We start from the raw sequence: 57,671 nt of genomic DNA on the forward strand, positions 1-57,671 counted from the left end.
TAAAAAGCGTTGATATTAAGCAACCCGCCGTACTCTTGCTCGACATCAAAATGCCAGGTATGGATGGCGTGGCACTACTAAGCCATTTAAATCAAGCGCAAAGTGTAATCAGCGTTATCATGCTCACCGGCCATGGCACCATCGCCATGGCCGTAGACTGCATCCAACAAGGCGCACTCAACTTTCTTGAAAAACCGGTTGATGGTGAGAAGCTATTTCAGCTTTTAACCCAAGCTCAACAACATACTGAGCAAAAATGGCATCAACAAAATTTGCAATTAGACATAGCCAATCGACTCGCCACCCTCAGTCAGCGTGAAACACAGGTGATGGAAGGCATACTGGCGGGGAAAATGAATAAAGTCATTGCAGCAGAACTGGATATCGCGCAGCGAACCATTGAGTTACACAGGCAAAAAGTCATGCAAAAAATGCAGGTGAGTAACGCCGCCGAACTCGCTTGGTTACTCGCGAATTACAAACCATGATAAATCATCGTCAAGTAGAGACGTTATCGCGAGCAAAAAACCTTTGCAGAAATCCCACATTTATAACCAATGAACAGCCATTCTAGAAAGACAAGATTAGCGTGTGCTAACTACTCGCTCAAACGGCTGAAATCTTATCAGCTCTGCTTTTCGACCTTATTGATGCTGCCTTTGTAGCCTGTAGCATCGATGGCGGTAATCAACCTATCGAGGTTAAAATCATCGGCGACTGTGACCACAGCCTGCTCGGTTTTGAGGTTCGCCTTGGCTTTGAGCACCCCATCGGTTTTGCGCAGCGCCTGATTAACGACAGTAACGCACAGCGGGCAGGTCATGCCTTTAACATCGAGTGTCACCTGCACGTTATCCGCCCAAGTGAATGGCGTAAACCCCAGTGATGTGATGAGTAGAAGTCGTGCAATACGTGATAGTGGCTTCATTCGAACACCTCAAGTAGCCAAGGTAAAACAAAGGGATACAGTTGGAACACCAGCACAATAGGCACAGTCAGCCAATAGGTGAATAGCATTTGTCCTCGGCTAAATGTACCGGTACAGAGCGGCTTTTTCGCAAAGTACAAGCGCCAAAAACCCAGCAAGATCAACCCTGTTGATAGGAGCAACATGGGTACTTGTAACCAAGCTAAGCTCGATAACCCCGACAGCCCCGCCGCAGACACGCCAAACACTAAATAGATTAAGGGCGCGATGCAGCAAAGGCTAGAGGCAACCGCCGCAACAACGGCGGCGGCCATGGTGGCAAGCAGCGGTTTAGCGCTGCTCGCTTGACTTGTAGTCATAGGCAAAGACTTTTGGCTCATAGTAATTAACAGGATCGCCGTCCACTTCGGCATAGGGATAACCAAAATTGTTCAGTGGAGTCTGCTCCGCCACGGGGAATAAGTCAAAGTCACGGCCATAGTTAAAGCCAACCCAATTCATTTCCCAGTTACCAAACAGGTAATCATTCACCGCTTGTACCGCAGGATCGCTATGCTCCTTCTTCTCAGTGAGGCGCATCTTAGTCACATCTGCAGGGTCGGCGGGCAACCAACCATAACCCGCTAAGTAGAACATGGCACGGCAATGTTGCCCCCCCGTCACATCGGCAAAGCCCTTATCATCGGCGCTACCAAAGGCCTTTTTGGAATAATGACCCATCTTGATGGCTTGCCCTAGACGAATACCAAACATTTCTCGGGCAGGCACACCGACAGCGCGCATCAGCGCCACAAATACAGAGTTGATATCGGTACACTTACCGCCGAGTTTGCCACTTTCAAGAATCGCGGCCACATCGCCACTGCCACAACCTATGACATCATTATCACGATACATGTTGGCGCTCACCCAGTTGTAAATTAACTGTGCTTGCTTGAGCGGCTCGGTTTCTTTACCCACAATCTTATCTGCCGTTTGCTTCACAATGCCGTCTACTGGCATATGCTTGGTTGGCTTAAGATAAATGGCGACGTCGGCAGGATACTCAGGCTTAGCGGGCGCACGGTAATGGGTTAACTCGCCACTTTTAACGGGTTCCCAATCCTGGGTTTCTATCACTAATTCTAGCGTTAGGGTCATCTTGCCCTTGGCATCGGGCCAAGTGGCAAACAGAGTTTTAGCGCCATAGTGGTTATTGGCAGTGATATAGGCATCTTGATAAGTGCCGCTAAAGTTAAGTTTTTCAACCTGTTGAAAGGAAGTGTTTTCGGGGAGCGGTACCCATAACTTCACCACGCCCGCAGAGCCTTCTGGCGCGACGAGCTGATAAGTATTGGTTAAGGTAAAACGGCGACGACCACAGGTTTTATCGGCCATCGCATGGGCTTGCGTCGACGCCGCCAACACTGGCATCACGGTTCCTGCCGCCGACAGAATGGCTGCACCCTTTAAAAAATCACGTCTTTGCATTAGGCATTCCTTAGGTTGATAAGCATTAGAAAAAAGATACCACTAAAGTAGTTGCCAAGGATTATAGGAAGTTATCGATCAGGCACAATCACCAAACTTCATCTAAGGCGAATAGTATGACAAAAACCACTACCAGCGCACAGAGTACCCCATTGCCTAGGGGGCGACTAAGACAATTTGTCCCAATCTCAGACAAAAAAACAGGTATAGCACGACTGCCATACCTGTTTGTAAAGGAGGTAAATAATTAACTAAAGGCAAGCAGAGGAGAGATGCATAACAGTAAGCCGGTGATGATAATGATATACAGCGACACCCCTTTGTATTTATGCAGCGCGGGCACTCGATAAACCAAATAGGCCGGGATCAAACATCCCACTAAACCGAAGATTGGACTGCAGATAGAGGTAAAACTCAGCACAGGGGCATTTAATACAATCGCGCCCCACGACAGCAAAATGGTAAAGATCATGATGCCGTAACCCACTAACGACTTATTGATCCGCTCCTCTGGCATCACCCGGCGCAGCATATTCATGGTCAATCCCTGACACGCCTCTCTAAACCCTAAATACACACCAAAATACGCCGTCATTACCGCAAAGATATTTAAGGTCAAGCTAAGCAGTTTTAAGGTTTGTCCTGGCATACCCTGGGCCACCATGGCTAAAGCGGAGATATTTTCATGGGAGGCGCGTACCGCCTGCTCATGCCCCATGGCGAGGGTAAAAGACACTGCGTAGAAAAACACCACCACAAACAACACCCCAAAGGCAATGTTCATCGCACGCATCGCCTTAAAGCGGGCAACGGCAAGGGATTTTTCCCGCGAGCGGTAAGAGATCACCATAGGGCTTAAACTTTGGATAAATAGAATAGATGTGAGCGTAAAAGGCAACATCACAATCGCATCCTTTAGCCAATCGCCGGTGCTGGGTACGCTACCGATATTATTGATATCCCACTTATCGACCATCATCAGTCCCAGCACCGCCACCACCCCAAGCTTTGTGAGCACCATAAAGGTGGAGATCTTAAATAACAGGTTTTCACCACGGGAGGCCAATGCGACTAAACCGCAAATTAGCACTAGGCCATAGTAGGGATTTTCAGACAACAATGATGTGGTCGCGCCAAAGCTTTGTAAAAAGGAGGCGCTATCATTGGTGATGGCCGTGGAATACACAAACACCCAAATCACCAACATAATGAAGTACAAGCCGCCGAGTAAGATGCCCCAGTTTTTGCCCAGATACCCCGAAATCACACTCGGGTAATCCTTACATTCGGGCGACTCGGCCAAGGTATTGATAAACAATCGCTGAAACAAATACATGGCAGGATAACCAATCACGCTGGAGAGCAAAAATACCCACAAGCCCATCAACCCCACCTGCACTGGCAAAAATACGATCCCGGCGCCAATCGCCATGCCAATACTCATAATGATCCAGCCCCAATCCGTACTGTCGAAGCGGGTATCCTCTTTCCATTGTGCCGCCGTTAGCCTTGCATCCATATCTCATCCTAACCGAGTTGATGTTATTTTTTGCAAATATATTTGAACAAAACAAACTCAGCAAACAAAATACTCAACTTTTGTTGAACAAAGTGCCATCGCTCACAATTCAGTCCAAAACCCGCCGAAAGACGCATAAACTCGTATTTACGGCATGAAACATTAAAAAATAATTGCAACCAAACCAGAATATGCAAATAATATTGCACATAGAAATTCGATAGCATTCAATTTTATTTGCAGATTGGAGAGATAATGAAAAGCATCATTCATGCAGAACGTGCCCCAGCCGCGATTGGCCCTTATTCCCACGGCACCAGTTATGGCAACCTGATTTTTACCTCTGGACAACTGCCTGTATGTAAAGAGAAAGGCGGCGTTGTCGATGGCGGGATCAGCAAACAATCTGTGCAATGCCTTGAGAATCTGAAATACGTGATTGAAGCCGGCGGTGGCAGCCTAGAAACCGTGCTTAAAACCACCTGTTACTTGAGTGAGATCAGTGACTTTGCCGCCTTTAATGAAGTCTATAAAACCTATTTCAAAACCGACTGCCCTGCCCGCAGCTGTTTTGCGGTAAAAGATCTTCCACTGGGTGTCAAAGTGGAAGTAGAAGCCATCGCCCACGTTCACGCATAAATTGGTAAGGTTGTAGCCCGATGAAACCTCTATGGCAGCAATACATTCAGATCATTAACCAAGTGGTTAAACCCGCTTTAGGCTGTACCGAGCCGATTGCCGCAGCCTATGCGGCGGCCGTCGCCCGAACATTATTACCGGTGGTCCCTGAGTCAATTGCAGTACAAGTTTCTGATAACTTGTATAAAAACTCGATGGGTGTTTATGTCCCCGGCACAGGTAAAATCGGTCTCGCCATCGCCGCTGCCGCAGGCGCGCTTGCAGGTAATGCCGATGCGGGATTAGAAGTCTTGGCCAGTGTGACACCAGAGCAAGTAGCACAGGCGCAAACCCTTATTGATGCCGGTAAAGTGAAGGTTGAGCGTACCGAGACCGACGAATTTATCTATTGTTGTGTGACATTAACCGCTGGCAAACAGGAAGCCATGGTGAAAATCTGCGGCGGCCATACTTTAATTGCCGAGAAGCGCTTAAATGGTGAGTTAGTCTTTACCGCCGATAACGCCCAAGCCAAGGCTACAGGCTCAATCTGCGACGGCGTCGATATCAATATTGAATCGATTTACCGCTTTGCCCAAGAAGTCCCCTTCGAAGAAATCCAATTTATTCTTAAAGCCTCGGAATTAAACAGTAAATTATCCGATGAAGGCATGTCCAAACCCTATGGCTTGGAAGTCGGCCGCACCATGAAAAACGGCATTGCCGCGGGGATCATCGGTGAGGACTTACTCAATAAGATTGTGATGCTCACTGCGGCGGCTTCGGATGCGCGAATGGGCGGTGCCAATCTGCCCGCCATGAGCAATTTAGGCAGTGGTAACCAAGGAATTGCAGCGACGATTCCTGTAGTGATCACCGCCCAGTGTTATAAAGTCAGCGAAGAGAAATTAGCTCGCGCACTGATCATGAGCCACCTAGGGGCGATTTATATCAAGTCCCACTATCCGCCATTGTCAGCATTCTGTGGCAACACGGTCACCAGCGCCGCCGCCTCTATGGCCATGGTGTATTTAGCGGGCGGCAGTTTCGAACAATCCTGCTTTGCGATTCAAAACGTCATCAGTGACAGCTCGGGCATGGTTTGTGATGGAGCCAAAGCCTCCTGTGCTATGAAGGTCAGTACCTCATCAAGTGCGGCGGTACGCTCCTTCTTAATGGCGCTCAACAGCCAAAACGTTTCAGGCCAAGGTATCATCGCCAAAGATGTTGAGAAAACCATTAAGAACATAGGCAAGATGGTACTCAATGGCATGTCATCTACGGATGTCACTATCATTAACATCATGTCTGAATAAGACGGTTATTCCTGATAAGCTGCTGAAAAAGGCCGAATATTGTGAAATTGCAAGACTTAACCCAAAGCGATCTGGATATACTCAAGTCCATCGAAAATATCGTCGATGGGATTGCCGCCATGTATGGCCAACATACAGAGGTCGTGCTGCACAGCTTAGATGCTAAGCACCCTTCGGTGATCAAAATTGCCAATGGTCATGTCACTGGCCGTGAGGTCGGTGCGCCCATCACTAACCTGGCCTTGCTTAAGCTCAAAACGGGTCAGGATATTTCCAACTCTTACCTTACCAAGTGTGCCAACGGTAAGACGTTACGTTCGATAACCACAGTGATCCGTAATCCTAAAAACCTGCCGATTGGGCTGCTGTGCATCAATACCGATATGGATGCGCCGCTGCAATCTGTACTGCGCACTATGATGCCGGAGCAGCTCCTCGGCAGCGAATTGACCAGTTCGCCCGAGGTGTTTGCACGCAATATTGATGAGGCGCTGCACAGCACTATCGATAGTGTTAACCACGAGGTGCGTGCGAATCCTGCGATTTCTCCTTCACAAAAGAGTCGTGAAATTGTCAATCAACTCCATGAGTTAGGGATTTTCGAACTCAAGGATAGCACCCAAGTGGCCGCCACGCGATTAGGGATTTCTGTGCATTCCATTTACCGCTATTTGCGTGAAATTAAAGCCAATCAGGCGGAAAGCGAGAAAAGCCTCGCTTAAAAACAAAGGGCTAAGATGTTCATCTTAGCCCTTTGTTTTTATCCGCTTGCTAGCTTCAAATGGGATTGCTCATTGGCTTAGAGCACATTGCTCGTTCTACCTGTTACATCCCAAGCCTGTACCGTGCCATCGTCCATTAGGGCAATCACATCCAGTAAATTACTGCGAATATCCCGCATGTGACTCAAATCAACGGCTTGCTTATCTAGCGTCACCGCGGGATCTTCCCGCATCCATACTGCAATCGAGCCATCTTGGCGTTTAACCGTAAAGCCTAACCCCGTAGGGAAAATATCCGTTGCTTGAGTAATGTCAGTTTTGGGGCCAGAGTGGCCATCAACCACAGTGCCATCTTGCTTTAAAAAGGCAAACTCACGTTCATAGGTCACCACTTTACTTACCTGAGTGACCTCTTGATAACGCGGCTGGTTTTCTGCCAATTCCCATCCTTCCCAAGCGATAGCCATATTATCCCTACGTAGCGCGACAAATCCTTCATCAAAGGGATAAACCTTAAGCACGCTTTGTAACTTATCCTTAAGGACTGACGTATCAGCACCATGGTATTTACTGCCCCAAACGATAAGTTGACGACCTATGGTTAAGGCGGCAAACGCGTCATTATTGGCAAAAATATCAATCACTTTATTGGCGCGATTTGGGCGAGATAAACGAGCAGGGAATGGCACATCATACTCAGTTAACTCCCCTTCCCCCCACGCATAAATGCTGCCATCAGCCAGTAACGCCGCAAAGCCATTTTTGGAAGCAACAACTTTCACGGCAGGCGCAAGCTGGCTAAGCTTTGCCACTTGCTCACGGCCTTTTTGATCCTCTCTTACCTTACCCCATGACACCAATCTGCCCGTCGCTGTCATCGCGGTAAAAGCATCATCGTTAGCATAGAGTAGTTTCACATTGTTAAGCGCTGAGGCGACTTCGCGACTATCGCCACCATAATTAGCCTGCCCCCATGTCACTACTGTTCCATCCCGTTTTAAGGCGGCAAAAGCCCGATAGTTAACAGATACAGACACGACGTTAGTCATCGCAGGCGCGGCGTGCTTACCAGAGCTTAGCTCGGCAGTTGATGCATCTTCAAAAGACCAACTGACGACACTTCCATCTTGCTTAATGGCGGCATAGAGCCCCTTAGCCACAACAAAATCGCGCACATCATGCAGTACAGGTCTCACTCCTCGAGTCCAAGGCATAGTTTCATCGCCCATTCCCCAAGGGATCAGTTTGTGGTCATGGGTTAACGCGGCAAAGCCGCAGGTATCCTCTGCCGCATACAGCTGTTTTACATTAAGTAGAGGCTCGGCGGCGTTATTGCTATCGCCACCACACTCGCCATCACCCCATGTGACTACAGTACCGTCTCGTTTGAGCGCCGCAAATGCATTGAGATTGCTGTAGATTTGACTCACATCGGCTAATTCTGCAGGCATAGGGATTTTGGACGAAGTCTCAACAATCTCAGGGGTGTTTGGCTCATGAATCAAGACATTATTCGCGAAAGCGGGCGTTCTGTGAGCCTGAATAGTGTCAGAAATTTGCTGCTTTAACTCTGGGGATATTTCAGAATCTTGCTTATCTATGATTAAGTTAACCACATGACCTAAGGCAAAAATGGCTAGCGCCACGCCAACCCAGGGGACCTGTTTTTTTTCCACAACTATATCCTTATCGTAACTGCAAACTCTCACTGAGTTTAAACGGATGCACAACATCGACTGCTTGCACTCTGAGGCGCGATTGTAACTTAACGGACCAGCAAAATAACATTGCCCAAAAGTCGAGTACATTCCATCGGCCTTAAAACATAAAAGCAGCGAATATCGCTGCTTTTATTTATATCATCCACAGGATTGGCTTAATCCCGTTTGCCGACCTTCTCTAAACCCCAAACTAAGGCGATGGCCGCCAACATACACACAACAGCTAGCATCAGCTGTGAAGGTTGGCCCGTCACTTGTTCAAAATTCAGCGGCGAAATATTTTGCTCTAATAACGGCACTTGTTCACCGTGGGAGTTAGTACGCCAAGTTAAGGTTTGTTTCCAAGGCCAAATTTTACCTAAGGTGCCGAGCATCAAGCCCGTGAGAAACACTACGGTCGCATCATGGTATTTACGCAGCAAGGCCGAAAGTAAATGGCTAAAGCTTAAAATTCCCAGCAAAGCGCCAACGGCAAAACAGGCCAAGATATCGATTTGGATATTTTTTGCCGCCGCGAGTACCACAGGATATAAGCCGAGCAGCAACAAGATAAAACTGCCCGAAATCCCCGGTAATACCATGGCACAAATGGCAATTGCACCGCCGAAGAAAATATTTACATAGCTGGCCTCGACCGATACAGGGTTCAGTACAGTGATCACCCAAGCAGCCAGAACCCCTAAGGCAAATAATCCCAAACGCGCCAGCGTAAAACCACTCACCTGTTTAAGCATGTGCACCACAGAGATGATGATGAGGCCAAAGAAGAATGACCAAATCGGAATGGGATGTGCCACCAGCAACCAAGAAATCAGTTTAGCGAAGGTAAAAATACTGGTCAGGATGCCCGCTAATAGGCTCAGTAAAAATCCACCATTGATATGTTCAAACGCGCCTTTAATCCCCTGCGACTTAATCACGCCCCAAAGGGAAGGATTAATACGCTTAACGCTTTCGAGCAGGGTATCGAGAATACCGGTGATAAAGGCGATAGTGCCACCCGAAACCCCAGGCACCACATCGGCGGCCCCCATGGCCATTCCCTTAAAATAGGTCAGCAAATATTTCACTGTGAGTCCTTGTAGTTAAATCATTATGACGTGTCATTGATGACAAATTTGTCGTGATTATACGGTGTTAGCGTAAAAACCGCGAAATGAAGTTTACTTAATTCGGCCGACTGGCATTTAATGTTATCCCAATGTTACACTCATCCGACCAGAAAGAAACAGGCACGCCGCTAAGCATTAAAAATATCAGCGGCCCAAGACTAACACCTTAAGTTTGCACTCCGATGAAGGATAACCATGAGCCCTAACGCACAAACCCCAAACGCTAAGCCCAATAAGGTTCTCGCGCTCTACCATAAAACCCAAGGCTTACCCTTTGGCCAAAAAATCTTCTCCATCATGGTATCACGCATGGCGCCTTATTTTGGCACCATCAAACCACTGATCACTGAATTACGCCTTAACCGCTGCGCTTGCCTGATTAAAAAACGTCATGCCGTTCATAACCATATAAAAACCGTGCATGTTATCGCCATCTGTAACGGCTTAGAAATGGCGATGGGCGTGATGGCCGAAGCATCGATTCCGGCCCACCTGCGTTGGATCCCTAAGGGCATGAGCCTAGATTACACCGCCAAGGCGGGCAGTGATATTTTATGTGTTGCCGAAGTCACACCAGAACAATGGACGCCCGGCGATATGTTGGTGCCCGTTACCGCCTACGACACCCAAGGTGTTGTGGTCGTGAAAGGGCATATCAAGTTATGGATTTCAGAAAAGCCGCAGAAGTAAACCAAGGCACATCAATCCAAGCTTATACAGCTAAGCCTGTAAGCCAAGCTTAATCATCAATCGAAATCACCACTTAGGTTGTCTTGCTCAACGCTTGCAGGCTGCTATGCTAAGCCAAACAACCTAAGACAGGGGATCGAAATGGATGAATTTTTACAGGCCGCCATTGATGAAGCCAAACAAGGATTAGCCGAAGGCGGGATCCCCATTGGCTCAGTATTAGTGATCGACGGGAAAATTGTCGCCCGCGGCCATAACAAACGCGTGCAGCAAGGCAGCGCCGTGCTGCATGCCGAAATGGATTGCCTCGAAAATGCCGGCAGATTAACCGCTGCCGATTATCAAAAGGCCACACTCTATTCGACCCTTTCCCCCTGCGATATGTGCAGCGGCGCGATACTACTCTACGGCATCCCTAAGGTGGTGGTCGGTGAAAATGTCACCTTTCAAGGGCCTGAAGCCTATGTGCAGTCCCGCGGAGTTGAGGTGACTGTGGTAGACAATCACGAGTGCAAACAGTTAATGCGCGATTTTATCGCCGCCAAGCCACAGCTGTGGAACGAAGATATTGGCGAATAGCCAATATCTTTCAAAGCGGTTCATGCGCCTAACGCTTTATGTCGTTGAGTGTTTTTTGGTTTGAGCGCCTGTTAAGCTAGCGCCTTGTATTATCAACTCAATCTTGCCGAGCTGACTCGGTTAATTTTTCCCAATAGCAAAAGGATGCCTGCTATCAAACCTATCACTCAAACTGCCCAGGATCCTTGGGGAAATCCCGTCGATGCGACTCACACGCCCCATCAGCCTATCCCAACTGAACGTAATGCCAACCTCGATGCCATACGTGGGCTAGCGGTATTGGGGATATTTTTTATGAATATCTATTTTATGGGGATAAGCTTTTATGGCTATGCGCCCCATCAAATCCCATTGCTCTCAGACCAAGTGCTCGAAGCCTTTAGCAATTTCTTTATTGAAGGGCGCTTTATCAGCTTGTTTTCCATCTTATTTGGCGTTGGGCTTTATATTCAGTACCAACGATTTAGCGATAAAGGCTTAGCGGCCTATTCGCTACTGCGCTCACGCTTGAAATGGTTGATTGTCTTTGGTCTGATCCACGGCATCATTATCTGGCCCGGTGATATTTTACTGACCTATGGGATCAGCGGCTTTTTAGCACTCTGCTATCGAGCTGCCAGCATCGCCGAGTTAAAACGTAAGGCCAATATTTTTATTTTCAGCTCGTTAGTGGTTATCTGCTTAATCAGCATCATGGGCAGTGACGAACTCTTTACCCGCGAATCGCCCTTATTCGCCGAGCAATACAGCGCTTGGACAGCGAGTTACCCTAATCAACTGCTGCTGCATGTAATGCAGGTCGGTTACATGGCGCTGGTCATTCCCTTCACCTTAATGTGGTTCACGGGTGGGTTGATGCTGCTCGGTATGGCGCTCTATCGCCAAGGTAGCTTCGAGCAGGGATTTGAGCGAAACACCTTAATCAAGCTGGTTTTAGCCAGCTTACTGCTCTCAGCGCTGGATACCCTGCTGGGATTAACTCAAAACCCGACATTGGTGATGTTTTCGGACATCATAGTCATGCTAAGTGCTATCCCTACGGCACTGATTTACATCCATATACTGGTTAAAATCTGCCAAAATCGCTCGGCAGTGCTAAGGCCTTTGCAAAATGTCGGCAAACTCGCCTTTAGCCTGTATATATTGCAATCCATTGTCGGTGTGTTTATCTTTCGCCACTTTGCCCCCGAGTTATTATTAACGCTCGACAGGGGCGGTTATATGGCGATAGCGCTGGGTTACTCGCTGCTACAATTGCTACTGGCAAGCTTGTATTTACGCTACTTTCACCAAGGGCCACTCGAAAAACTCTGGCGCCAGCTCGCCTTTAAGTCCATCAACGCTAGTAGCCATTTGAACTCGAACAATGAACAACAAAAGAGCCAATAAAACGCCGTCCGTTCAAGTACATGAACGAAGAGCGACTCAACAAAGAGTCAATCAGCGAAAAGCGACCCAACGAAGAGTGACTCAATCTAGAACCACAGAATCAAGAGCCGCTAAGCCTAAAGCCGCGCGCTCGCGTAAGAGTTCGATGCCTTTCTTATTAGCGCTCGTTTTTCTGGCCATGTTAATCGGCGCCGCTTGGTGGCATATGCTGCCAATCGCGATTGTGGGTTTATATCTGCTGCTGAGTTTGTGCACCTTTATCGCCTACGCCTTCGACAAATCGGCGGCGCGTAAAGGCCGCTGGCGCACCAAGGAAAGCACCCTGCATCTAATGTCTCTCCTCGGTGGTTGGCCCGGCGCACTGTTTGCCCAGCAGCTACTACGGCATAAATCGGTCAAAGCCGCCTTTCGCCAACTGTTTTGGCTCACGGTCGTGACCAACTTAGCCCTGCTGGGTTATGGGATCCAAACGGGCTTCATGGATAGATTGATTTAACCGTCACGCTAATTCGTTTCTATTTCAATCAATTGCTCGACAACTTTTAATGCCTGCATTGCGGCACCTGTGTCACCGCGCAGCTGCGCCGACACTATGGCGCCTTCCTTCAATAGGCATAGGGTATCGACAAGATAAGCCGCTTTTGCCTCGGACAAGCCCAAGACCGCTACCTGCTGAGCGATTAAATCTGCCACCCGCTGTTTATGCTCGGCGCACAAACGATGCACGGGATGGCTGGCATCGGTAAATTCGGCACTCACATTGATAAAAAAACAGCCCCGAAACTCACACAGCTGCGGCACTCTTTGATTAAACCAGTCATCGAGCGCCATAAATAACGCGCGGATCCCCGCCTTACCCGTCTCGGCCGCCTGCACTCGCTCGCTTAACCATTGATAAAACACGTGGTCGCGGTACAGCACCACGGCTTCGACCAACTCATCCTTACTGGCAAAATGATGGTACAAGGTTTTTTTGGCAATCGCCGACTCCTGCAAAATCTGGTTAATGCCTACCCCATGTACGCTCTGAAAATAAAACAGTTTAAATGCCGTGCTGATGAGCTGTTGACGTTTATCTAAGGGCATATCTGACAACACTTCGGGTTGCGGCATATCGCCTTCCTCTGCAATTAGGATTTAAACGTATCTTCTCACAGGTAGACAACTCAGTCTACTCATGCAATGATACTAGGTAGACAGACTGGTCTACCCATTAAAGATTCAACACAATTAAGTGCAACGCGGCCACTGGGATAGAGTCAACGGGCAACTCAACACTGCCCTCCCAAAGCCGCAGCCATTGATATTCACCATATAAACCATAGCCCTTGCGCGATAGCCAAGTTGGGCTCAAAGGACAGATAATGAAAGTGATAAGCCAACAGCAATTAAAATCGGCACTGCTCGCAGGCATAGGTGCCATGTTATGTATCAGTGCCTTAGCAAGCTTGGAGCAAATGAGTTCGCATTTGTTGTGGCTGATGGCCCCCTTTGGCGCCACTATGGTGATTTTATTTGCCCTTCCCGATAGCCCATTGGCGCAGCCAAGAAACATTGTCTGCGGCCACCTACTGACCAGTCTGATGGGACTTATCATCCTCAACAGTGTGGGCGTCTCGCCGCTGAGTTTAGGGTTGGCCGTAGGAGCGGGAATCGCATTGATGATGCTGACCCACACAGTGCATCCTCCTGCAGGAGCAAACCCGCTAGTTATTATGCTGACCGTGCAAGGGTGGGACTTTTTATATTCGCCGGTCGCCAGTGGTCTGGTGCTAATCCTATCCTTTGGCTGGCTGTATCATAATCTGCTGTGTCGACGCCCCTATCCGCAGAAATGGTTTTAAGCTGCGTCAAAACACTAAAACCTTAACGTGTTAACACATTCAGGCGTGAAGTGGCTAAAAAAAGAGAATAAAGAAGAGGATAAAAATAAAGGGCAAGTGAGATTGCCCTTTATCAAAACCGTAAGCTTTCGCTTAAAACCAGCTTAGGGCGATACTGATAATCACCCCGGTTATCAGCAACTGCATTAAACAGAATCCCATGATATCCCGCGCCTTTAATCCGGCGATTGCCAGCACTGGCAGCGCCCAGAAAGGTTGGATAAGATTGGTCCACGCATCTCCCCACGCCACAGCCATAGCAACCCGTGCCACATCGGCGCCCAAGGCTTCGGCTGCAGGTAACATAATCGGCGCCTGCACGGCCCATTGTCCGCCCCCCGAAGGCACGAAAATATTCACAATCCCTGCACTGATAAAGCTCCAAAATGGCAGACTTTCGGCGCTGGCGATAGCCACAAAACCTTCGGAAATACTCTGGGCTAACCCCGATTGCACCATCACCGCCATAATGCCAGCGTAAAAAGGAAACTGAATAACGATACCCGCGCCGCCTTTAATGGCTTCGTTGAGACTCAGCAATAGACTGCGTGGCGTTTGATGTAGCACTATGGCGAGGAATAAAAATAAGAAGTTGACTAAGTTAAGGTTTAAACTGCCGCCCTGCACCGCAAAGTAATAGCCTAAGTAAACGAGTCCCGCGCCGCCGACACTCCAACCGAGCAAGCGACTGTTTTCTAATTTATCCGCTGGGCGAGTCGTATTGGCCGTTAACTGCGCCGCTTTATCGTCTGCGCCCCCATCCTCAAGCGCCTTAGGATCGACATAAATGCTGTCTTTCTCTTCGGGCAACATAAAGCGGTTCACCAGTGGCATCATCACAAACAAAATCAGCACTAACAGCAGGTTAAAGCTAGCGAAGATGGTCTCGCTGGTGGGGATAATACCGATTTGTGATTCTGAGAAATGCCCAGCAGTGGCAATGGTTAGCGGAATCGAGCCCGCTAAGCCGCCGTGCCAAACCACAAATCCCGAGTAAGCACTGGCGACCAATAAACGGTAATCCACACGCACTTTACGCGCTAAGGCCTTAGCGAATAAGGCGCCGACCACTAAACCAAATCCCCAGTTAATCCAACTGGCGGCGAGGGAAACCAAGGTCACTAAGATAATGGCCTGAGGCGCCGACTTGGCAAATCCTGCGATGCCATCGAGTAATTTCTTAATCGGTGGCGAGCTGGCGAGCATAAATCCCGCCACCAGCACTAATAGCATCTGCATCGAAAAACTCAGCAGCGCCCAAAAGCCATCGCCCCAGTAATTGATGACTTCGAGTGGGGTTTTCTGCTCGGCTACCACGGCCGAAATCAGCACCACTAAGGTTAAGAGCAAGACAAAGATATAAGGGTCGGGTAAATATCGGTCGACGAGCTTGACCAGAGGTTTTGCCGCTTTGGTTAACATAAGACTGTCCTTGTTTATTCTTCTTATCTGTTTTTATTGAGTTTTTGTAGAGTCTAATGTAACAGGTTAAGCGATCTCTAAAACGGGATAAAGCCTTTAGCCATTTTAAAAAAGTGAGAAAATGTAACGCGAATCATCCAGTACCGCGCCAAACCGAGGCGCTAGCCACTTCCGCTAAAAAACTGATAACATGACCAAAATTGACTGAGGTGCTCCTTAAAATGAAAATGTTACTTGCCGTTGTTGTGATTGCTGGGGTGATTTTTTACTTCTTTACCTCGATGAATAACCAAAAAGCGGCCCAAGAAAATATCCGTTTAGGTAATGAGTTTTTAGCGCAAAACAAAACTCAAGAAGGGGTGAAAACCACCGCCTCTGGGTTGCAATATCAAGTGTTACAGCAAGGCACTGGCACTGTTCATCCTAAGGCGAGTGATACTGTGACTGTGCATTATCACGGTACCTTAATTGATGGCACAGTGTTCGATAGCTCGGTCGAACGCGGCGACCCCATAGCCTTCCCACTCAATCGTGTTATTCCAGGTTGGACTGAAGGCGTGCAACTGATGGTCGAGGGCGACAAGTATCGCTTCTTTATTCCTAGCGAACTGGCCTACGGCAATCGCAGCACAGGCAAAATTGGCGGCGGTTCGGTACTGATTTTTGATGTTGAGCTGCTGAAGATAAATTAATCTTACGCTGTGATCCTTAATAAAAAAGCCCTGTATTCGCAGGGCTTTTTTGTCTTTAATCCCTATCGACTAAGGGCAAGACGCCGCGCCGATATCCATCCACACTGCAGCGACACCGGGGACATCTCCCTTAGTCCAGTATTTGGCTTGCCACTGACGACCGTTATAGCTAGTCGTTGCTCCGCCGTTGTAGGCAACGCCCGCATCCCAGCCTAACTCAACCTGACTCAACAATTGCCATTGGTCGGCGGTTCTTGAAGGTGTGTTACCTTGAGTCCAGTATTTCGCCTTCCAAACCAGTTGGTTATAACTCACGGTATCACCCGTGTTGTAAATGCTTGTCGCATTCCAAGCGGGATAGTTGGCCGCATTAGGGTCAGTTGCGTCACATTGACCGCCCGTCGCCTTAGGCGTCACGGTTAAGCTCAAAGCAGCACTGGCATCTAAGGCACCATCGGAGACCAATACACTCAAACTGTATTGGGTCGATTGAGTAACAGCTGGCGCCGTCACCACCAATGTGGCACTGTTTTGTCCACTCGCCGCCACGCCGCTTGGCACTGTCCATGCGTAGGTGAGGCTGTCGCCATCGGCATCGGTCGCCGTCGCATTGATGCTCACCGATTGGCCCGCTTCAACCGTTACACTCGCTGGCACAGTCACCACAGGCGCTTGGTTTGCCGTCTCGGCCTTATGAGTGAGAGTCACTGTGTCGGTTGAAGATAATCCTTCAGGATCTGTGACTCGCAGGCTAAACACATACACCACATCCGACGCCGCCCCGCTCAGTTGCACCACAGCATTGGCCATATCCGCATTAGTGATACTTAAGCTTGGACCAGAGACTTGGCGCCATTGATAACTTAAGGCGCCATTTTCAGGATCCCGCGACGCGCTGCCGTTTAGCGTGACATCCGCAGTACCGGTTACCGTGATATCCGCTCCCGCGTTGGCAATCGGCGCTTTATTCGCTGGTGGCGTTGTGCCCTCGCCATGACCTAGACCTTCGTGCATGGCATTGAGAATATCGCCATTATCGGCATCAATTTCCCAGGCGAATAAACCACCGAGCTGATTGGCCAGCACGTATTGGCCCTTGGCTTTAACAGAGCGAGCATCGTCGAAGGTAATTAAATCACCCGTTGATGCATTAAAGACAGATGGTGCTTCGGCGGTTTCATCATAGGCATAGCTCCAACCTGCGCCCATATAATCCTTAGCGATCTGCCGATAATCCACCACGCCCGCTTCCCAAGTGCCCTTCACTTTGCCCGTTGCAGTGCCCGTGAAAGGATTGTTACCGCTATAGCCATTCACCCCAGTCCAGCCACGGCCGTACATCGCTGCGCCGACCACAATCTTACCCGGAGTCACCCCTTGAGAGAGCAGTGCTTTTACGCCTTTGTCCGTGGTGTAACGGGTATTTGGATCCCAGCTCGCCTCATAGAGATTGGTTTGATGTCCAAGCTCCGTATTGGTCCAGCCGCCATTAAAGTCGTAACTCATCAGGAAGATGTAATCCATATATTGCTGCGCCGCCTGATAATCGACCTTAGCAATTTTATCGCCGCCCGCACTGATGGCCGACGTCAGCTCATAGGTGCGTCCGGTTTCGGCGCTGAGCTCATCGAGCATCGCCCGCAGTTCACGCATCAGGGTGATATAGGTTTGTCCGTCATTGGCATTACCTAAGCTTGGGTTAGCACCACTGCCGCCGGGAAATTCCCAGTCGATATCGACACCATCGAAGAACTTCCAAGTTTGTAAAAACTCCTTCACTGAGGCGACAAAGGTGTCGCGCTTGGTTTTATCCCCCAAAAAGTAGAAGGGATCGGAGAGCGTCCAGCCACCAACTGAGGGGAGGATCTTCAGATCGGGATAGGCTTGTTTTAACGCCATCAATTGGCCGAAGTTGCCTTTGTAGGGATCGGAATATTCACTCACCCCCGCCTGCGGCATTTGCACCGCCGCCCAAGGGTCGTGAATCGCCACTTTAAAATCGGCACGGCCAGCACAGGCGCGCTGCAATGCCTCAAAGCTACCTTCGATTTCCTTTAAGCTGTCGTTGATGCCATTGCCACCACAAATCGGGGTAAAGCCATATAAAATATGGGTTAAGTTTTGTGCAGGGATCTTATCGACGGGGAATTTACGTCCATAAACACCCCACTCCACAAAGTAACTTCCCACCACTTTGCCGGATTTATTCACATAGGGACGATTGTTTTCCTTCAAAGGCGCATTGAGTGGCAGTAAATGACTGCCATCAGTATCGGCGACTAAGATTTCCCTCGCATCACTGGCGCTGCAACCTTCGTTATTACAGAGCTGCACACGCATTTGATAGCGCCCACCCTTATTAACCTTGAAATTGGCCGTACCCGCCGCACTCGAAGGACCTTCCCATGCCACATTTCCGTTGAGTAACACCTGCGCCTTATGGCCGATATCGCCGTTATACAAGTTCCAGGTCACGGACACATCGGCGGCATCTTTTACCGTCACTAATTGGTTATAGGCTGAGGCGGCTTGATTCACCTCGATAATGGCAAACTTGGTTTCCCCCCAACCTAAAGTCGGTTTTCCGGGGAGCGCCGCAAAGGCTTGAAAACTGGCAGCGGATGCCAGCACCGAGGCCACCAGCATCGCCGAGGTGGAGATTTGAGTCTTAAACATGAGATTTCCCTATTGAGTAAGTTATGCATCAATAAGGCAAACAAAGCGTAGACAGGAAACAACACTCTTAAAACCATGTGCGTACAACGGCAGCATGAAGAAACAACCTGTGGTATCCCCGCTATCATAGGTACAAACGAACCCTTAGACCGGAGGCTTTGCGTCCCAATCTTTCAATTGGTTTGCCTTTTTCACTAATGACAACGTTGTCATTACGTTAATTAGCATATGCCGCTATAGCGTTAAATTGCAACTAAATATTAACAAACGGGCCGTTGTACCGATTATCAACGCAGTATTGGCTTTAAAGAAAAGTAAAACCATTGAGTGCAAAAAATAAGCAATGAATTGTATTTAAAAGGATTGCTTATGCCATGGAGCCCTATCATCGACTCGTATCGCCAATAAGAAAGACAATAAAAAATAAATCGAAAGTCTTAAGAAAGCGGTTTGCAAGACGCAGTTCAATAACTAGTGCAAACAAAAATGCGGTCATCGAACGAGGTGATATGCAGAGTGCACTGCAAACACACAAATCCGATGGCCGCATGCTGTTGTTCTCGACCCAAACGAAATCAATATCTGGATCAGCGTCAGTAAGCCAAGATTAATAGCCTAAACAAACTTATCACGCCTCAATCTTGGCCTATCCGCACCTCAATCGAAAGCCGTTAGGCGGCCTCCTTCGAGTAATCCCTTGCCAAGATCACCGATAAGCCACGGCAGACTAAGGTCTCCATATCATCGACACGATTAATCTTCATTTCGGCTAATGGAGCCCTGAGAGCCATGCGCCTTAAACTATCCAGACAACCCTTGTAGTACGGCGCGCTGTTCATCATGCCACCCGCTAACCAGATCCGATTAGGATTAAACAGATTGACCGCCCACGCTAGCCCCATCCCCAGATAAGTGCCGGCGAGATATAAATCATCGGCGGTGGAAATCTTACGGCCGCGGATAGAATCGCCACTGGCGAGCTGCTCGAGACTAAACTCCCCCGCCTCCGTCATCACCCGGCAATGCCCAAGCTCCCCCGCGACTCCCGTAGCCCCCGTAAAAGCCTTGCCGCTCAACGCGATCGACATGCCAATTCCAGTGCCACACATGACTAACAACTCACAGGCATATTTTTCGTCACAGGTTGCCTGCATACCGGCGTCGATATCATTGCAGATAAACTTAAGTTCGCCTTGGGTTTTCAAGGTTTCAAAGCTTAGCCCATTGAGACCGGGCAGAGATTTACAGGACACCAAACGATTCTGTTGTACGAGTCCAGGTACAGCGATCGCTAAATGGTAGTGCTGTAAATCATAATCCCGTTCCAGCGCCGCGATTTGATCATTTAAATCTTCAATTTTAAAGCCTTCACCCGTGGGGATTTTATATTGTTCTGTATGCCCCTTGAGTTGAAGTTCGAACAGGGCTTTGCTACCGCCCACGTCTATTGTTAATGTTTGCATCGCCAACTCCACTGATACATGTGCTCCCCTCTGACCCCGAGCGGAGATGGCGAATGTTAGCATAATGGGTAAATATTAGCGATTGAATAAAACTTAAGTAGCTAATTTGTAAGAATTAGTCAGAAGAACTGAGTGATAAAGATAACATTTCAATTTGGAAATTAGTCTAAGATCACAACCCTTGTTATCGCAAAGTGATGCCGAAAAAACAAAATTGTATACAAAATCCTTTATTCCATCCCCTTGCATCTTAGCCGTTGAGCTTGCGATAATCGCCGCCAATTCGCATCCTTTTCGCCAGCATTACGCATTATAATTTTGGCCGCCTACGTCAGCCGCCAATGCCAATATTTGGAGCCCCTATGTCGTTACCATCGTCATCACAATCCGTACAACCGAATAAAATTGCTAACCGTCTTGCCGCCATTCGTAGTGAACTCACCAGTGCCAATTTAGATGCCTTTATCATCCCGCGCGCGGACGAGTACTTAGGCGAATATGTGCCTGAGCATAACGAGCGTTTGTACTGGGCAACGGATTTTACTGGCTCAGCGGGCATGGCCATTGTCTTAAAAGACAAAGCCGCCATCTTTACCGATGGTCGTTATACGGTACAAGTGCGTCTGCAGGTGGATGCAAATCTCTTTAGTTATGAAAGCTTGACCGACACACCGCAAATCGAATGGCTATGCGATACGCTTGCAGCAGGTTCACGTGTAGGCTTCGATGCCCGTTTACACACCTTAGCTTGGTTTGAAAACGCCAAAGCCACGTTAGCAAAAGCCCAAATTGAACTGGTTGCCGTCGAACAGAATCCGATTGATAAGCACTGGCAAAATCGACCTGCACCGTCGAGCGCAGCTATCACGTTATTTAGTAATGAAAGTGCGGGTAAGACCAGCCTGCAAAAACGCACCGAGATTGGCGCACTAGTCAAAAAAGCCGGCGCCGATGTCGCGCTGATCGCCGCTTTAGACTCCTTCTGCTGGCTGCTCAATATGCGTGGTAATGACGTGCCGCGTCTGCCTGTCGTGCTAGGCTGCGCGCTACTTCACGCCAATGGCGATATGCAACTGTTTACCGATTTAAGCAAACTCCCTGAAGGCATTGAGGAACACGTTGGAGCGGGTGTGAGCTTTAAGAGCGAAGCTTCACTTGCCGATACCTTGGCAAGCTTACAGGGCGTGAAACTGCTCGCCGATCCCAATTCTGCCAACGCTTGGGCACAAAATATTGCCCGCGATGCAGGCGCTAAGTTAATCGCAGGTATCGACCCGGTCTCCCTGCCTAAGGCACAGAAAAATGCCGCCGAATTAGCGGGCATGCGCGCCAGCCATATCCGTGATGGTGTGGCCGTGAGTCGTTTCCTCGCTTGGCTCGATGCCGAGGTCGCTGCCCATCGTCTGCACGATGAAGCAACCCTCGCTGACAAGTTGGAAAGTTTCCGCCTCGAAGATCCACAATATCGCGAACCCAGTTTCGATACCATTTCCGCTGCTGGCGCCAATGCGGCCATGTGCCACTACAACCATAACAATGGCACGCCAGCCATGATGACGATGGACAGCATTTACCTTGTGGATTCTGGTGCTCAGTATCTTGACGGCACCACGGATGTCACCCGTACCATCGCCATTGGTAACGTAACCGATGAACAGAAGAAAATGGTCACCTTGGTATTAAAAGGCCATATCGCCTTAGATCAGGCCCGCTATCCGAAAGGCACCACAGGGCAACAACTCGATGCCTTCGCCCGTCAATATCTGTGGCAATATGGCTTTGATTACGACCACGGCACAGGCCATGGCGTTGGTCATTTCCTCAGCGTGCACGAAGGTCCGCAGCGCATCGGTAAAAACCTCAATGCCATCGCCTTAATGCCAGGCATGGTGTTATCCAACGAGCCAGGGTATTACCGCGCCGACAGTTTTGGGATCCGTTTAGAAAACCTAGTGGTAGTGCAACACTGCGAAGCCTTAAAGGGCGCAGAGCGTGAAATGTATGAATTCGATGCCTTAACGCTGATCCCAATGGATGCTCGCCTTATCGATAAGAGCCTGTTAACTCAAGGCGAAATCGACTGGTTTAATGCTTACCATCAGAAAGTGTTTAACACCTTATCGCCATTAATGTCGGGCAGTGAGCTTGAGTGGCTGACAAAGGCAACGAAAGCCATTTAATCAAAGCCCTAAAATAAAGGCGTGCATTCAAATGTACGCCTTATCCCTCGCCTTTACAGTCCATCTTTAGATATATGCCGTTTTCCCAAAGCGCTAACGACACTTTGCTTAATGATTGCTTAGTGATTTTGAATAAACCACTAACCATCAAATCTTCCAATTCAAATCAAAGTCATAGCGAACACCTAAGGCAAAAATAGTGTCATCTTCACGTTCATCGTTGTTCTGTTGCAGGCATTCTAGATGCAAGCGCACATTGCTCGCCGCTTGCCATTCTAAGGTGAGGTTATAGCCGTCATAATCCAGACTCGTACTATCCTCTATTCCATCTTTAAACCAAAAGTAGCCTAGCTTCAGTTTATAGGCATTGCCAAATGGGATAGCTAACGCACTATCAAAGGTACTGCCAGTACGGTTATTACCCATATCAAACTTGTATTCCTTATTTTGATAACCCACAGCGGCATAAATACCATTATTAAACTCATAGGAGATAACCCCGCCTGTGAGCTGCTCCTCTCCCGTTTTCACCTCGCCGGTATAAGTATCCTGCTGCAAGTATGCGATACCAAGGTGAACGCCATACTTATCAAAGCCTGCACCGACATTCACCGCATCTGCACCGCTACCACCAGCATTACCATCAAAAATACCAGATGCCATGATAGTGACAGGTTGGAATTTGACTTCGTATATCAGTGCATTATTAACAAAGAAAGGGCTTTCTTGATTGTAACCGAATGGACTATTAGCGTTATTAAACACATCAATATATTCAGCCACTAACGTATATTGCACTGGGCGCTGACGGCCAAAAGTCAACTGACCATAGGGAGAGGCTATTCCCGCAAAGGCGAGGCGAGCCTCACCGAATCGCCCATTATCGTCGAGACGAATTTTCCATTCGCCGCGGGCAATGGCACGCCAATTAGGCGCGAATTCGGTTTCTGCTTTTACGCCCAAACGCGAAAGCGCATCACCAATGTCCCATTGGTCGTCTGCCTTGTCTTGGTATTCTAAGGTGGGGCGAAGTGAACCATAGAGGGAAAACAGGCTATTACTCAAGGAGGACTGCATTGTAGGACTAGGTTGTTGGGTCGATTTTGCCTGTTGCTCCAATTCCTTAACTCTTTGCTCAAGCTGTTGCAATCGTTCAGCTTCTTCCGTGGTTTGAGCATAAACCTGCATAGTGACAGGAAGCAGACTAACTAATAGTAACTGTACGATTCTACTCATGATGAGTGCCTTCCTATATTCATATTTTCCGTCCCGAAGACGGGATAAAATCATGATTGATAGACTCAAGTAACCCGAAGCTGCGAACCTCAGGGGTTCATGAATGCTTCACTTCAAGGAACATCAATGACCAGCTGAATTTAGGCAAAACGCCAAGTCAAACACTCAGGTGCAGCCCGTCAGGCCGACGGGAAAATCCATAACATGCCAAAGCATTCAATGGCACTGTATTAATGTCCTTATGCTAAATGTCCTTAATATGAAATGATTCCATGTAAAACGGCCATATGTAGAACGGCACTATTCAAAAACAGTGCTTACCAACAGATCACAGCGAGTCGTAGCCGCTCTTAGTTGCAAGCTAAAAGATTGGCAATCACGCTACACTATGAATTTGTTCAGAATCGTATCTTGCTCTTTGATGTACTTAGTTTGCGTATGCATCGCTGTGTTAGCATTGACCGCGACATTCGACACCTGAACGGATAAATCTTTAATTCTAATAGTGTTGTTATTAATCTCCTCAGCAACCAAGCTTTGTTCTTCGGCTGCGGAGGCAATCTGCAGATTCATATCGCTGATCTGCATGATGGCTTCACGAATTTTATCCAACGCCGTATTGGCGCCCTGTGCACGCGTCACGGCATCTTTGGCATTATCTTTACTTTGACTCATCACATCGGTCACCGCACGGGCACCCGCCTGAAGCTGCTCTATCATAGAGCGGATTTGCGTTGTCGACTGCTGAGTCCTTTGAGCGAGTGTTCGAACTTCGTCGGCGACCACCGCAAAACCACGGCCAGAATCCCCCGCCCTTGCCGCTTCAATCGCCGCGTTTAACGCCAATAAGTTCGTTTGGTCAGCAATGTCATTAATCACTTTTAAGATGGTAGCAATATTATCCGTTGCTGCGCCCAATGCGTTGACTTCAGTTACCGCCATGTCGATCCTCGATGATAGGGCATTAATCGCATCGGTGGTTTCACTGACCACTTTTGATCCCACCCCCGTTGCCTCATCCGCCTCTTTAGCCGCAGAGGAAGCACCTTGAGCATTACGGGCAACATCGGATGAGGTCGTTGCCATTTCGTGCATTGCGGTTGCAAGCTGTTCGAGTTCATGTAGTTGTGAGTTCATCGCATCCGTAGATTGCTGTAACTCTAATGAGGTTATTTCGGAGCTTTTATGGATTTCTTGTCCAATAGACTTAGATTCAATAATTAATTGCTGTAAATTATTCGTAAAGGTATTAAACCCAATCGCCAAAGATGAAAACTCAGCGTCAGTTTTAGTATTTAAGCGTTTAGTTAAATCCCCCTCTCCCGAGGCAACATCTTGAATGGCATTATTTAATGTCTGTAATGGCCGCATTAAACTCGTAATTAAGAACAGCAATACTGTGATACTGATAATTAAGGCGACCACAGAATAAAAAATTGAGCTATTGCGTAAGTTCGTCACCGCAGCATAGGCAATAGCCTCATCTAAAATAACACCAACATACCAATCCTCCCCTGATACACGAGAGAATCCAAGGGTATAGTTTTTACCATCGAGAGTGACTTTTTGTGGACGCTCCATCACCTTGATATTGGGCAAAAAATCACTCATTGGTAAACCATTTCGTTTTGCATCGGGATGCGCGATAGTGGTTCCATCACCAGAAATAATAAATACATAGCCCGCATTAAATAGCTCAACTTCATTCACAAGCTTTGCTAAACCAGCAAGGCTAACATCATAAAAAATAGCGCCAATAAACGCGCCCTTATCCTTGACCGGGGTAGCTATGGAGACAAGTATCTCCCCAGATGCAGAATCGGCATAAGGCGCTGTAATAATCAACTTGTCAGATTGTTTTGCGTCCGTATACCAAGGGCGAACTCTAGGGTTCCAACCAGCTCCTGGATCCCAAGTCGGGTCATTATTAATATTGCTACCGTCTTTTTCGTAACCAAAGCCGACAAGTAAAAAGGTGTTTTTAACAACAGGAAGGTTAATGACCGACGATATGTGTTCTGGCTCGAGGTCTTGCTCGATTAAACTCGTGGTATAGGCGGCAATTTTTTTACGGGCTTCAATTTCTGAGGACACAGTATTACGAACGCCGTCGACAATTTCGGTGACGCTCGTTTCAAGCTGCGACTTCATTTCTTTTTGAATGGTAAAATATTGGGTTGTCGTTAATAAGGCGACCGTCAATAACAAAAGTACTGAGGATGCTGCAACAATCTTATGACTGAACTTCATTTTATTTCCTATTGAATACTTAACCCATTTCAACCGAATAACATTTAATCGCAAAAATAAAAATCAAGACGAATAAATAAAACCAAATGAATTTGATGAATATACTATCGTTTAAATAGAATTAAATTATGTATAATTTGGCTCATTATTTGAGTTCATTCTTATTCTCAAAGCCTATTAAATTTATTTAATAGGTATAGTCATCATTTCGTATGAAAGCCAGTTTCGGCCTGTTTTTTTTAGCGAACATATTAGCCCTTAAACTCAGAGGTGAATCGTTAGCAAGAGGGCTGCTCTGTCACCATTCAATGATTATTTTCGGCTCAATATATCAGCCCTAGTTCTGGCTCACCTTTTTCGTGCAATTCAAAGAAACTAAGCGTATGAATTTTTTGGGCTTAAGTTCGTTCTTATGTGAACGACCATTTGCTAGGTAAGTCGAAGGCATATGGATTGGCCATGTCGAGCATCGAGTTCACAATTGCACTTAGTTATGTAGCATCCGTTTTCACCCCTTGTGCTGCTTCCACAAGATAAGAGATTGAAGTGATGACGGCCAATCTTTAGGTAACAGGTCAAGTTTTAAGGTAATCACACAAGTATCGATAGCGGATAAAACACAAAATCAACCATTAAACAGGATAAAAAATCGTTTTCTTTAAGATAAAAACACTAATGTTTGCAAAACCTTATAAAAGCAATAAAACATTACTTTTGTTGAGGACAAAGCGAAAAACCGCTCTCCAATAACCACACAAAAATGATACCATTATCACATAATAAGCCGACTCCAATGAGAGCTGGCACCCGTTTTACCAGTTACATTTACCCCAAAGTCGTATCGGCCCTGAATGGACACACTAAATGAGCCAGAGTAACCCTAGCCGCAGTAACACCAGTCAACTCCACAGTAACGCACAAGAAGTCCGCCTCACACCACAAGACGAATTGATTTCCACAACGGATACCCGTGGGATCATTACCTATGTTAATCAACGTTTTGCCGAAGTATCGGGTTACAGTGCCGAAGAGTTAATCGGCCAACCCCACAACAAAGTGCGCCACCCAGATATGCCCAGCGCCGCCTTCAAAGAAATGTGGGAGAAGCTGAAATCCGGCCAATCCTGGCGAGGCATAGTCAAAAACCGCTGTAAGAATGGCGGTTTCTATTGGGTCGATGCCTTTGTCTCTCCGCTGTTTGAGAATGGGACTATCATCGGCTATCAGTCGGTGCGTATCCAGCCGCAGGCGGCCTATGTCAGTAAAGCCACGGATATATACCGCAGACTAGTGCAAAACAAGCCCATACCTAAGCCGCTGAGTTTGATGCAAAAACGATTTGTGTCAGCCGTGGTGGCCACCACAGGGTTACTGATTGCAGGTTACTTTTGGGGTTGGGGTGTGATTTTCGCAGGGGCGATTTTAATGAGCCTCAATCTGGCCATTTTCTACGATGAAGCCTTCCGCATTCCAGCCAAATTGGTTGAAATGCAAGAGAAATATGACTCAATCAGTCGCTACATCTACTCGGGCGCCGACACTTCATCGATTCTCGATTTCCAATTGATCCTATTGCAAGCCAAGATGAACGGCGTGCTTGGCCGCACCCAAGATCAGGCCCACCACTTACATGCGATTGCCGATCAGCTGGTGGTGACGACAGAACAAACCTATGTCAGCCTTGACCAAGAAAAAAACCAACTAGAGCAACTCGCCAGCGCGATGGAAGAAATGAGCTCAACCATTGCCGAGGTCGCACAAAATACCCAACTGACCTCGACCAGCATCAACACAGCCTACGATCTCTGCCTAAAAAGCAGCGCCAATATGAAGGCCAACACCCAAAAAGTTGAGCAATTAGCCAAATCCGTGGCCGATGCAGCCAATAATGCCCATCAACTCAATAAAGAAGCCGAACGGGTGGCCAGTGCCATGGGCGAGATTGACTCGATTGCCGAGCAGACTAACCTGCTCGCGCTAAACGCCGCCATTGAGGCGGCTCGAGCAGGCGAGCAAGGCCGCGGGTTTGCGGTGGTTGCCGACGAAGTACGCGCGCTGTCGAGCCGTACCCAATTATCGACCAACAGTATTTCCCAGAGCGTCGACAAGATGTTCAGCATGCTAAATGCCTGGGCGAAGGAGATGGAACAAAGTCGTCAACATGCCGAGTTATGCGCTAACGATATCCAAACTTCTGCCGAGAACGTCAATACCATTTACCAAGAGGTGAGTGAGATCCACACCTTTGCCCAGCAAAACGCGGTGGCCGCCGATCAGCAGCGTCAAGTGGTGCATGAAATCACTAACAACATTCACTCCATCACCCAAACCAGCAGCGAAAACCTCGCGGCAACCCATCAAATTGGTGATGCAGCCAATCACCTCAAACAAAACGCCGAAAAGGCACTCGGCCTGCGCCGCGCCTTTGGTTAATTTGACTATCGCACCATTGTCGATGCAGACAATGGTGCGAGACGCTCTCCTCAGCCTTTCCAACGCCTTTATCCATATCAAAACCCGCTAACACTGCGTCATAAAAGCCCAAAAGGTTAAAAAGTACAGGTTTTAACCGAAAATTTTGCTATACTCCGCGCCCGCCATTTTTATGCTCACCGTGCAGTAAAATACTGGATGGGGGGAAATGCGTAACCAAGCGCATGATGATTTGACTCAAGTGTTAAAGTGGTTGCATTCGAGTCAAGGCGTTTGAGTGATTGAATAAGTGAACAACAGGAATCCAAAATGAGATTTGAATCTTTTAGTTTTTGCCCCGAGATTTTACGCGCTATCTCAGATTGCGGTTATCAAAAAATGACACCTATTCAGCAGCAAGCGATCCCCGCCATCCGCCGCGGACAGGATGTGCTCGCCAGCGCACAAACGGGCACAGGTAAAACGGCGGCATTCGCATTACCTATTCTGCAAAAGATGGCAGAAAATCCCAGCGAGACCTTAAAATCGAACGCGCGGGTATTAATCTTAACGCCGACTCGCGAGCTCGCAGCTCAGGTCGCCGACAACGTTGAAGCCTACAGCAACTATTTAAATTTCAGCGTGTTAACCATTTACGGCGGTGTAAAGGTTGAGACTCAGGCGCAAAAACTTAAACGCGGTGCCGATATTATTGTCGCGACGCCAGGGCGTTTGCTCGAGCACCTTACCGCCTGTAATTTAAGTCTCTCTAGCATCGACTTTTTAGTGCTCGATGAAGCCGACCGTATGTTAGACATGGGCTTTAATGCGGATATTCAAAAAATCCTCCAAGCGGTGAATAAGAAACGTCAAAACCTATTGTTCTCGGCTACTTTCTCGAGTGCGGTGAAAAAACTGGCCAACGACATGATGGTCAAGCCTCAAGTCATCAGCGCCGATAAGCAAAACACCACCGCAGATACCGTAAGCCAAGTGGTGTATCCGGTTGAGCAGCGCCGTAAGCGCGAACTCTTATCCGAACTGATTGGTAAGAAAAACTGGCAACAAGTGTTGGTCTTTACCGCGACGCGCGATGCGGCCGACACCTTAGTGAAAGAATTAAATTTAGACGGCATTCCCTCTGAAGTCGTCCACGGTGAAAAGGCGCAAGGTAGCCGTCGCCGCGCACTGCGTGAGTTTATGTCTGGTAAGGTACGCGTCTTAGTCGCGACCGAAGTCGCCGCCCGTGGCTTAGACATTCCAAGCCTTGAGTATGTGGTCAACTTCGACTTACCCTTCCTCGCCGAAGACTATGTGCACCGTATTGGCCGTACCGGCCGCGCGGGTAAATCTGGGGTTGCAATTTCATTTGTGAGCCGTGAAGAAGAGCGTACCTTAGCGGATATTGAAAAGCTTATCGGCCAAAAAATTCGTCGTATTACCGTTCCTGGATACGAAGTTGGTAGCCGTGACTTGCTGTTAAAGCAGCTACAAACCCGTCGCAGTTTTGCCAAGAAACAACAGCGACTCGACAACGTGAGCGAGCAGATCATCGCCGAAAAAAGCATGCAGGGCCGCCGCGTGAAAATGAAAGTTGGCCAAGCCCCAAGCAAGGCAAAAAAGCTGAAATAAACAACTGACATAGGCAACTAAACCTCACCAAGGTGTCTAGTCATAAAAAGCAAAAAAGCGTCCCAAGGGACGCTTTTTTATTGAGTCGAATTAATGTTCTACAAGCCATAGGCTATATGAGTGACTCGCTCTAAAGATGGCTTATCTCAGTCCGAACTCTGTGACAAACTCAATCAGCAAGTTCTCTACAGCCTCATTGACTCAATACTTAACCCACGTAACTGAGGCCAATCACTTATTCTAAAAAACCACCAAATAACTGTTTAAGTCTTTGCTCATCAATGGGAGTTTCGCCGCGCCAGCCCGCAAGCGGTAAGATGATGTCGGAGCGAATACTGCCCGGATATTTGATATTGCAGATCGCTTCAAATGGCGTAAATGCCTCATAAAGCGGCGCAACATAGGGATTTGGCATGATGCCAAGCTCCGCTAACACCATCAGTTGGCCACGGAAACTGTACTGATTAAAATTGGGGATAATCTTGGCTTTCTTCACCCTTTGCTCGAGTTTTCCGGGTGTTTCATCTAAAGGAGCCTGACGGATAGCTTCAATTAACGCACTGAAGATGGCCACATCCTCTGTACTGGGTTTACAAGGCGATAGCGTACAAAATTCTTGTAATTCTATGAGGTTGTGCGCCCAGCGCTCGTTCCACACACTGCCAGCGTAACAGGAAAAGATTTTTTGCCCCTGCTCAATCCAGTTAACGCGCTTGATGGAACACACAGGACAAATGTCACTATCGGTTGCCATCGAATGTTCCGGTAGCGCCTTAGCAAACAAATAACTGAGAATGGGTTGACGACCGCGAGGGAGGCTTGAAAAACCACATAAATAGGCCGCCAGTACATTTTCGAGGGAAAGATTCGGCTGCTTTAGTATCGCTTTATAGCCGAGCACCACATCATCATGGCTCAGGTTAACCCTGTCGTTTACCGGATAGCCACTCTGTTCAATCAATGCGATTTCGGCATCAGATAGGCCTTGATAGGAGTAGATATAGGTTCCCGTATCGACATCAAACACATCGCCATTATCGATTCTTTGTTGGTAACCATGCTCGTCTTTGCGATACGACTTTTTAACATAGACTTTCTTTAATGCGTTAAATAATCCCTTATCCATTTACGGCTTTCCTATTGAATAAATTACCAAATATCACTTCAGCCTTTCAAGGCTGTGGCAATACTATCACTTTCGCGTTTGGCGCCCCACCTTCACTCAGTTAATTAGCAGACTCGATTAGCTCACTCTATTGCCCACGTTATCGGCTCACACCATTGACTCATATGAGACTAAAACGAGCTCTTGGGTGATTAAGCATCATTGCTTTAAAAACTCCACGAAATCTGGATACACACTGCAATAAATTGCTGCATTCGCCTTTCTTATAACAGTCTTCCCCATTCACGCCCCAACAAGCGTACAAACCAGAGCCAATCGCTTGAGTTGATAGAATAACCCATAACAAAGAGAGATTACTTATGCCGTCCCTACTACAGCGCTTTTTACTGACCACCAGCCTACTGCTTGGCAGTTTTAGCACGCTAGCTCAACCTATCGCTAAGGATGAATATTCGGTTAGCCCACTGCTCAATGGCGAACAAATTCCCGCAATTACCTTACAAGATATGAATGGCCAACGCGTTGATTTAGCAAAATTAACCGCACAAAAACCAACCATTTTCTTCTTTTACCGTGGCGGCTGGTGCCCGTTTTGCAACAACCAAATGGGACAGCTAAAAGCCATCGAACCTAAACTTATCGACATGGGCTTTCAACTGGTGGGGATTTCCCCTGATACGCCCGCACAGTTAAAGGCATCGGCCGCTAAAAACGAGCTTAAATACCAGCTACTTTCCGATGAAAAAATGCAGGCATCGCAAGCCTTTGGTCTTGCCTTTTACACCAGCAAACAAGTCACTGATACTTATCTGAGTCGCTTAAAACTGGAAAACCCACTGTGGACAACGCTCGAAGGCGATAAACGTTTAGTTCTGCCTGTTCCGGCAATTTATATCGCTGACACTCAAGGATTAATCCATTTCCAATATGTGAATCCCAACTATAAGGTGAGACCCGCACCTAAGTTGATTCTGACCGCCGCCAGCCTCGTCGGAGCACCAGAATAATCCATCCCTCATCAAAGCAGCCGCTAAGAATCGTTATCGATTTAGCGGCTGCTTTGCTAAACTAGCTTGGCCGCAATCGATACGACACGTTCCATTAGATCAATCCTTTAGCCCGCGGCGGAGCCACAATGAATTCTCAAACCTATAACCAAGCCGTACTCGAACTCGCCCGCGCGGGTCTAGCCGATTTAACCGCCTCAGCCCAAGCTAAAAAAGCCCAACGAACTGCCGCGCAGGAGAGTCATTTTCTGTGTAACTGGATGGTTGAAGCGCTCAAGGAAAAGCGTTTCTCGAAACTGGTGGCCGACGATCTCACGGCATGGATCCGTATGGCGCGCAGCCAAGGTGCAGGCGCCGAACTTAAGCGGTTATTGGAAAGAATTGTTCATCAATATCAGAGCGTTGAAAACTCGCACGTGGAGTTAGGTACAGCATTAAACGCTATGATTGCCGAGTTAACACAGCTCGAATGGCTAGTGTTTACTGACACCGAAATTAACACCAAACTCAAGCTGGACGCCGATGGCCAATCAAGCTTAGTAATTGATGTAAAAGAGTTTACTCAACACATCCAAGATAATCAGCTCATCAAGCCGATCAACTTGTATGTTCGCGCCGATGAGCAGCTGTTGACTCAAATCGCCCTCTCCCATGGTTTGCTGATAAGCCAAGGCAATAAAAAGACCAGCCTGATCAAGCACCATAAAACCTACCAAATTTACCCGCACAATCAGCTGCCCGCCTTGTGCCTACTCTTGGCTTAAGCCCAAAAAGCTGCTTGAATAGGGAAACTGCGCTACGGATAACAAATTTTTCACAATGGCTAGGTAAGATGTAGCGCAGTCACCGCGAAGCTCGTTCAACCAAGGAGTGAAGGACAAGATGGGTAAAGGAAGTATTCTCTATCGTTGGCGAGCGCACGCCGTGTTATTACTTCTATTATTTACGACTCCCTCCTTTGCCCAATTACTCAAATACAACATCACTGGCTCCTATTCTTGGTATCCCTATTTTATTGCTAACCAACCCGAAGCCCCTGGCATGGTGTCTGAGTTAATCCCACTGATTTTATCCTTAGCCAATATCGAGGGCGAAAACCTGTCCTTGCCACCGAAACGGACGAACAACGCCCTTGAAACCGGCCAGTTAGACTTTGATGTGGTCAGCCCAAGTTGGTTTGCGGATCAAGACTTTGGCCCCTCGTTCGTTAAATCCGATCCCATTATGCCCATCACAGAATACGTAGTGACCAGACCCGAGAATGTCGAATCCTTTAAGGAAGTCGCTGAAATTAAAGGCAAACAAATCGGTACCGTCAGGGGATATTTGTACCACGACGACAAAGAGTTTATCCGTGTCGATTTTACCTCGGAGCAAGAGCTGATTAAGGCATTGGATAAACACCGCATCACGGCCATTATCGCAGGTAACTATCCCGCCTTATATTGGTCGAACAAGCTTAAGATCCCCGTTGGATTGGCCACGGTGCATTCCGATGGCGTATTGGTGTTAAGGCTACGTAAGGAGCATGCCGATCTACTGCCAGCACTCAATCACGCGATAGCACAGCTAAAAGCCGATGGAAAAGTGGAACAGATTATCCAGAAATACACCCAAGCCTTTGCCAGCTAAACCGATATAAGCGCATGTTTCCAAGTGCTCACCAGAAAATGGCTCTGCAATAACGCGGCAAGCTTTGTCTTTTTCAAATAGAAAAGATGAAATGGATAGTTAAGAGGATGCCGCGTTTAGCGCAACCTTAGGTTTTAACACCAAACGCTGCCCCTGATTCAGATGGGTGGTGCAAGCAACCCGCAGCAAAGAGGCAAAGTTAGCCACTTCGCCCTGCCGAGTTAACACTTCACGGTAAATACGGGTTAAAAACACCGCCACACTCAGCTCGGCATCTTCGGCAATCTCTTCAATAATCTGCCAAAAAATCGCCTCAAGCCGCACGCTCGTCACGACGCCATCGATTCGAATGGAGCGGGTTTTGAGTTCAAACAGTTCGGGTTCGGCACCGGAATAGATTTCACACACAATATTACTCCCCAAGCAGCTATTGCGCTTAGCTCCAGCCATTGCGTCATGCTTAAGTCCCAAGTGAATACTTAACTTAAGCCTCTACCCGAACTGTTATGCCATAAATAACGCTAGATGAATATCGTTAATTCAGTAACTTGTTAAACTGCGCCAACCATGCAGGATGCGCAGGCCATGCGGGCGCTGTGACTAACTTGCCATCGGTGATTGCCGCAGTCACCTCAATATCACAGTACTCGGCGCCCGCTTGTTTCACTTCGGGCGCACAAGCCGGATAGGCAGACACTTTCTTACCGCGTACCACATCGGCCGCCGTCAGTAGCTGCGCGCCATGGCAAATGGCGGCAATGGGTTTATCTTGGGCGGCAAATTCCGCCACCAAGGCAATCACCGCAGGGTTCAGGCGTAAATACTCAGGTGCACGACCACCGGGAAGTAGCAACGCATCAAAATCACTGGCGTTGGTACCAGTGAAGTTGCCATTTAGGGCAAATAAGTGCCCTGGTTTTTCGGTATAGGTTTGGTCGCCTTCAAAGTCATGAATTGCCGTTTTAATGGTTTGTCCCGCCACTTTATCAGGGCAGACAACCGTTACGCTGTGACCCACCATTTGCAGGGCTTGGAACGGTACCATTAGCTCATAATCTTCAACAAAATCACCGGCGATGATCAAAATATTGGCCATGAGAAACTCCTTTTATTCGATAAGGGAAAACGCAACATCGGATTTCACTCTACTCCGACCATTAAATTTAGGGTAATAGTGGAATACTACAAATTGGCTCAGCGGTTTCAGGCATAAAAAAAGCGCCCGCAGGCGCTTTAATCTAAACCATTAATATCAATTACTTATCTTTGGCTCTATCACTGTATGTTGCTGGCTATAACCATTTAATCCGCTATTGGTCGACTTCACGACATTTAAGGCTTCGGTGGTTAAGGCATTATTACCATTGAGTAGGTCATTTAAGGTGCCAGACTCAGATTGCACTAAGCCTAACTCTCGCAGCATGGCATCCACCACTGGCGCATTGGCGCGGTAGTTTAACGCGGCGCTGGTGACTTGCTCGGCGATACCGCCTTGATGTGCGACTGCGCCATCGGCTCCCGATGCCAGTTGATTACCAACGCCATAACCTTGAAGAATTTTAATACCTTCGATGTTTTCCAGCGGTTTAACCGCCTGCGCGACAATCTCAGGCAGTGCTTTTAAGATAGCGAGGGATTTTTGCAGCGCAATCTGCTCATCACGCAGCACGTTTTCGGCTTCGTATAGGGCTTGTTTACCCGCAGCTTCAACGGCATAGACCTTCTCGTCGGCCTCGGCTTGCAGTTTTTTGGCATCGGCACTGGCACGGGCTTCAATCAGAATTGCGCTCGATCTGTCTTCGGCGGCACGTTTTTCCGCTTCGGCTTGTACTGTCACGCCTACCGCATCGCGCTCCGCTTCTTTGCGAGCGTCGATCACTTCAATCTCTTTACGACGATTCGCCTCAGCCACTTGACGCACCGTAATAACCGCTTCTTCTTTCTCTACCTTGGTTTTTTCCGCTTCGGCGGCGCGGGCACGGGCGGCAGACTCTTCTTCCGACTTCGCGGCTACCGCGATGTGTTTTTCCTGCTCGGCAACTTCGATATCACGTTGCTGTTGAATACGGGCCTGTTCGATAGATTTGCGCTTTTCAATCTCGCGGGTTTCGATATCTTTAGTTTTTTCGATTTCCGCAGTTTCGATTGCGCGCTCTTTAGCAATTTCAGCCTCGCGTTCTTCACGGGACTTGTTTTCTTTTTGCTTAATAATTTCCGCTTTTTGCTCGGCACGTTTAAATTCAAGCGACTGCTGCTGAATAAGACGCGCTTCTTCTTCCGACTTTTCAATCTCCAGCGATTCTTTTTCCGCCTCTAGGTTACGCTGCTCGATCTTGATGCGGTTTTCCTGCTGGATATCGTTGGTCTCTTTACGTTTTTCTTCAATAATCTTAGCTAAACGTGCACGACCTTCGGCGTCGAATGCGTTATTTTCATTGAAGAATTGCAGATCAGTCTGGTCAAAACCCGTCAACGAAACGGATTCGAGTTCTAACCCGTTTTTTTCGAGATCGTTGGCAACGTTATTCTGTACCCGCTGCACAAAATCGGCGCGCTGCTCGTGCATTTCAGTCATTGTCATTTCCGCCGCGACCGCACGTAACACGTCAACAAACTTAGATTCCATCAGCTTTTTCAGCTCTTCCACGCGCGTGGTACGGGTACCTAAGGTTTGTGCCGCCATTGAAATGCCTTCGGCATTGGGCGCCACACGCAGATAGAAGTCGGCCTTCACATCGACACGCATTCTATCCTTAGTGATCAGCGCATCTTTTTGGGTTTTTTCCACTTCGATACGCAGGGTATTCATATTTACGGCTATGGTTTCATGCAGCACGGGTAAGACGATTGCGCCGCCGTCCTTAATAATTTTTTCACCACCAAAACCCGTACGTACAAAGGCCATTTCCTTCGTCGCACGTTTATATAATTTGGCAAAAATCAGACCAATCACAATCAGGCCAACCAATACCATTCCGGCAACTAACAACACGAAGTTGCTCGAACTGGTTACATCGTTTAACACATCCATTTGCTTTCCTTTTTCGTTAATGGCTTTGGAAAATTAATTATCAAAGCGAGTCGCAGACCAGACTCTTCCTTCTCGTTTTAGCAGCACCACTTGCGTGCCACTGGCAAACTCGATACCCGAGGTTTCGGGTTCGACTAATACATAATGTTTTTGTTGATGTTTATCCCGCACCACGGCTTCCGAAGGCATGCCCTTCATGGCGCAGCCTAAGGTGATAGTACCGACATAACCACTTAAATCATCAAGGGATATGGCGGTGGACTCATTCTTAGGGAGTAAATCGGCCAACACTCGCCCGAGATATCGACAGGCAAACGCACTGCCAACCACAGCAATAGGTAAGGTGAAGAGTTGCGGTAACAAGACGCCCGTGAATAGCAGGCTCAGGTAATTTGCAATATAACCGACTATCGCAAAGCTGGTCAGTGCCAGCACAAACCAGATAAGTAAGGGTAATCGATTCAGACACAGCCAGCCCGCAATCCCCGTCAGGCCAGAACCACCAATATCGGCATCATAATCCACATCGGCGGGCACCCATTGGTCGAGCGCACTCATCATGCTTAACCCTATCACTAGGGCTAAGGCTTCAAACACACCAAGGACAAGCACGCAGGCGAAGGCAATAGTGTAAGGTAGGTTAGGCTGTTCAACTAAAAACGCCCACATAGTCATCTCCTTGAACGATACAGCATTCCATTTACTTCACTGTAATTATCAACTTACGAGTGACAGAATAGCAAGGCGAGCCTAGTTTCCAAACAAAAAATTTGCCCTAAAACGGATTTTGACTAAATCCTTGCTGCGCCAGAATCGCATGGGCCGTCATTGCAGACAGGGCCATATCGACGCCCGGTAACAAAGAGGCGTTGTGTAAGTCAAAATAAGCGGCGCTCTGACCACAGATATAAAACTTCACCCCATGGGCCACTAAGGTTTTCACTAAGGCTTTATTGGGGTTTTGCGCCCCGTTGTGCTGCTTGGCATAAAAGCTATCATCGGCTAAATCGCCAACGGCACTGCCATGCACCACCATCGCTAGCTCAATATCGCTTTCTTTCACGCCAGCCGCCACGTGCATATTAATAAAACGGGCAAGGCTGTCGAGCTGACGATTCACTTGGCCGACATCGGCCGCCTTGCTCATATCGAATGCTACCTTAAACGTCATCCCAGCTGGGATAGCAAGAGTGCTTTCGACCTTAGCCACTTGGCCAAATTCGGGGATAGCCGTTCCCGGCGCAAAGCTCTCGGCTCCAGCATGGGCGGCGCTAGATAAACCGACCAACAGCGCCATGGTCATGGCTTTAAGGGTTTTAGTGTGATGTGATTTTGGCTGCATGATATTATCATCCTGTTATTGTTATTTTTTCGTGCTAATAGATAACGACAGCACCTTAAGATTGAGTCTATGGATACCGCTATGAACACCAAAGAACCTACGCCAAGTTACGATAAACTCACGGCCCATTTCCAGAAAATTTCACATTTTGAACATTTTAGTGCGCTTGGTGATTGGGATCAGGCCGCCATGATGCCCCTCGGTGGCGGCAGCGAGCGTGGCGATGCGATGGCAGAGCTGGCGTTACATATCCACAGCCTTAAAACGGCGCCAGAGCTTGGCGATAACCTCGCAGAAGCCTCGCAAGAGGCGCTGAGCCCAGAACAACAGGCCAATCTGAGGGAAATGCAATATCAGTATCAACAGGCGACCTTAGTGCCGGGTGAGCTAGTACAGGCCAAAACGAAAATGGCCTACCAGTGTGAGAATGCCTGGCGCGAGCAACGCAAAAACAATGATTGGCAAGGTTTTAAACCGAATCTAAAAGCGGTGATTTCCCTCGCGAGGGAAGAAGCCTTAATTCGCGCGCAGGCGCTTAACAGCTCTCCCTATGATGCCCTGCTCGATAAATTTGAGCCCGGCATGACCACGGCAAAGCTTGAGCAGACCTTTGGCGACTTAAAAACGTGGTTACCCAGTCTTATCCAAGATGTGCTGGCAAAACAAGCCAGTGAACCCAAGCTTAACCTTAACGGCCCCTTCGAAATCAAGGCACAGCAAGACCTAGGCCAAGCGGTGATGGCCTATTTAGGGTTTGATTTTAACCATGGCAGGCTCGATATCAGCAGCCACCCATTTTGTGGTGGAGTGCCAAGCGATGTACGCATCACGACACGTTATAATGAAGCCGATTTTAGCAGCGCTATCATGGGCATAGTGCATGAAACTGGCCACGCCCGTTATGAACAGGGCTTACCGAAACAATGGCGCGGCCAGCCCGCCGGATTGGCTCGTTCCATGGGCGTCCATGAGAGTCAAAGCTTATTTTGTGAAATGCAGCTCGGTGCCAATCCCGCGTTTTTACGCCAATTACAACCACTGATTAAACAGTATTTGGGCTGCGAGTTTAGCGCCCAAGACTTGGCAAGACACTATACCCGCGTCAATCCCGGGCTTATCCGTGTCGATGCCGATGAAGTCACTTACCCTTGCCACATTCTATTGCGCTTTGAAGCCGAAAAAGCCTTTGTCGACGGTAGCCTGAGTGTGGATGATCTCCCCGATTTTTGGTCAAGCCAGATGCAACAACTGCTCGGGATCAATACCGATGGAAACTATCGCGATGGTTGTATGCAGGATATCCATTGGGCTGTAGGTGAATTGGGATATTTCCCAAGTTATACCTTAGGCGCCATGTATGCCGCCCAATGCCGTTTTGCGCTGGAGCGAAGCTTAGGTCCGATTGAAAACCTTATCGATAACGGGCAGTTATCCCAAGTATTTGACTGGCTTGGTCAACATATTTGGTCCAAAGGCTCATTACTGACAACGGATGAACTCATCATTCAAGCCACAGGAGAGCCGCTCAATAGCCAATATCTAGCCAAACATTTGAAGCAACGTTATTTGGGGTAAACGCCGTAAGCAGCATAGATAATCGCAGCACTGGCGAGTTTCAAAGCTTTTGCTGCGATTTGGGTATATAATCCCCAACTTATTTATTCACACTGTTTTGGACGGAAAAAGGTCGACCATGTTACTGCGTGCAATCACCCCAGAGGATTGGGATGCTATTTTACAGATCCAGGAAGAATGTTACTCCCAACTGGATCCTGAACCCCTGCATGTATTGCAAAGCAAGTGGCACGTTTCACCTCAATCCTGTTTTGTGTTTGAGGTGAATGAGGCGGTAGTGGGCTATTGCCTCGCCCACCCTTGGACCACCAATATGCCTCCCGCACTGTATGAACCCATCACTCAGTTACCTAAGGCTGATACCTTGTATCTGCACGATATTGCCATCTCGGTAAAGGCCCAAGGTTTAGGCGCAGGCTCCAAAGCCCTAATGCGCTTAAAGCAACTCGCGGATCGCTTTAACTTAAGCTCCCTCTCTCTGGTCGCGGTACAAGGTGCCGATAGCTACTGGCGTAAAATGGGCTTTAAACCTAAAGCCATTGAGAAATGCCTTGGCAGCTATACCGACGATGCAATGTATATGATTTATAAGCTTAATCATCGAGAAGAATGATGAACCCCACCCTAACGACTATTGGTTTACTCTGTCTTAGCAATATTTTTATGACCTTTGCATGGTATGGGCATTTAAAATCCTTAGGCTCAAAGCCTTGGATTATTGCCGCCTTAGTCAGTTGGGGCATCGCCTTATTTGAATACCTACTGCAAGTGCCCGCTAACCGCATCGGCTACACAGTGATGAATGTCGGCCAATTAAAAATCCTACAAGAAATCATCACCTTAAGCTTGTTTGTGCCCTTCGCCTATTTTTACATGAAGGAACCGCTCAAACTCGACTATCTCTGGGCGGGCCTGTGTATTCTCGGGGCGGTGTATTTTATTTTTAGAAGCGAATTTAACTAATTCCAGACTTATTTCAGGACTTTTTCAGGAGAGAACCATGGCGCGTCAAGTGACTTACACCTTCAAAGGTGAGACGAAAACCATCGCCTTTAGTTATGATAAACACCGCGATTTATACGAAGCCGTGGCCGAAGCCGAAGGCATAGACTTAACCAAGTTTCTTGCGATGGAACAACAAATTGCCATGACCTCACGCAAAGGAGCCAAGGCCGAAAAAGACTATCGCAAGGTCGAATTTGCGCGCTTTGGGTTTAGCAATATCCACTTTGTACGCGATGAAGAACCCGAGGCTTAAGCCTTATCGTCATTTATCCATTTAGAATTAGGATTGCAGATGTTAAATGCTGAACATGCTAACTTCCCCCGTGCAGGATTCTTCCGCCGCTTAGGGGCAATAATCTATGACCTGCTGCTCGCAGTAGCCGTGTATATGTTTGCTGGCGCCATCGGCTTTGGTATTTTCTTCGGACTCACAGCCTCCGGCCTGATTAGCATGAATGGCTTTGAACATGTGTCCGACGCCCTCAATGGCACACCGATTTACCATGGGATTTATCAACTCTGGTTAGTGCTCTGCGTTGGTACTTTTTATGCGCTCTTTTGGAGTAAGGGCGGTCAAACCCTCGGAATGCGCGCTTGGCGCCTTAAGATCCAGCATCCTAATGGCCAAAACCTAAGCCTTATCACCGCCTATGCTCGCATCGTCTGGTCATTACTCGGCATTGGTAATCTGTGGGTGCTGATCAACGACGATAAACTCGCACTACAGGATATGATGACTCGCTCAGAAGTGGTTGTGTTATCCAAGGAAGCCAACCAAATGCGCAATTGGCATGGTGCATAAAGAGTGGCGCTTAAACCTGGCACCTAAGCCTCACAACCGTGATTAAGCTAACTTGCCCCAATAAAAAACGACGCCATATGGCGTCGTTTTTTATTATCCGCGTTTTATCACCGCCGGATAAAGTAGAAGGCAATGCCTGTAAACAACAGACTCGGCGCAATGGCCCCCACGTAGGCCGGCAATTCATATACCATACTCATGGGGCCAAAGATCTCGTTACTGATATAGAAGCTAAACCCTGCAACCACGCCGAGCAACACCCGCGCCCCCATAGTCACGGTCCGCAGCGGCCCAAACACAAAGGATAAGGCCACCAGCATCATCACCCCGACCGTCACAGGTTGCATCACCTTGCGCCACAGGGCTAATTCGTAACGGCTTGGATCTTGGCTGTTATTTTTAAGGTAATCTAAGTAACCCATTAAGCCGCGAATCGATAAGGCCTCGGGCTTGACCGATACTACGCTAAGCTTGTCTGGCGTGAGACTTGAGCGCCAAATATCTTCATCTAAGTGTTCGAGCTTCACTTCGTCGTAGCTTAGGTCGGTACGCTTTACATCCATAAGATGCCAGCTGTCCTTACTGAACAAGGCACTCTTGGCATGCACAACATTCGTAAGCTTTAACTCACTGTTAAACTTATACAAAGTAATATTATTCAGCTTATCAATATCGGCGACTTCGCCAATATTAACGAACAAATCACCATCCTTTGCCCAAATGCCTCGGTGGGATTTAATCAAACTGCCGCCGGAGAGTTTAATGGCTTGGAGTTCATTGGCCTTTTGCTCGGCCACAGGCGCGCCCCATTCTCCCAATGCCATCACCATCAACATCAATGGCACTGCTGTTTTCATCGCAGATAAGGTGATTTGCAACCGCGACATCCCCGAGGCTTGCATTACCACCAGCTCAGAGTTCGAGGCCAGCATCCCCATGCCGATCAGCGCGCCTAACAGCACCGCCATCGGGAAAAACATTTCAATATCGCGAGGCACGAGAAATAACACATAAATGCCCGCATCCATCATAGAGTAAGAACCACGACCGACTAAGCGCAGCTGATCAACCCACTTGATGATGCCCGACAAGCCCGTCAGCACCAGCAAACACAGCGCCGAAGTGCTTAATAAAACTCTGGCGATATAAAGGTCTAAAATCTTCATGCAGTCACCTTTTTACGCGCCATTGCCGTCGATAAACGAGCAAATAAGGGTCTGTCTTTACCGAGGAGTAAAATCCCCATAATGAGTGCCGACAAATGGATCCACCACATGCCTAAATACTGTGGAATAACACCATCTTGCAATGCTTTACGTCCCGCGACCATCAAGCCAAAGTAGCCAAGATATAACAGTACCGCAGGGAGCATTTTGGCAAACTTACCTTGGCGCACATTGACTCGCGCCAGCGGCACGGCAATAAGTGTCATGATAGGAATCGCCAGCGGGATCGCTAAACGCCAATGGAACTCGGCCACGGCTTCTGGCCCTTCAACTTTCATCAATTCCGTCAGCGGTAAGGCTGAGAGTTTACGACGACGCTCATCGACCTGTTGCTCTTTGATTTGCATCTTATAACCACCAAATTCAATCATTTGGTAGTCTTTCTGTTGCGGGCTGCCCTGATAGCGCACCCCATCATTAAGCTGTAACTGCTGCGAGCCGTTCTGATCTTCCAGTACCCGTCCGCCTTTAGCCACGACCACGTTGGTTAAACCAATTTCGTCATTTGGGTCAGGCAACTGGGCCACAAACACTTTATCCAGATCGTTATCCTTGCCGATACGCTCAACAAACAGCACTGCACGGCCGTTAGGGCTCGCCTGAAAACGCCCCTGCACTAATGCGGCAAGGCCCGCCTCGGATTGAGCTTTCTCGAGCACTTGGTTTTGTTGCTCCTCGGCCCAAGGCGCAACATAGAGGGATAAATAGCCAGTAAACAACATGTTGATCACGGCGAGGATCAAAGTTACTCGGGTAACATACCATTCACTTACGCCAACACCGTGGAGAATGACCATTTCATTCTCGGCATACATGCGGCCGTGGGCCATGAGGATCCCAAGGAACAAACTTAAAGGTAAAACGAGAACAACAAGATAGGGTAAGTTGAGGCCTATCAAGGTAGCGATAAGAGAAGCAGGAAATTCACCGTCTGAGGCGTCGGCCAATATGCGCACGAAATGCTGGCTAATAAAAATAGTTAACAGTACGAAAAGTACTGCAATTTGCGCCTTTAAAACTTCTCGAATAAGGTATCTAAATACAATCACAGGTAGGATCCGGTCTCTAAACTTATCTTTTTGCTGGTAACAGACTAACTTTCATGTAAACTGTTTACTTTTGATAGTTTTCTGACCAGCTTCAGGGGTTCCTGGCAAACAATAAATGTCACGGATTTTTCACAAAAACGTGACTCAAGTGCCGAGAATAAATCACCTTTGGAGTAATAACTTAGGCCCTTTTCGGGACAAGCAGACATTATCCAATAAATATAAAAATTTGTCTTTAAGAATCTAGGAGTGCTCATGGAGTTTAGCGTAAAGAGCGGTAGCCCCGAAAAACAACGCTCAGCCTGCATCGTTGTCGGTGTTTATGAACCCCGCCGTCTATCCGGCATCGCCGAGCAATTAGACAAGATTAGCGAAGGTTATATCAGTAATCTACTGCGTCGCGGCGATTTAGAAGGTAAGCCAGGCCAAATGTTATTACTGCACCACGTTCCTAACGTATTGAGTGAACGAGTGCTGTTAGTCGGTTGCGGCAAAGAACGAGAACTAGACGAACGCCAGTACAAGCAGATCATCACTAAAACCATCAACACCTTAAATGAAACAGGTTCAATGGAAGCCGTGTGCTTCTTGACCGAGTTACACGTAAAAGGTCGCGATACCTATTGGAAAGTTCGCCAAGCGGTTGAAACGACCAATAGCAGTTTATATAGCTTCGATGCGCTCAAAACCCGTAAAGGCGAGACCCGTCGTCCGCTACGCAAGTTAGTGTTTAACGTCCCAACTCGCCGCGAACTGACCTTAGGTGAGCGTGCGATTGAGCACGGCATGGCCGTTTCTGCCGGTATGCATTTATGTCGCGATGTGGCTAACATGCCGCCAAATATCTGTAATCCAGCCTATTTAGCCTCTCAAGCTCGCCAATTGGCCGAAGTTCACGAAAACCTGCATGTCACGACTGTGGGCGAAGAGCAAATGGCAAAACTCGGCATGAACTCTTACCTTGCCGTCGGCCGCGCCAGTGCCAATGAATCCATTATGACTGTGATGGAATACAAGGGTGCAGTTGACAGCACTGAGAAACCTATCGTATTGATTGGTAAAGGTTTAACCTTCGACTCTGGTGGTATTTCACTAAAGCCAGGCGAAGCCATGGACGAAATGAAATACGACATGGGCGGCGCAGCAGGTGTTATCGGCACCATGAAAGCCATTTGTGAGATGAAGCTGCCAGTCAACGTCGTTGGTATTCTCGCTGGCTGTGAAAACATGCCATCGGGCAATGCTTACCGCCCAGGTGACATTTTAACCACAATGTCGGGGCAGACCGTTGAGGTCCTCAACACCGACGCCGAAGGCCGTCTGGTACTGTGTGACGTATTAACCTATGTTGAGCGTTTCGACCCAGAGCTGGTTATCGACACGGCAACTCTGACAGGCGCCTGTGTGATTGCCTTAGGTAAGCATGCCTCTGGTCTGTTCTCCTCACACAACCCTCTGGCACACGAGCTGCTCAATGCTGGTGAGCAGAGTGGTGACCGCGCATGGCGCATGCCACTGTGGGATGAGTACCAAGATATGCTCGATAGCCCATTTGCCGATATGACCAACTTAGGTGGTCGTCCAGCGGGCGCGATTACTGCGGCTTGTTTCCTGTCTCGTTTCGCCAAGAAGTACAACTGGGCTCACTTAGACGTAGCCGGTACGGCCTGGAACAGCGGCGCGAATAAAGGTTCAACGGGCCGCCCTGTGCCAATTTTAAGTCAGTTCCTGATCAATCGCGCAGGCGTAGAATTAGGCGAATAATCGCTAACAACACTGAAAAGGCGAAGAATTTCTTCGCCTTTTTTATTTGGCTCGAAGGCTAAATGACGATTGGCTGAGGAATAATTGCAGCCTAGTAACGCGAAGAGGAAAGAAAATCGCGATTGAATAATTTTTGATTGACAGCCACGCCCTCGCCCTTTAGTTTTACTTCCTATGAAAACAAATACCGCAGCTTTTTTTACTTTCTTTTTTACACCCCCACTCTAGGAGGCGGATTTACTGTGTAAAAACGAAAGTAAAAATCCAAAGCCTCCCACTGGGAGGCTTTTTCGTCTTAAACGCTCGATAATACGGTGGCAAATGAGGTCAGAATGCAAAAACCACAGCCTTTAAATCAAACGCGAGAACAAATTACTCACCTCGACAATGAGCTTCTCTCGTTACTCGCCGAACGTCGACGCCTAAGCCTTGAAGTGGCCCGCAGTAAAGAAGTGGATGTGAGACCCATTCGCGACACCCAAAGGGAAAAAGAACTGCTGGCAAGATTAGTCGCAGCTGGTCGAGAAAAAGGCTTAGATGCCCATTACGTGATCTCACTGTATCAAAGCATTATCGAAGACTCAGTCCTTAATCAACAGGCTTATCTCCACGGCCGTGCTAATCCAGAAACCCAAAAACAGCAGTACTGTATTGCTTACCTTGGCGCCCGCGGCTCCTACTCTTACTTAGCCGCCTCTCGCTATTGCCAACGTCGTCAAGTTGAGATGCTCGACTTAGGCTGCCAAAGTTTCGATGAGATTGTCCAAGCCGTTGAGTCAGGCCACGCCGACTATGGCTTTTTGCCGATTGAAAACACTTCGTCCGGCTCTATCAACGAAGTGTATGACGTGCTGCAACATACGAGTCTGTCCATCGTAGGCGAGACGACTATCGAAGTCAGCCATTGCCTGTTGGGCAAACCGGGCAGCAAACTGAGCGATATCAAAACCGTCTATGCTCATCCGCAGCCAATCAGTCAGTGCAGCCGTTATCTTAGCCAGCACAAGGACTTAAGACTGGAATATTGCTCAAGCAGCGCCGAAGCGATGGAGAAGGTCAATCAATCTGCCAACAATAGCGCCGCTGCGATTGGTAGCACCGAAGGTGGCGCGCTGTACCAACTCGAGTCGATTGAGTCAGGCCTTGCCAATCAAAAGATTAACCAGAGCCGCTTTATCGTGGTGGCTCGAAAAGCCGTAGCCGTACCCGAGCAATTGCCCGCTAAAACAACCCTGATCATGGCCACTGGCCAAAAGGCGGGGGCGTTGGTTGAAGCCCTATTGGTACTTAAAGCGCATCAGCTCAATATGAGCAAACTCGAATCTCGCCCCATTCCTGGTACGCCGTGGGAAGAAATGTTCTATCTGGATATCGATGCCAATATCTCCAGCGAAGCCATGCAGCAAGGACTCAAGCAGCTCGAGAGGATCACGCGCTTTATCAAAGTATTAGGTTGTTACCCCTGCGAAACCGTCAAACCGACACAACTCAGTAATAGCCAATTACTCATTGAGCCGAACACCTCAAAAGCTGAGGTGATAAGCACGGTGAGCCTTGACCCGTCGCCCTATCGCTTCAGTAGGGCGTACAAGGCGCAGGCGAGTGAAATTCACTGCGGCCCCTTTACCATTGGCGCTGGCCATATTGGTGCGATTGCCAAGATCACGCTGAGCAAAAGCCTGCTGCAGCAAGAGTCGTCACAGGCCGCCTTATCCGCCTTTGAGCGCAGAGTGAAACAGCTAAAAGAAGCGGGTTTCCAAGCGGTGATTTTAGACGGATGTCACTCACTCGCCTCGTCCGAAGCCATCATCCCTAAGCTGCGCCAAACCTTGCATCAGTATGATTTGCTTTGTGTCATCGCCATCGAACAGGCGACGGATATGCCATTGGCGACTGGTCATGCCGACATGCTGTTCTTAACGGGCAAACAAATGTTTAATCAATCCTTGCTGACTCAGGCAGGCACCTTGCCGATTCCGCTATTCCTCGAACGTAACGATATGGCAAGTTATGAGGAGTTTATGGCGGCCACGGAGACGATTTTAAGCCAAGGTAACCAACAGCTTATCCTATGTGACTCTGGCATTCGTACCTATAACAATGCCAACTTACCCACCTTGGATTTAGCAAGCCTCATCCAAATTAAGGCCAACAGTCATCTCCCCATAGTGATTAACCCTTGTTATGCCATCAGCGAAGATGCGCTGCCACTGCAAACTCAAGGGATTAAACAGCTGAAAGCCGATGGCCTAGTGCTGAATTGCTCCCTCGAAGAAGATAAAGCACATGACTCATTGGCGCTGATGAGCGAGGTCGTAAGGGAGTTATATCGCTAATTTGCGTGTATCAGGGTACTGAAGAATATACAGCCACGAATATCGTGGCTGTATTGTTTAGGGCTTAGGATTTAAGACTGTAGATTTAGGACAGTGAATTTAGGGGTTGGGTTTTACCCTCAAGCTTAACCCCAGCAGGTCTAGGTCCGCTCAGATACAATCTGATGATTAGCCTCTGTTGCCACCGCGTTACTGCGACGAATCAACCCCGTCATACTCGAGCCCTGCACTAGGATTGAAAACACCACCACGGCATAGGTCATCACGAGCACAAGCTCTCGCAGCTCGGCACCACTTTGAGAATCGATAATCACACCCTCGGGTAAACTCATCGCCATAGCTAAGGCTAAACCGCCCCTGAGCCCGCCCCAAATGAGTATCGACTCGGCATAGGGATTGTAAGACTTAACCAATCTAAACCCGATATAGGGCAGCAATACACTCACCGCCCGCGCCGTTAACACCAATGGAATAGCCACTAACATAAACCACCATAATGGCGCCTTAAAGGTGACGAGCAGGAGTAATAATCCGAGCAAGAGGAATAGCAGCGCATTGAAGAAGGATTCAATCAGCGACCAAAAAGTGTAGAGTTTTACCCGCTCATGGCGCACAAAATACTTAGGCACGCTGTAGTTACCGATAATAATCCCCGCACTCACCATCGCCAGCGGCCCCGACACACCTAACACTTCGGCGATGACATAACCCGCCGTCGGGATCAGTAAAGTGACCAACATCAGCTGGGTTTCTTCCTCACAGTAGCGAAAGAAATGGTGCAGCAATACACCTAGTACTGCGCCATAAACGACGCCCCCGAGCGCCTCTTGGGCAAACAATAGCGAGATTTGCGAGAAGGTCAGCGGCTCAGTTGAAAAGGCCAGATGGGAGATGGCCACAAAAATCACCAACCCTATACCATCGTTAAAGAGCGACTCCCCTTCTACCTGAATGGCAATATCTTCGGGCGCGCCCATCTTCTTCAGAATGGCTAACACGGCAATTGGATCGGTAGGTGAAATCAAGGCGCCAAAGAGCCAACAATGGCTTAAGGCCAAGGGCAATCCCAGCATGGGAGCAATGTAGTAAAGCAAACCACCGACGATAAAAGTCGAGAGCAAGGTACTGACAAAGGCAAGGATGAGAATTTCCCATTTCTGATGCCTTAAGATTTTTAAGCGGATCTGTAATGCCCCAGCAAACAAGAGAAAACCCAACATGCCGTTGAGTAACAGAGCCTGAAAGTCGAGCTTCTCCAGCCCCGCAACAAAGTAACCATAAACATGGCCGCCAAGCGCTTTACCGCCCAGCAAGAGTAACAGGCTCATGCCCAACGCCAATGCGGTAATGGCGACGGTTTCTTGCAGTTTATGCAAACGCGAGGATGCCACAGACGTGACTAAGGCTAACGCACAGAGAATACAGAGAATTTGATAACTCGTCATAAGAGTCTCTAATCACCCTAAGATGAAGAGACTCTAGCACAAGTTTTAGACATCTAAACCATCCAACAGACTTAACCAGCCTTTAATAATCCGATGGCAAAACCAAATGATACCAAAGAGATAAATCGAAAGACTGAGCCAAGTGATGGGCAGGCAATAGCCCAACACCAACAGGCCGAGAAATATCACATTGGAATGACGTTGCCAGCGTAAATGTGATGCCAGCAAGGCATTACCTTGCATATGCCGTTGAGACAAGTTGATAAATAGACTCAACAACACCGGCAGCAGTAACAGCGGGAAGCCTGACATTAAGGCGTAAAGCAAATGGCCTAGGCTGCGATCTTCAATTTTTGCGGCATATGTGGTTGTCGTTGTCATTGAGAGACTCCAGCCAGACGATGGGACTGGGCGTTACTCCGCCCTCGTCTTTAACCTTACGTTCTCGCAGACATAATCGCAACTAAGGCGCAAAAATATTTCCGCGCGAGTTTTTTTAATCACCGATGTTTTGTATCGACCAATCCCCCCTTTGCATGCAAATATCAAGTCAAAGACAGTGTCACATCCGACTTGAGTTTAGTCGAGCAAGCTAACACATATCCGGCTTCGATTTCGCTAGGTGTTAAGGTCATGCTACTTGTGGACTCGGTCTCCCCTTCGAGCACTTGGCATTTGCACGCACCGCATACGCCCGAACGGCAGGCTGCAATAATCGGCAAGCCTTCGGCTTCAATCCCTTCAAGCAAGGTTTGCTCGGCCGTTAAAGCCCGCTTTTTATCGCCAATGGATAACATAAAGCTGTTACCGCCACTCACAGGAGCCTCAGTCTGCATTTCTGCCTGTTTTACGCGGCTTTGCGCCTCTTTTACCGCTGTGGCAAAACTCTCGTGATACAACTGAGTCATATCGAAGTTAAGCTCAGCAAGAATCGTTTTGACCGCCTGCATATAAGGCTCTGGCCCGCACAAAAACACGGTTCGTTCGGCAAAATCGGGGACTAAATCTCGAAGATTATTGGCACTTAAACGGCCGATATCATGCAATACCGCCTCGGGATGCCAAGCCGTGTCAGCGGTGACATCCTCCACAAGGTAACGCAGCTTAAAATCTCGATGGCGCGTAGCCATGGTCTCTAATGACGTTTTAAAAATAATATCGGCCTGGGTGCGAGCACTATGTACAAAAGCAATGTCGGCATTCATTTGGCTGTCGGTTAAATAACGCGACATCGAATACATGGGAGTGATCCCACAGCCTGCACTCAAAAATAGGTATTTTTTGGCAGAAATATCAAACAGATTAAACTGCCCCGTTGGCGGTAAGACGCGTACCGTCTGCCCCGGCTGTAAATGATCAATCAAGTAATTCGACACCAGTCCGCCATCGACTCGCTTAATGGTTAACATTAAGGAATAAGGCCGCGAAGGGGTTGAGGACAAGGTGTAACTGCGGCAAGCCTGCTCACCGTTGATCTCTAGCACTAAGGTCATAAATTGCCCCGGCTTATAATCAAACTTCATCGGCTCACCGGCTTGAAAGCGAAAACTCACCACATCGGCGGTTTCGTTCCAGCGCTCCACACACACTAATTGGCTAAAACCCACAACACTTGCAGGCGCAGAAGATAAAGCGGGACTTGGCATGATATTTTGCATAGTACTGATATTCATCGTCTTTGTATCCATAACACTGCGGCTTTAGCGCGAAAGCCGCAGTGACTCCATGCATAAATCGGCCTAGGCCACGTTCAACATGGTCTTCAGATCGGCTTCAACTGTGGTGGTGTTACGCAGGCCAAATTTTTCTTCCAAAATTTTGGCAAGATTAGCCGTTAAAAACGCCGGCGGCGTTGGGCCGGTACGGATATTTTTCACCCCGAGCGACAATAGCGTCAGCAGCACGACAATGGCTTTTTGCTCAAACCATGAAAGCACTAGGTTCAATGGTAATTCATTGATATCGCATTCAAAGATTTGTGATAGCGCGATAGCTAACTGAATAGCCGAATAGGCATCGTTACATTGGCCAATGTCGAGTAAGCGCGGAATACCGTTGATATCGCCAAATTCCAGCTTGTTGAATTTGTACTTACCACAACCTAAGGTCAGGATGACGGAATCCTTTGGCGCCGATTTCGCTAAATCGGTGAAATAACTCCGCTCCGACTTATCACCATCACAACCTCCGACTAAGAAGAAATGTTTGATAGAACCGTTTTTGACGTTTTCCACCACAGTCGGTGCTGCGGCCATTAAGGCATTACGGGCAAAACCAATGGTGATATTGTGTGGAATTTCATCGTATTGGAAGCCATCGAGCGAGAGAGCCTTGTCGATCACAACTGAAAAATTATCCCCAATTACATGGGTCACACCAGGCCAACCCACGATACTGCGGGTAAAGATACGGTCGCTATATTGGCCCACATTCGGGTCGATAATACAGTTTGAAGTCATCACTACGGCGCCGGGGAAATTAGCGAATTCTTTTTGCTGGTTCTGCCATGCACTGCCGTAGTTACCCACTAAATGGGCATATTTTTTAAAGGCAGGATACGCAAGCGCAGGCAGCATTTCACCATGGGTATAAACATTAATGCCTTTGCCCGCCGTTTGCTCGAGGATAAGCTCTAAGTCCTTCATATCATGGCCAGAAACAAGAATCGCTTTGCCTTTAACGGGTTTAGTGTTAACGACAGTCGGTTCAGGATGACCAAAGGCTTCGGTCTCGCCCGCATCGAGCATGGCCATGATGCGGTAGTTCAGTTGACCAATATCCATGGCTGTAGTGAAAAGTTTATCGGCATCGACACTCGGCTCACCGAGAAACGCCATAATCTCATGGAAGCGACCAGCAATTTCAGCATCGGTTTTACCTAAAACACGGGCGTGTTCCATGTAAGCCGCAGCCCCTTTAAGGCCATATAAGCACAGTAGTCTCAGCCCAAGGATATCTTCGTGGACCTCATTTTTATCTTTATTTAGTAAGGCGACAGGCGCTTGCGACAACATTTCAGGCTTGCTGGTACCCAGTACAAATTGCGCCACAGGCGGGAGTGATTCAGCCCGTTTACCCGCAGCTTCACACGCCGCTTCATAGGCATTTTTTAAACTTTCACGGTATTCAGCGGCCTGCTTGGCATAGGCGATGATGCGTTCATCATCGAAGTTAACGTTGGTTAAGGTTGAGAAAAAAGCTTTAGGAACAAAGGTATCCACCTCAGGGTTAATGACGCCCAGTTCACGCGCCTTAGTCGCATACACTGAAACACCCTGCAGCATATAGATTAACAAATCTTGCAGATCCGAGGTCGCGGCCAATTTGCCACACATACCTTGGGAATAGCTACAACCGTTGCCGGCGGGGGTACGAATAGTTTGCTCACACTGAATACAAAACATGGATAGACTCCTAATTTAAATTCATGCTTTATTTTTGCATGTTTAAAATAAGTCTACCGAAACCGTAAATAAGCGATAGCCTTTTCTTGGTTCGAATGCGAAATCTTAGAGGGAGATCACCTTAAGCAATTACTAATTAATACGATTGAACCAGCACAAAAAGCATAAAAAAATGCCCATCAAAGATGGGCATTTTTATGGCTAACTCATTCATTATCAGTTTGTTTTCATATCACTGACCGATTGCAGCATCATGCGACTTTCACGCTGAAACTGCGGCGCAAAATCACCAAACCATTTTGCTACCGTTTGGAACTGGCTGATAAACGCGTCCCTATCGCCCCGTTTCAGTAGCTCTAATGCTTCGCGGTAGTTATCCAAATAATCGCCAATCGCATGCTGGCTATCCTGCTGGGCAAAAATAATATCGGCATAGAGTTCAGGGCTTTGGGCAAACAAACGCCCTACCATGGCCAGCTCTAAGCGATAGATAGGTGAGCTAAATTGCAGCAGGGTTTCAATATCCGCTTCTTCTTTGCAAAGATTCAAGCCATACACAAAGGTCGAGAAGTGACGCATCGCCTGTACCAGCTGCATCGCATTGTCGTGACGTTCAGGCTCAGCTTCGACAATCCGCGCGCCCCAAATTCCAATTTGCTCGAGCAACCATTGGTATTTATCGGCTTCGCGGCCATGGCACACCACCACTACCTGCTTAGCCAAACTGCCGACATCTGGGCCAAACATGGGATGAAAGCCGACAACGGGCCCTTTGTGAGCGGCTAACATGGCATTAATAGGTTCAGTCTTGATCGAGGTTAAGTCGGCTAAGATACATTCCTGCGGTAATTGGGTCAGTTTCTCACGGATAATGTCGCAGGTGATGGCGATAGGCACAGTCACCAGTACCAATCCGGCGTCGGCAAATAAGGTTTCCGCCTGCAGCCAGTCGTCTTTATCCAGCACTTTAACCTGATAACCCGAGAGCGTCAGCATTTGTTGGAACAGTCCACCAAGCTGCCCCTTACCACCAACAATCACGACTGAACCGAGATCGTTTTTTACTTGCTTAAAGCCGACATCCTTCTCATTGAGATAGGATTCACGCATCAAGCGGCGCAAAATATCTTCAATCAGTTGTGGCGCTATGCCCATGTTCTTGGCTTCTTCGCGGCGTTTTGCCAGCATTGCCGCTTCACGTTGCGGAGCATAAATCGGCAGTCCTGCGGCGTGTTTTACCGTTCCGACCTGGGCGACTAAATCTAAGCGTTTACGCAGTAAATGCAGCAATTGCTGGTCGACACCATCGATGAGACCGCGAAGGTGTTCTAATTCAGTTGTGGTTTTTTCGTTCATCTTATCAATCCACTACACACCTAAAGTAAGGTGTTTAAACATTCGGCTCTTAAGATTGACTCTTAAGCATTGGCCACTTTGAGCATATCGAAACGGGTTGCTAATACCGAAGATAACTTCGATGCGCCCGCACGTAAAACGCTTTCGGTTTTTTCCCAATTAATACAGGAGTCTGTCACAGAAACCCCATAGGCCAGTTCGCTCAATGGCTTATCACAACTTTGATTACCTTCGTTTAAATGGCTTTCTAACATCACGCCAATGATGGACTTATTGCCGTTGTAGATCTGGGCAAATACATCCTCACACACGGGGACTTGCCTTGTGTAGTCCTTAGAGGAATTACCATGACTGCAATCGATGATAAGGCGAGCATTGAGTTTGGCCTTATGTAACTGCGCCTCACACTCGGCAACGCTCTTAGCATCATAGTTTGGCGTTACGCCACCGCGCAGGATCACATGTCCATCGGGATTTCCCGCGGTTTGCAATAACGCCACTTGGCCCTGCTGGTTAATCCCCATAAATCTGTGGCTGCTGGCCGCCGATTTCAGCGCGTTAATCGCTACATCGAGCTTTCCATCTGTGCCATTTTTAAAGCCGACGGGCATAGATAAACCCGACGCCATTTCCCTGTGGGTTTGCGACTCAGTCGTGCGAGCACCAATGGCCGACCAAGTGACTAATTCCGAGATGTATTGTGGGCTGATAGGGTCGAGCGCTTCGGTTGCCACAGGCAGTTCGAGTTCGGCCAACCAAATCATCAGTTCACGGGCCATCTTTAACCCCTTCTCAACATCGAAGGACTCGTCCATATCTGGATCGTTAATCATCCCCTTCCAACCCACTGTGGTACGTGGCTTCTCAAAGTAGACTCGCATCAAGATGTAAAACTCATCACTGAGTTCATCGTGTAATTTTTTAAGTTTTAAGGCGTATTCCTTGGCGGCATCGATATCATGGATAGAACAAGGTCCAGTGACGATAAGCACGCGGTTATCGCGCTTATGGACAATATCCGCCACGGTTTTGCGTGCATTGAGGATATAACGATACGCGTGCTCAGAGAGTGGCAGAGTCGCTTTTAGCTCCTGCGGTGTAATAAGAACTTTCTCTGAACTGATGTGTACGTTATTGATCGTATCCTGTTGCATGCTTACCACCTAAAACTGAAGTCATATCCCCATGTAAGCAGGAGTCTGGATATCAAACCGCTGCGGGGAAAAATAAATAGCCGAGGCCACCATGTAATATCGTAATGCTACACCATTACAATGAGCGACCAATATGCCTATTAATTGGCAGAAGATCAAGGAAGAATTTAACAAAATCGGCATTTATACCCATCGCATTAGGGCGTGTTCATTCCGCGGGAGTTAAACGCGCTTTAGACAAGGCGAAGGCTTGAAGGCATAGTGGTTCTCTATCGAAAGCCGTATTAACCCGAAACGCACGCGAAATGGCTAAATAGATAAACGTCAGGCAACAAAAAACCGCCACGAGGGCGGTTTTCTGTGCGAACACTACGTCTTGTTTTCTGTAGCGGGTACTATTACTTAGTAGCCAGCTTTTCACGGATACGTGCAGATTTACCTGAACGATCACGTAAGTAGTACAGTTTGGCGCGACGAACGCGGCCACGACGCTTAACTTCAATGCTAGCGATCAGAGGGCTGTGCGTTTGGAATGCACGCTCAACACCTTCGCCATTAGAGATTTTACGTACTGTGAATGCAGAGTGCAGACCACGGTTACGCTTAGCAATTACAACGCCTTCGAAAGCCTGTAAACGCTCTTTATCACCTTCTTTAACACGAACCTGAACTACTACTGTATCACCAGCACCAAACGCAGGTACGTCTTGTTTCATTTGCTCATCGTTGAGCATTTTAATGATGTTGTTCATAACTTACTCCGTTCTAGAATTAACTGAGCTACGACTAAGCATTCTTGTCCATTGCTTCAACGAACTGCGCTAAAAGAGTCGATTGTTCGTCAGTCAGAGCTAGATTTTCAAATAATTCTGGCCGTCTTAGAAAAGTCCTACCAAGGCTTTGCTGCAAACGCCAGAGTCTAATTTGTTCGTGGTTGCCACTTAGCAGTACTGCGGGTACATCGAGTCCATCTAAGCTTTCAGGGCGCGTGTAATGAGGACAGTCCAGTAAACCGTCGGAGAAAGAATCTTGCTCCGCCGAAGCTTGTTTTCCTAGCACGCCAGGAACCAATCTCGATACTGCATCTATCAAGGTCATTGCAGGTAATTCGCCGCCCGAAAGCACGTAATCCCCAACCGACCATTCTTCATCCACTTCCGTTTGAATGATGCGTTCATCAATACCTTCGTATCGACCACACACCAGAATCAACCGGGATGATTCAGCCAACTCAGTGACGCCTTGCTGATCCAGCTTGCGTCCTTGAGGTGACAAGTAAATCACCTTTGCCTCTTCGCCTGCCGCCGCTTTCGCAGCATGGATGGCATCGCGTAAGGGTTGCACCATCATCAACATACCGGGACCACCGCCGTAAGGCCTGTCATCTACCGTACTGTGTCTATCATGGGTGAAATCGCGAGGATTCCACGTGTGCAACTCAAGCAGACCGTTCTTCACGGCACGACCCGTAACCCCAAAGTCTGTTACGGCACGAAACATTTCTGGGAACAGGGTTATTACCCCTAACCACATATGTTGTACCTCGACTTAAAAGTCAGGATCCCAATCCACTAAAATCTGTTTACCTTGGACATCCACCTTTAAGATGAATTGCCCTGGGACAAAGGGAAGCATACGTTCCACTTTGCCGAAGCTATCTTTCGCGTTGGCTTTCACTAAGAGCACGTCGTTCGAACCGGTTTCCACGATTTGATCGACAACACCCATGTTATAGCCATTGGTATTAATCACTTCACAACCGATGAGATCACGCCAATAGAACTCGTCTTCTGGCAATGCGTTCATCTGCTCTGGCAGGATCCCAATTTCGCAATTGGTGAGCATTTGTGCTCGCTCCCGCGTGGTGACACCTTCAAGCTCGGCGACAACCGCCTTGCCTTGGTAACGCCACTGAATGACTTTTACTTCACGCCATTCACCATTTTCTTTAATAAGCCAAGGTGAATAGTCAAAGATACCTTCAACAGAATCGGTATAGGCGGTGATTTTCAGCCAACCTTTAATGCCATGACAGGAGCCTAATTTCCCCAGTACGACTGGCTGTTGGTTACTGCTCATCAATCTATACCTTAACGCTATTAAGCAGCAGCTTTAGCGTCTTTGATCAATTTTGCTACGCGATCAGTTGTCGCAGCGCCGTTCGCAACCCAGTGCTCAACGCGAGCTAGGTCTAAACGTAAAGTTTCTTCTTGGCCACGAGCCAATGGGTTGAAGAAACCAACACGCTCAATGAAACGACCGTCACGAGCGTTACGGCTGTCAGCAACAACGATGTTGTAAAATGGACGCTTTTTAGCGCCACCACGAGCTAAACGAATGGTAACCATGCGTTTTCAATCCTCTAATGATTTGCTTGAAGCAAAAATAAAAACTGGAACCCCGTGTTCGCGAAGAGTCCCAGATAGAAAGCCGGAAGATTTTACCTGACTTTTCAACGAATGCAACCAAATCTGGCGATTATTAAACCTGCCTTAGGATTGCCCGCC

The 57,671-nt window shown here is 48.0% G+C and carries 53 protein-coding genes, 1 riboswitch and 1 other annotated feature (1 of these 55 cut by a window edge); of the genes, 23 read left to right on the forward strand and 30 right to left on the reverse strand.

Features of this window, described 5'->3' with window-relative positions:
• Positions 1 to 488 carry the 3' portion of a response regulator transcription factor gene (locus tag CBX96_RS01435; RefSeq protein ID WP_109285455.1) on the forward strand. The gene continues 112 nt to the left of window position 1, outside the view, so the window shows 488 of its 600 coding nt (coding positions 113-600); its start codon lies beyond the left edge, outside the window; it ends in the stop codon at positions 486 to 488.
• A 137-nt stretch (positions 489 to 625) separates the two neighbouring features.
• Here CBX96_RS01435 and CBX96_RS01440 read toward each other — a convergent pair whose 3' ends face one another.
• From CBX96_RS01440 to CBX96_RS01455, 4 genes are all read right to left on the reverse strand, one after another.
• Positions 626 to 928: a heavy-metal-associated domain-containing protein gene (locus CBX96_RS01440; protein WP_109285456.1), complete on the reverse strand. Its 303-nt coding sequence runs from the start codon at positions 926 to 928 to the stop codon at positions 626 to 628.
• Positions 925 to 1,242: a hypothetical protein gene (locus tag CBX96_RS01445; RefSeq protein WP_109285586.1), complete on the reverse strand. Its 318-nt coding sequence runs from the start codon at positions 1,240 to 1,242 to the stop codon at positions 925 to 927. Before CBX96_RS01445 ends, CBX96_RS01440 begins: the two co-directional genes overlap by 4 nt.
• Before the next feature lie 16 nt (positions 1,243 to 1,258).
• On the reverse strand, positions 1,259 to 2,398 hold the full coding sequence (locus CBX96_RS01450; protein WP_109285457.1) for a transglutaminase domain-containing protein: 1,140 nt from the start codon (positions 2,396 to 2,398) through the stop codon (positions 1,259 to 1,261).
• A 247-nt stretch (positions 2,399 to 2,645) separates the two neighbouring features.
• Positions 2,646 to 3,917, reverse strand: a complete 1,272-nt coding sequence (locus tag CBX96_RS01455; RefSeq protein ID WP_109285458.1) for an amino acid permease — start codon at positions 3,915 to 3,917, stop codon at positions 2,646 to 2,648.
• 255 nt (positions 3,918 to 4,172) lie between these two features.
• On the opposite strand from CBX96_RS01455, the gene CBX96_RS01460 reads away from it, so the two are divergent.
• The 3 genes from CBX96_RS01460 to CBX96_RS01470 are packed head-to-tail and all read left to right on the forward strand — an operon-like array spanning position 4,173 to position 6,573.
• On the forward strand, positions 4,173 to 4,556 hold the full coding sequence (locus tag CBX96_RS01460) for a Rid family detoxifying hydrolase (RefSeq protein ID WP_109285459.1): 384 nt from the start codon (positions 4,173 to 4,175) through the stop codon (positions 4,554 to 4,556).
• A 20-nt stretch (positions 4,557 to 4,576) separates the two neighbouring features.
• The gene (locus tag CBX96_RS01465; protein ID WP_109285460.1) at positions 4,577 to 5,851 is read left to right on the forward strand and encodes a serine dehydratase subunit alpha family protein; all 1,275 of its coding nucleotides are present in this window, start codon (positions 4,577 to 4,579) and stop codon (positions 5,849 to 5,851) included.
• Positions 5,852 to 5,892: 41 nt separating this feature from the next.
• Positions 5,893 to 6,573 carry a transcriptional regulator gene (locus tag CBX96_RS01470; RefSeq protein WP_109285461.1) on the forward strand — a complete coding sequence of 227 codons (681 nt, stop codon included), beginning with the start codon at positions 5,893 to 5,895 and terminating at the stop codon, positions 6,571 to 6,573.
• A gap of 77 nt (positions 6,574 to 6,650) precedes the next feature.
• On the opposite strand, the gene CBX96_RS01475 is transcribed toward CBX96_RS01470, so the two are convergent.
• Entirely contained in the window at positions 6,651 to 8,249 is a 1,599-nt protein-coding gene (locus CBX96_RS01475; RefSeq protein ID WP_109285462.1) for a hypothetical protein, read from the reverse strand.
• A gap of 200 nt (positions 8,250 to 8,449) precedes the next feature.
• Positions 8,450 to 9,364, reverse strand: coding sequence for a DUF368 domain-containing protein (locus CBX96_RS01480; RefSeq protein WP_109285463.1), 915 nt, complete (start codon positions 9,362 to 9,364; stop codon positions 8,450 to 8,452).
• 237 nt (positions 9,365 to 9,601) lie between these two features.
• Here CBX96_RS01480 and CBX96_RS01485 point away from each other — a divergent pair, with 237 nt between their 5' ends.
• From CBX96_RS01485 to CBX96_RS01500, 4 genes are all read left to right on the forward strand, one after another.
• A complete protein-coding gene (locus tag CBX96_RS01485) occupies positions 9,602 to 10,096 on the forward strand; it encodes a hotdog fold domain-containing protein (RefSeq protein ID WP_011626844.1) in 495 nt (164 codons plus the stop codon).
• Between the two features lie 141 nt (positions 10,097 to 10,237).
• Positions 10,238 to 10,675, forward strand: a complete 438-nt coding sequence (locus CBX96_RS01490) for a nucleoside deaminase (protein WP_011623549.1) — start codon at positions 10,238 to 10,240, stop codon at positions 10,673 to 10,675.
• Positions 10,676 to 10,819: 144 nt separating this feature from the next.
• Entirely contained in the window at positions 10,820 to 12,064 is a 1,245-nt protein-coding gene (locus CBX96_RS01495) for a DUF418 domain-containing protein (RefSeq protein WP_181382119.1), read from the forward strand.
• Entirely contained in the window at positions 12,042 to 12,560 is a 519-nt protein-coding gene (locus CBX96_RS01500; protein WP_258293876.1) for a DUF1294 domain-containing protein, read from the forward strand. The genes CBX96_RS01495 and CBX96_RS01500 overlap by 23 nt, the downstream gene beginning before the upstream one ends.
• 8 nt (positions 12,561 to 12,568) lie before the next feature.
• Here the strand turns inward: CBX96_RS01500 and CBX96_RS01505 are convergent, their stop codons facing one another.
• A complete protein-coding gene (locus tag CBX96_RS01505) occupies positions 12,569 to 13,177 on the reverse strand; it encodes a TetR/AcrR family transcriptional regulator (protein WP_109285465.1) in 609 nt (202 codons plus the stop codon).
• A 251-nt stretch (positions 13,178 to 13,428) separates the two neighbouring features.
• Here CBX96_RS01505 and CBX96_RS01510 point away from each other — a divergent pair, with 251 nt between their 5' ends.
• Positions 13,429 to 13,908, forward strand: coding sequence for an HPP family protein (locus tag CBX96_RS01510; protein ID WP_109285466.1), 480 nt, complete (start codon positions 13,429 to 13,431; stop codon positions 13,906 to 13,908).
• Between the two features lie 132 nt (positions 13,909 to 14,040).
• On the opposite strand, the gene CBX96_RS01515 is transcribed toward CBX96_RS01510, so the two are convergent.
• Positions 14,041 to 15,369, reverse strand: coding sequence for a short-chain fatty acid transporter (locus CBX96_RS01515; RefSeq protein WP_109285467.1), 1,329 nt, complete (start codon positions 15,367 to 15,369; stop codon positions 14,041 to 14,043).
• Between the two features lie 221 nt (positions 15,370 to 15,590).
• Between CBX96_RS01515 and CBX96_RS01520 the strand changes: the two genes are divergently transcribed.
• Entirely contained in the window at positions 15,591 to 16,061 is a 471-nt protein-coding gene (locus CBX96_RS01520) for an FKBP-type peptidyl-prolyl cis-trans isomerase (protein WP_109285468.1), read from the forward strand.
• 69 nt (positions 16,062 to 16,130) lie between these two features.
• Here CBX96_RS01520 and CBX96_RS01525 read toward each other — a convergent pair whose 3' ends face one another.
• On the reverse strand, positions 16,131 to 18,737 hold the full coding sequence (locus CBX96_RS01525; RefSeq protein ID WP_109285469.1) for a glycosyl hydrolase family 18 protein: 2,607 nt from the start codon (positions 18,735 to 18,737) through the stop codon (positions 16,131 to 16,133).
• 108 nt (positions 18,738 to 18,845) lie between these two features.
• Positions 18,846 to 18,934, reverse strand: a riboswitch (cyclic di-GMP riboswitch).
• A gap of 474 nt (positions 18,935 to 19,408) precedes the next feature.
• The gene (locus CBX96_RS01530; protein ID WP_109285470.1) at positions 19,409 to 20,200 is read right to left on the reverse strand and encodes an ROK family protein; all 792 of its coding nucleotides are present in this window, start codon (positions 20,198 to 20,200) and stop codon (positions 19,409 to 19,411) included.
• Between the two features lie 362 nt (positions 20,201 to 20,562).
• Here CBX96_RS01530 and CBX96_RS01535 point away from each other — a divergent pair, with 362 nt between their 5' ends.
• Positions 20,563 to 22,380, forward strand: a complete 1,818-nt coding sequence (locus CBX96_RS01535) for an aminopeptidase P family protein (RefSeq protein ID WP_109285471.1) — start codon at positions 20,563 to 20,565, stop codon at positions 22,378 to 22,380.
• A gap of 147 nt (positions 22,381 to 22,527) precedes the next feature.
• On the opposite strand, the gene CBX96_RS01540 is transcribed toward CBX96_RS01535, so the two are convergent.
• A complete protein-coding gene (locus CBX96_RS01540; RefSeq protein ID WP_109285472.1) occupies positions 22,528 to 23,616 on the reverse strand; it encodes a porin in 1,089 nt (362 codons plus the stop codon).
• 381 nt (positions 23,617 to 23,997) lie between these two features.
• Positions 23,998 to 25,899, reverse strand: a complete 1,902-nt coding sequence (locus CBX96_RS01545; protein ID WP_309221590.1) for a methyl-accepting chemotaxis protein — start codon at positions 25,897 to 25,899, stop codon at positions 23,998 to 24,000.
• An 831-nt stretch (positions 25,900 to 26,730) separates the two neighbouring features.
• Here CBX96_RS01545 and CBX96_RS01550 point away from each other — a divergent pair.
• Both CBX96_RS01550 and CBX96_RS01555 read left to right on the forward strand, forming a co-directional pair.
• Positions 26,731 to 28,299 carry a methyl-accepting chemotaxis protein gene (locus tag CBX96_RS01550; protein WP_109285474.1) on the forward strand — a complete coding sequence of 523 codons (1,569 nt, stop codon included), beginning with the start codon at positions 26,731 to 26,733 and terminating at the stop codon, positions 28,297 to 28,299.
• Between the two features lie 309 nt (positions 28,300 to 28,608).
• Positions 28,609 to 29,910 (forward strand): DEAD/DEAH box helicase, encoded by a 1,302-nt coding sequence (locus tag CBX96_RS01555; protein ID WP_109285475.1) that lies wholly within the window; start codon positions 28,609 to 28,611, stop codon positions 29,908 to 29,910.
• A gap of 235 nt (positions 29,911 to 30,145) precedes the next feature.
• Here the strand turns inward: CBX96_RS01555 and CBX96_RS01560 are convergent, their stop codons facing one another.
• A complete protein-coding gene (locus CBX96_RS01560; RefSeq protein WP_109285476.1) occupies positions 30,146 to 31,036 on the reverse strand; it encodes a hypothetical protein in 891 nt (296 codons plus the stop codon).
• A 359-nt stretch (positions 31,037 to 31,395) separates the two neighbouring features.
• Here CBX96_RS01560 and CBX96_RS01565 point away from each other — a divergent pair, with 359 nt between their 5' ends.
• The 3 genes from CBX96_RS01565 (at position 31,396) to CBX96_RS01575 (ending at position 33,675) form a co-directional block, all read left to right on the forward strand.
• Positions 31,396 to 32,043: a peroxiredoxin-like family protein gene (locus CBX96_RS01565; RefSeq protein ID WP_109285477.1), complete on the forward strand. Its 648-nt coding sequence runs from the start codon at positions 31,396 to 31,398 to the stop codon at positions 32,041 to 32,043.
• Positions 32,044 to 32,171: 128 nt separating this feature from the next.
• Positions 32,172 to 32,807, forward strand: a complete 636-nt coding sequence (locus CBX96_RS01570) for a DUF2913 family protein (protein ID WP_109285478.1) — start codon at positions 32,172 to 32,174, stop codon at positions 32,805 to 32,807.
• A 118-nt stretch (positions 32,808 to 32,925) separates the two neighbouring features.
• Positions 32,926 to 33,675, forward strand: coding sequence for an ABC transporter substrate-binding protein (locus CBX96_RS01575; protein WP_109285479.1), 750 nt, complete (start codon positions 32,926 to 32,928; stop codon positions 33,673 to 33,675).
• Between the two features lie 99 nt (positions 33,676 to 33,774).
• Here CBX96_RS01575 and CBX96_RS01580 read toward each other — a convergent pair whose 3' ends face one another.
• The 5 genes from CBX96_RS01580 to CBX96_RS01600 form a co-directional block, all read right to left on the reverse strand.
• Positions 33,775 to 34,083, reverse strand: coding sequence for a ribbon-helix-helix domain-containing protein (locus CBX96_RS01580; protein ID WP_086903349.1), 309 nt, complete (start codon positions 34,081 to 34,083; stop codon positions 33,775 to 33,777).
• A 127-nt stretch (positions 34,084 to 34,210) separates the two neighbouring features.
• Positions 34,211 to 34,771 (reverse strand): DJ-1/PfpI family protein, encoded by a 561-nt coding sequence (locus CBX96_RS01585; protein WP_109285480.1) that lies wholly within the window; start codon positions 34,769 to 34,771, stop codon positions 34,211 to 34,213.
• 156 nt (positions 34,772 to 34,927) lie between these two features.
• Positions 34,928 to 36,706 (reverse strand): flotillin family protein, encoded by a 1,779-nt coding sequence (locus CBX96_RS01590; RefSeq protein ID WP_109285481.1) that lies wholly within the window; start codon positions 36,704 to 36,706, stop codon positions 34,928 to 34,930.
• Between the two features lie 33 nt (positions 36,707 to 36,739).
• Positions 36,740 to 37,375, reverse strand: a complete 636-nt coding sequence (locus CBX96_RS01595) for a YqiJ family protein (protein WP_109285482.1) — start codon at positions 37,373 to 37,375, stop codon at positions 36,740 to 36,742.
• A gap of 106 nt (positions 37,376 to 37,481) precedes the next feature.
• Positions 37,482 to 38,048, reverse strand: coding sequence for a DsrE family protein (locus tag CBX96_RS01600; protein ID WP_109285483.1), 567 nt, complete (start codon positions 38,046 to 38,048; stop codon positions 37,482 to 37,484).
• An 81-nt stretch (positions 38,049 to 38,129) separates the two neighbouring features.
• Here CBX96_RS01600 and CBX96_RS01605 point away from each other — a divergent pair, with 81 nt between their 5' ends.
• From CBX96_RS01605 to CBX96_RS01625, 5 genes are all read left to right on the forward strand, one after another.
• Positions 38,130 to 39,623: a carboxypeptidase M32 gene (locus CBX96_RS01605; RefSeq protein ID WP_109285484.1), complete on the forward strand. Its 1,494-nt coding sequence runs from the start codon at positions 38,130 to 38,132 to the stop codon at positions 39,621 to 39,623.
• Positions 39,624 to 39,741: 118 nt separating this feature from the next.
• Complete coding sequence (locus CBX96_RS01610; protein ID WP_011623571.1) at positions 39,742 to 40,236, forward strand: GNAT family N-acetyltransferase; 495 nt, start codon at positions 39,742 to 39,744, stop codon at positions 40,234 to 40,236.
• Complete coding sequence (locus tag CBX96_RS01615) at positions 40,236 to 40,586, forward strand: DMT family protein (RefSeq protein WP_109285485.1); 351 nt, start codon at positions 40,236 to 40,238, stop codon at positions 40,584 to 40,586. The genes CBX96_RS01610 and CBX96_RS01615 overlap by 1 nt, the downstream gene beginning before the upstream one ends.
• A 37-nt stretch (positions 40,587 to 40,623) precedes the next feature.
• Entirely contained in the window at positions 40,624 to 40,881 is a 258-nt protein-coding gene (locus tag CBX96_RS01620) for a DUF2960 domain-containing protein (RefSeq protein ID WP_011626864.1), read from the forward strand.
• A 39-nt stretch (positions 40,882 to 40,920) separates the two neighbouring features.
• Positions 40,921 to 41,430: an RDD family protein gene (locus tag CBX96_RS01625; protein WP_109285486.1), complete on the forward strand. Its 510-nt coding sequence runs from the start codon at positions 40,921 to 40,923 to the stop codon at positions 41,428 to 41,430.
• A 107-nt stretch (positions 41,431 to 41,537) separates the two neighbouring features.
• Here the strand turns inward: CBX96_RS01625 and lptG are convergent, their stop codons facing one another.
• Both lptG and lptF read right to left on the reverse strand, forming a co-directional pair.
• Entirely contained in the window at positions 41,538 to 42,596 is a 1,059-nt protein-coding gene (lptG, locus tag CBX96_RS01630) for an LPS export ABC transporter permease LptG (RefSeq protein WP_086903315.1), read from the reverse strand.
• Positions 42,593 to 43,705 (reverse strand): LPS export ABC transporter permease LptF, encoded by a 1,113-nt coding sequence (gene lptF, locus CBX96_RS01635; RefSeq protein ID WP_109285487.1) that lies wholly within the window; start codon positions 43,703 to 43,705, stop codon positions 42,593 to 42,595. Before lptF ends, lptG begins: the two co-directional genes overlap by 4 nt.
• 255 nt (positions 43,706 to 43,960) lie before the next feature.
• On the opposite strand from lptF, the gene pepA reads away from it, so the two are divergent.
• Positions 43,961 to 45,469, forward strand: coding sequence for a leucyl aminopeptidase (pepA, locus tag CBX96_RS01640; RefSeq protein WP_109285488.1), 1,509 nt, complete (start codon positions 43,961 to 43,963; stop codon positions 45,467 to 45,469).
• A 176-nt stretch (positions 45,470 to 45,645) separates the two neighbouring features.
• Positions 45,646 to 45,764 (forward strand) — a sequence feature (Phe leader region).
• 37 nt (positions 45,765 to 45,801) lie between these two features.
• Entirely contained in the window at positions 45,802 to 47,805 is a 2,004-nt protein-coding gene (locus CBX96_RS01645) for a chorismate mutase (protein WP_109285489.1), read from the forward strand.
• A gap of 140 nt (positions 47,806 to 47,945) precedes the next feature.
• Here CBX96_RS01645 and CBX96_RS01650 read toward each other — a convergent pair whose 3' ends face one another.
• The 10 genes from CBX96_RS01650 to rpsP all read right to left on the reverse strand — a co-directional run bounded on the left by CBX96_RS01650 (position 47,946) and on the right by rpsP (position 57,512).
• The gene (locus CBX96_RS01650; protein WP_109285490.1) at positions 47,946 to 49,250 is read right to left on the reverse strand and encodes a sodium:proton antiporter; all 1,305 of its coding nucleotides are present in this window, start codon (positions 49,248 to 49,250) and stop codon (positions 47,946 to 47,948) included.
• Positions 49,251 to 49,295: 45 nt separating this feature from the next.
• Entirely contained in the window at positions 49,296 to 49,631 is a 336-nt protein-coding gene (locus CBX96_RS01655) for a hypothetical protein (protein WP_109285491.1), read from the reverse strand.
• A 164-nt stretch (positions 49,632 to 49,795) separates the two neighbouring features.
• On the reverse strand, positions 49,796 to 50,908 hold the full coding sequence (locus tag CBX96_RS01660) for a hybrid-cluster NAD(P)-dependent oxidoreductase (protein WP_109285588.1): 1,113 nt from the start codon (positions 50,906 to 50,908) through the stop codon (positions 49,796 to 49,798).
• A gap of 81 nt (positions 50,909 to 50,989) precedes the next feature.
• Positions 50,990 to 52,654 (reverse strand): hydroxylamine reductase, encoded by a 1,665-nt coding sequence (hcp, locus tag CBX96_RS01665; protein ID WP_109285492.1) that lies wholly within the window; start codon positions 52,652 to 52,654, stop codon positions 50,990 to 50,992.
• A gap of 216 nt (positions 52,655 to 52,870) precedes the next feature.
• Entirely contained in the window at positions 52,871 to 54,010 is a 1,140-nt protein-coding gene (tyrA, locus tag CBX96_RS01670) for a bifunctional chorismate mutase/prephenate dehydrogenase (RefSeq protein ID WP_109285493.1), read from the reverse strand.
• 62 nt (positions 54,011 to 54,072) lie between these two features.
• Positions 54,073 to 55,164 carry a 3-deoxy-7-phosphoheptulonate synthase gene (locus CBX96_RS01675; RefSeq protein WP_109285494.1) on the reverse strand — a complete coding sequence of 364 codons (1,092 nt, stop codon included), beginning with the start codon at positions 55,162 to 55,164 and terminating at the stop codon, positions 54,073 to 54,075.
• Positions 55,165 to 55,562: 398 nt separating this feature from the next.
• Positions 55,563 to 55,916, reverse strand: a complete 354-nt coding sequence (rplS, locus tag CBX96_RS01680; protein WP_006080791.1) for a 50S ribosomal protein L19 — start codon at positions 55,914 to 55,916, stop codon at positions 55,563 to 55,565.
• A gap of 34 nt (positions 55,917 to 55,950) precedes the next feature.
• The gene (gene trmD / locus CBX96_RS01685) at positions 55,951 to 56,697 is read right to left on the reverse strand and encodes a tRNA (guanosine(37)-N1)-methyltransferase TrmD (RefSeq protein ID WP_011623586.1); all 747 of its coding nucleotides are present in this window, start codon (positions 56,695 to 56,697) and stop codon (positions 55,951 to 55,953) included.
• A 15-nt stretch (positions 56,698 to 56,712) separates the two neighbouring features.
• A complete protein-coding gene (rimM, locus tag CBX96_RS01690) occupies positions 56,713 to 57,243 on the reverse strand; it encodes a ribosome maturation factor RimM (protein ID WP_086903309.1) in 531 nt (176 codons plus the stop codon).
• Between the two features lie 20 nt (positions 57,244 to 57,263).
• On the reverse strand, positions 57,264 to 57,512 hold the full coding sequence (rpsP, locus tag CBX96_RS01695; protein ID WP_011071566.1) for a 30S ribosomal protein S16: 249 nt from the start codon (positions 57,510 to 57,512) through the stop codon (positions 57,264 to 57,266).
• Between the last annotated feature and the right edge of the window lie 159 nt (positions 57,513 to 57,671).

It is taken from the genome of Shewanella sp. BC20, from assembly GCF_003129585.1.
GTDB lineage: Bacteria > Pseudomonadota > Gammaproteobacteria > Enterobacterales > Shewanellaceae > Shewanella > Shewanella seohaensis.

What these genes read in the sequence shown, in the direction of transcription:
- CBX96_RS01615 (WP_109285485.1), top strand. Translation starts at nt 40,236, where the DNA reads ATGAACCCCACCCTAACGACTATTGGTTTACTCTGTCTTAGCAATATT.
- hcp (WP_109285492.1), bottom strand. Translation starts at nt 52,654, where the DNA reads ATGTTTTGTATTCAGTGTGAGCAAACTATTCGTACCCCCGCCGGCAAC.
- CBX96_RS01485 (WP_011626844.1), top strand. Translation starts at nt 9,602, where the DNA reads ATGAGCCCTAACGCACAAACCCCAAACGCTAAGCCCAATAAGGTTCTC.
- CBX96_RS01505 (WP_109285465.1), bottom strand. Translation starts at nt 13,177, where the DNA reads ATGCCGCAACCCGAAGTGTTGTCAGATATGCCCTTAGATAAACGTCAA.
- CBX96_RS01560 (WP_109285476.1), bottom strand. Translation starts at nt 31,036, where the DNA reads ATGGATAAGGGATTATTTAACGCATTAAAGAAAGTCTATGTTAAAAAG.
- CBX96_RS01675 (WP_109285494.1), bottom strand. Translation starts at nt 55,164, where the DNA reads ATGCAACAGGATACGATCAATAACGTACACATCAGTTCAGAGAAAGTT.
- CBX96_RS01465 (WP_109285460.1), top strand. Translation starts at nt 4,577, where the DNA reads ATGAAACCTCTATGGCAGCAATACATTCAGATCATTAACCAAGTGGTT.
- pepA (WP_109285488.1), top strand. Translation starts at nt 43,961, where the DNA reads ATGGAGTTTAGCGTAAAGAGCGGTAGCCCCGAAAAACAACGCTCAGCC.
- CBX96_RS01540 (WP_109285472.1), bottom strand. Translation starts at nt 23,616, where the DNA reads ATGAGTAGAATCGTACAGTTACTATTAGTTAGTCTGCTTCCTGTCACT.
- CBX96_RS01490 (WP_011623549.1), top strand. Translation starts at nt 10,238, where the DNA reads ATGGATGAATTTTTACAGGCCGCCATTGATGAAGCCAAACAAGGATTA.
- CBX96_RS01525 (WP_109285469.1), bottom strand. Translation starts at nt 18,737, where the DNA reads ATGTTTAAGACTCAAATCTCCACCTCGGCGATGCTGGTGGCCTCGGTG.
- CBX96_RS01570 (WP_109285478.1), top strand. Translation starts at nt 32,172, where the DNA reads ATGAATTCTCAAACCTATAACCAAGCCGTACTCGAACTCGCCCGCGCG.
- CBX96_RS01440 (WP_109285456.1), bottom strand. Translation starts at nt 928, where the DNA reads ATGAAGCCACTATCACGTATTGCACGACTTCTACTCATCACATCACTG.
- CBX96_RS01590 (WP_109285481.1), bottom strand. Translation starts at nt 36,706, where the DNA reads ATGGATGTGTTAAACGATGTAACCAGTTCGAGCAACTTCGTGTTGTTA.
- CBX96_RS01660 (WP_109285588.1), bottom strand. Translation starts at nt 50,908, where the DNA reads ATGCAAAATATCATGCCAAGTCCCGCTTTATCTTCTGCGCCTGCAAGT.
- CBX96_RS01500 (WP_258293876.1), top strand. Translation starts at nt 12,042, where the DNA reads ATGAACAACAAAAGAGCCAATAAAACGCCGTCCGTTCAAGTACATGAA.
- CBX96_RS01605 (WP_109285484.1), top strand. Translation starts at nt 38,130, where the DNA reads ATGAACACCAAAGAACCTACGCCAAGTTACGATAAACTCACGGCCCAT.
- CBX96_RS01575 (WP_109285479.1), top strand. Translation starts at nt 32,926, where the DNA reads ATGGGTAAAGGAAGTATTCTCTATCGTTGGCGAGCGCACGCCGTGTTA.
- CBX96_RS01645 (WP_109285489.1), top strand. Translation starts at nt 45,802, where the DNA reads ATGCAAAAACCACAGCCTTTAAATCAAACGCGAGAACAAATTACTCAC.
- CBX96_RS01535 (WP_109285471.1), top strand. Translation starts at nt 20,563, where the DNA reads ATGTCGTTACCATCGTCATCACAATCCGTACAACCGAATAAAATTGCT.
- lptG (WP_086903315.1), bottom strand. Translation starts at nt 42,596, where the DNA reads ATGAAGATTTTAGACCTTTATATCGCCAGAGTTTTATTAAGCACTTCG.
- tyrA (WP_109285493.1), bottom strand. Translation starts at nt 54,010, where the DNA reads ATGAACGAAAAAACCACAACTGAATTAGAACACCTTCGCGGTCTCATC.
- rimM (WP_086903309.1), bottom strand. Translation starts at nt 57,243, where the DNA reads ATGAGCAGTAACCAACAGCCAGTCGTACTGGGGAAATTAGGCTCCTGT.
- CBX96_RS01620 (WP_011626864.1), top strand. Translation starts at nt 40,624, where the DNA reads ATGGCGCGTCAAGTGACTTACACCTTCAAAGGTGAGACGAAAACCATC.
- CBX96_RS01450 (WP_109285457.1), bottom strand. Translation starts at nt 2,398, where the DNA reads ATGCAAAGACGTGATTTTTTAAAGGGTGCAGCCATTCTGTCGGCGGCA.
- CBX96_RS01460 (WP_109285459.1), top strand. Translation starts at nt 4,173, where the DNA reads ATGAAAAGCATCATTCATGCAGAACGTGCCCCAGCCGCGATTGGCCCT.
- CBX96_RS01650 (WP_109285490.1), bottom strand. Translation starts at nt 49,250, where the DNA reads ATGACGAGTTATCAAATTCTCTGTATTCTCTGTGCGTTAGCCTTAGTC.
- CBX96_RS01550 (WP_109285474.1), top strand. Translation starts at nt 26,731, where the DNA reads ATGAGCCAGAGTAACCCTAGCCGCAGTAACACCAGTCAACTCCACAGT.
- rpsP (WP_011071566.1), bottom strand. Translation starts at nt 57,512, where the DNA reads ATGGTTACCATTCGTTTAGCTCGTGGTGGCGCTAAAAAGCGTCCATTT.
- CBX96_RS01585 (WP_109285480.1), bottom strand. Translation starts at nt 34,771, where the DNA reads ATGGCCAATATTTTGATCATCGCCGGTGATTTTGTTGAAGATTATGAG.
- CBX96_RS01610 (WP_011623571.1), top strand. Translation starts at nt 39,742, where the DNA reads ATGTTACTGCGTGCAATCACCCCAGAGGATTGGGATGCTATTTTACAG.
- CBX96_RS01565 (WP_109285477.1), top strand. Translation starts at nt 31,396, where the DNA reads ATGCCGTCCCTACTACAGCGCTTTTTACTGACCACCAGCCTACTGCTT.
- CBX96_RS01555 (WP_109285475.1), top strand. Translation starts at nt 28,609, where the DNA reads ATGAGATTTGAATCTTTTAGTTTTTGCCCCGAGATTTTACGCGCTATC.
- CBX96_RS01495 (WP_181382119.1), top strand. Translation starts at nt 10,820, where the DNA reads ATGCCTGCTATCAAACCTATCACTCAAACTGCCCAGGATCCTTGGGGA.
- CBX96_RS01455 (WP_109285458.1), bottom strand. Translation starts at nt 3,917, where the DNA reads ATGGATGCAAGGCTAACGGCGGCACAATGGAAAGAGGATACCCGCTTC.
- CBX96_RS01530 (WP_109285470.1), bottom strand. Translation starts at nt 20,200, where the DNA reads ATGCAAACATTAACAATAGACGTGGGCGGTAGCAAAGCCCTGTTCGAA.
- CBX96_RS01625 (WP_109285486.1), top strand. Translation starts at nt 40,921, where the DNA reads ATGTTAAATGCTGAACATGCTAACTTCCCCCGTGCAGGATTCTTCCGC.
- CBX96_RS01595 (WP_109285482.1), bottom strand. Translation starts at nt 37,375, where the DNA reads ATGTGGGCGTTTTTAGTTGAACAGCCTAACCTACCTTACACTATTGCC.
- trmD (WP_011623586.1), bottom strand. Translation starts at nt 56,697, where the DNA reads ATGTGGTTAGGGGTAATAACCCTGTTCCCAGAAATGTTTCGTGCCGTA.
- CBX96_RS01515 (WP_109285467.1), bottom strand. Translation starts at nt 15,369, where the DNA reads ATGTTAACCAAAGCGGCAAAACCTCTGGTCAAGCTCGTCGACCGATAT.
- CBX96_RS01510 (WP_109285466.1), top strand. Translation starts at nt 13,429, where the DNA reads ATGAAAGTGATAAGCCAACAGCAATTAAAATCGGCACTGCTCGCAGGC.
- CBX96_RS01600 (WP_109285483.1), bottom strand. Translation starts at nt 38,048, where the DNA reads ATGCAGCCAAAATCACATCACACTAAAACCCTTAAAGCCATGACCATG.
- CBX96_RS01655 (WP_109285491.1), bottom strand. Translation starts at nt 49,631, where the DNA reads ATGACAACGACAACCACATATGCCGCAAAAATTGAAGATCGCAGCCTA.
- rplS (WP_006080791.1), bottom strand. Translation starts at nt 55,916, where the DNA reads ATGAACAACATCATTAAAATGCTCAACGATGAGCAAATGAAACAAGAC.
- CBX96_RS01520 (WP_109285468.1), top strand. Translation starts at nt 15,591, where the DNA reads ATGAAAATGTTACTTGCCGTTGTTGTGATTGCTGGGGTGATTTTTTAC.
- CBX96_RS01445 (WP_109285586.1), bottom strand. Translation starts at nt 1,242, where the DNA reads ATGGCCGCCGCCGTTGTTGCGGCGGTTGCCTCTAGCCTTTGCTGCATC.